At 45.0% G+C, this 57671-nt stretch carries 55 protein-coding genes, 2 tRNA genes and 3 rRNA genes (2 of these 60 cut by a window edge); 26 read left to right on the top strand and 34 right to left on the bottom strand.

Translation table 11 applies throughout. From position 1 onward, the window contains the following. Window positions 1-887 carry the 3' portion of a tRNA uridine-5-carboxymethylaminomethyl(34) synthesis GTPase MnmE gene (gene mnmE / locus PYW33_RS15185; protein WP_004647130.1) on the top strand. The gene continues 472 nt to the left of window position 1, outside the view, so 887 of the gene's 1359 nt are visible here — the last part of the coding sequence; its start codon lies off the left edge, out of view; it ends in the stop codon at window positions 885-887. A gap of 43 nt (window positions 888-930) precedes the next feature. On the opposite strand, the gene PYW33_RS15180 is transcribed toward mnmE, so the two are convergent. Next, entirely contained in the window at window positions 931-2109 is a 1179-nt protein-coding gene (locus tag PYW33_RS15180) for an MFS transporter (protein WP_439709100.1), read from the bottom strand. A 346-nt stretch (window positions 2110-2455) separates the two neighbouring features. On the opposite strand from PYW33_RS15180, the gene PYW33_RS15175 reads away from it, so the two are divergent. Continuing rightward, entirely contained in the window at window positions 2456-3157 is a 702-nt protein-coding gene (locus PYW33_RS15175; RefSeq protein ID WP_004647132.1) for a DsbC family protein, read from the top strand. 100 nt (window positions 3158-3257) lie between these two features. Here PYW33_RS15175 and PYW33_RS15170 read toward each other — a convergent pair whose 3' ends face one another. The 4 genes from PYW33_RS15170 to guaD form a co-directional block, all read right to left on the bottom strand. After that, window positions 3258-3515: a GlsB/YeaQ/YmgE family stress response membrane protein gene (locus PYW33_RS15170; protein ID WP_004281926.1), complete on the bottom strand. Its 258-nt coding sequence runs from the start codon at window positions 3513-3515 to the stop codon at window positions 3258-3260. 172 nt (window positions 3516-3687) lie between these two features. Beyond that, window positions 3688-4215 carry a hypoxanthine phosphoribosyltransferase gene (gene hpt, locus PYW33_RS15165; protein ID WP_004647133.1) on the bottom strand — a complete coding sequence of 176 codons (528 nt, stop codon included), beginning with the start codon at window positions 4213-4215 and terminating at the stop codon, window positions 3688-3690. A gap of 124 nt (window positions 4216-4339) precedes the next feature. Next, complete coding sequence (locus tag PYW33_RS15160) at window positions 4340-4465, bottom strand: hypothetical protein (protein WP_004647134.1); 126 nt, start codon at window positions 4463-4465, stop codon at window positions 4340-4342. Continuing rightward, on the bottom strand, window positions 4440-5768 hold the full coding sequence (gene guaD / locus PYW33_RS15155) for a guanine deaminase (protein ID WP_004647136.1): 1329 nt from the start codon (window positions 5766-5768) through the stop codon (window positions 4440-4442). Before guaD ends, PYW33_RS15160 begins: the two co-directional genes overlap by 26 nt. 98 nt (window positions 5769-5866) lie before the next feature. Here guaD and PYW33_RS15150 point away from each other — a divergent pair, with 98 nt between their 5' ends. Further along, complete coding sequence (locus tag PYW33_RS15150; RefSeq protein WP_004647137.1) at window positions 5867-6439, top strand: nucleotidyltransferase family protein; 573 nt, start codon at window positions 5867-5869, stop codon at window positions 6437-6439. Window positions 6440-6479: 40 nt separating this feature from the next. Here PYW33_RS15150 and PYW33_RS15145 read toward each other — a convergent pair whose 3' ends face one another. Together PYW33_RS15145 and PYW33_RS15140 are read right to left on the bottom strand one after the other, a co-directional pair. Continuing rightward, a complete protein-coding gene (locus tag PYW33_RS15145; RefSeq protein ID WP_004647138.1) occupies window positions 6480-7445 on the bottom strand; it encodes a TerC family protein in 966 nt (321 codons plus the stop codon). A 331-nt stretch (window positions 7446-7776) separates the two neighbouring features. Next, entirely contained in the window at window positions 7777-8970 is a 1194-nt protein-coding gene (locus PYW33_RS15140; RefSeq protein WP_004647139.1) for a sugar transporter, read from the bottom strand. A gap of 155 nt (window positions 8971-9125) precedes the next feature. Here PYW33_RS15140 and PYW33_RS15135 point away from each other — a divergent pair, with 155 nt between their 5' ends. Both PYW33_RS15135 and PYW33_RS15130 read left to right on the top strand, forming a co-directional pair. Then, on the top strand, window positions 9126-9404 hold the full coding sequence (locus PYW33_RS15135; protein ID WP_004647140.1) for a GNAT family N-acetyltransferase: 279 nt from the start codon (window positions 9126-9128) through the stop codon (window positions 9402-9404). Between the two features lie 31 nt (window positions 9405-9435). After that, window positions 9436-9726, top strand: coding sequence for a GNAT family N-acetyltransferase (locus PYW33_RS15130; RefSeq protein WP_004647141.1), 291 nt, complete (start codon window positions 9436-9438; stop codon window positions 9724-9726). Here PYW33_RS15130 and PYW33_RS15125 read toward each other — a convergent pair. Further along, window positions 9719-10066 carry a hypothetical protein gene (locus PYW33_RS15125; RefSeq protein ID WP_004647142.1) on the bottom strand — a complete coding sequence of 116 codons (348 nt, stop codon included), beginning with the start codon at window positions 10064-10066 and terminating at the stop codon, window positions 9719-9721. The genes PYW33_RS15130 and PYW33_RS15125 overlap by 8 nt on opposite strands. A gap of 196 nt (window positions 10067-10262) precedes the next feature. On the opposite strand from PYW33_RS15125, the gene PYW33_RS15120 reads away from it, so the two are divergent. Further along, complete coding sequence (locus PYW33_RS15120; protein ID WP_004281912.1) at window positions 10263-10736, top strand: BLUF domain-containing protein; 474 nt, start codon at window positions 10263-10265, stop codon at window positions 10734-10736. Between the two features lie 62 nt (window positions 10737-10798). Here PYW33_RS15120 and PYW33_RS15115 read toward each other — a convergent pair whose 3' ends face one another. Then, window positions 10799-11881, bottom strand: a complete 1083-nt coding sequence (locus PYW33_RS15115; protein WP_004647143.1) for a zinc-dependent alcohol dehydrogenase family protein — start codon at window positions 11879-11881, stop codon at window positions 10799-10801. A gap of 358 nt (window positions 11882-12239) precedes the next feature. Further along, window positions 12240-13604: a UDP-N-acetylmuramate:L-alanyl-gamma-D-glutamyl-meso-diaminopimelate ligase gene (gene mpl, locus PYW33_RS15110; protein WP_004647145.1), complete on the bottom strand. Its 1365-nt coding sequence runs from the start codon at window positions 13602-13604 to the stop codon at window positions 12240-12242. A 242-nt stretch (window positions 13605-13846) separates the two neighbouring features. Here mpl and PYW33_RS15105 point away from each other — a divergent pair, with 242 nt between their 5' ends. From PYW33_RS15105 to PYW33_RS15090, 4 genes are all read left to right on the top strand, one after another. Continuing rightward, the gene (locus tag PYW33_RS15105; RefSeq protein ID WP_004647146.1) at window positions 13847-14188 is read left to right on the top strand and encodes a DMT family protein; all 342 of its coding nucleotides are present in this window, start codon (window positions 13847-13849) and stop codon (window positions 14186-14188) included. Window positions 14189-14386: 198 nt separating this feature from the next. Further along, complete coding sequence (gene purE / locus PYW33_RS15100; protein ID WP_004647147.1) at window positions 14387-14899, top strand: 5-(carboxyamino)imidazole ribonucleotide mutase; 513 nt, start codon at window positions 14387-14389, stop codon at window positions 14897-14899. Between the two features lie 15 nt (window positions 14900-14914). Beyond that, window positions 14915-16036, top strand: coding sequence for a 5-(carboxyamino)imidazole ribonucleotide synthase (locus PYW33_RS15095; RefSeq protein WP_004647148.1), 1122 nt, complete (start codon window positions 14915-14917; stop codon window positions 16034-16036). Between the two features lie 714 nt (window positions 16037-16750). Beyond that, a complete protein-coding gene (locus PYW33_RS15090; protein WP_004647149.1) occupies window positions 16751-18043 on the top strand; it encodes a lytic murein transglycosylase in 1293 nt (430 codons plus the stop codon). Between the two features lie 113 nt (window positions 18044-18156). Here the strand turns inward: PYW33_RS15090 and PYW33_RS15085 are convergent, their stop codons facing one another. Beyond that, complete coding sequence (locus PYW33_RS15085) at window positions 18157-19284, bottom strand: anhydro-N-acetylmuramic acid kinase (RefSeq protein ID WP_004647150.1); 1128 nt, start codon at window positions 19282-19284, stop codon at window positions 18157-18159. 80 nt (window positions 19285-19364) lie between these two features. Between PYW33_RS15085 and tyrS the strand changes: the two genes are divergently transcribed. The 9 genes from tyrS (at window position 19365) to PYW33_RS15040 (ending at window position 29724) form a co-directional block, all read left to right on the top strand. Further along, entirely contained in the window at window positions 19365-20579 is a 1215-nt protein-coding gene (tyrS, locus tag PYW33_RS15080; RefSeq protein WP_004647151.1) for a tyrosine--tRNA ligase, read from the top strand. Window positions 20580-21109: 530 nt separating this feature from the next. Next, window positions 21110-21403, top strand: a complete 294-nt coding sequence (locus PYW33_RS15075) for a hypothetical protein (protein WP_004647152.1) — start codon at window positions 21110-21112, stop codon at window positions 21401-21403. A 734-nt stretch (window positions 21404-22137) separates the two neighbouring features. After that, window positions 22138-23675, top strand: a 16S ribosomal RNA gene (locus tag PYW33_RS15070). A gap of 60 nt (window positions 23676-23735) precedes the next feature. Then, window positions 23736-23812 (top strand) — tRNA-Ile (locus tag PYW33_RS15065). Window positions 23813-23883: 71 nt separating this feature from the next. Then, a tRNA-Ala gene (locus PYW33_RS15060) sits at window positions 23884-23959 on the top strand. A gap of 389 nt (window positions 23960-24348) precedes the next feature. Continuing rightward, window positions 24349-27243, top strand: a 23S ribosomal RNA gene (locus PYW33_RS15055). A 204-nt stretch (window positions 27244-27447) separates the two neighbouring features. Beyond that, window positions 27448-27562 (top strand): 5S ribosomal RNA (rrf, locus tag PYW33_RS15050). Together the 16S, 23S and 5S rRNA genes with 2 tRNA genes alongside form the textbook arrangement of a ribosomal RNA operon. Window positions 27563-27753: 191 nt before the next feature. Beyond that, entirely contained in the window at window positions 27754-28926 is a 1173-nt protein-coding gene (locus PYW33_RS15045) for a PQQ-dependent sugar dehydrogenase (protein WP_004647153.1), read from the top strand. Between the two features lie 639 nt (window positions 28927-29565). Further along, the gene (locus tag PYW33_RS15040) at window positions 29566-29724 is read left to right on the top strand and encodes a tautomerase family protein (RefSeq protein WP_016807035.1); all 159 of its coding nucleotides are present in this window, start codon (window positions 29566-29568) and stop codon (window positions 29722-29724) included. Between the two features lie 346 nt (window positions 29725-30070). On the opposite strand, the gene PYW33_RS15035 is transcribed toward PYW33_RS15040, so the two are convergent. The 5 genes from PYW33_RS15035 to ribF all read right to left on the bottom strand — a co-directional run bounded on the left by PYW33_RS15035 (window position 30071) and on the right by ribF (window position 35669). Continuing rightward, window positions 30071-30613, bottom strand: a complete 543-nt coding sequence (locus PYW33_RS15035; protein WP_004281216.1) for an NADPH-dependent FMN reductase — start codon at window positions 30611-30613, stop codon at window positions 30071-30073. 136 nt (window positions 30614-30749) lie between these two features. Further along, complete coding sequence (locus PYW33_RS15030; RefSeq protein ID WP_004281217.1) at window positions 30750-31232, bottom strand: FKBP-type peptidyl-prolyl cis-trans isomerase; 483 nt, start codon at window positions 31230-31232, stop codon at window positions 30750-30752. Then, entirely contained in the window at window positions 31225-31764 is a 540-nt protein-coding gene (gene lspA / locus PYW33_RS15025; protein WP_004281218.1) for a signal peptidase II, read from the bottom strand. The genes PYW33_RS15030 and lspA overlap by 8 nt, the downstream gene beginning before the upstream one ends. Next, window positions 31757-34603 (bottom strand): isoleucine--tRNA ligase, encoded by a 2847-nt coding sequence (gene ileS / locus PYW33_RS15020; RefSeq protein WP_004647154.1) that lies wholly within the window; start codon window positions 34601-34603, stop codon window positions 31757-31759. Before ileS ends, lspA begins: the two co-directional genes overlap by 8 nt. 64 nt (window positions 34604-34667) lie before the next feature. Next, window positions 34668-35669, bottom strand: coding sequence for a bifunctional riboflavin kinase/FAD synthetase (gene ribF, locus PYW33_RS15015; RefSeq protein WP_004647155.1), 1002 nt, complete (start codon window positions 35667-35669; stop codon window positions 34668-34670). Between the two features lie 232 nt (window positions 35670-35901). Between ribF and PYW33_RS15010 the strand changes: the two genes are divergently transcribed. Next, entirely contained in the window at window positions 35902-36465 is a 564-nt protein-coding gene (locus PYW33_RS15010) for a 5'-methylthioadenosine/S-adenosylhomocysteine nucleosidase family protein (protein ID WP_004647157.1), read from the top strand. A 66-nt stretch (window positions 36466-36531) separates the two neighbouring features. Here the strand turns inward: PYW33_RS15010 and PYW33_RS15005 are convergent, their stop codons facing one another. The 14 genes from PYW33_RS15005 to ubiG form a co-directional block, all read right to left on the bottom strand. Next, on the bottom strand, window positions 36532-37152 hold the full coding sequence (locus PYW33_RS15005; RefSeq protein ID WP_004281222.1) for a TetR family transcriptional regulator C-terminal domain-containing protein: 621 nt from the start codon (window positions 37150-37152) through the stop codon (window positions 36532-36534). Between the two features lie 323 nt (window positions 37153-37475). Continuing rightward, window positions 37476-38282 (bottom strand): ABC transporter ATP-binding protein, encoded by an 807-nt coding sequence (locus PYW33_RS15000; RefSeq protein ID WP_004647158.1) that lies wholly within the window; start codon window positions 38280-38282, stop codon window positions 37476-37478. Between the two features lie 21 nt (window positions 38283-38303). Next, window positions 38304-39119, bottom strand: a complete 816-nt coding sequence (gene ssuC, locus PYW33_RS14995) for an aliphatic sulfonate ABC transporter permease SsuC (protein ID WP_004647159.1) — start codon at window positions 39117-39119, stop codon at window positions 38304-38306. After that, window positions 39119-40294: an FMNH2-dependent alkanesulfonate monooxygenase gene (gene ssuD / locus PYW33_RS14990; protein ID WP_004647160.1), complete on the bottom strand. Its 1176-nt coding sequence runs from the start codon at window positions 40292-40294 to the stop codon at window positions 39119-39121. The genes ssuC and ssuD overlap by 1 nt, the downstream gene beginning before the upstream one ends. Window positions 40295-40330: 36 nt before the next feature. Further along, entirely contained in the window at window positions 40331-41326 is a 996-nt protein-coding gene (locus PYW33_RS14985) for an aliphatic sulfonate ABC transporter substrate-binding protein (protein WP_004647162.1), read from the bottom strand. Window positions 41327-41350: 24 nt separating this feature from the next. Beyond that, window positions 41351-42307 carry a sulfonate ABC transporter substrate-binding protein gene (locus tag PYW33_RS14980; protein WP_004647163.1) on the bottom strand — a complete coding sequence of 319 codons (957 nt, stop codon included), beginning with the start codon at window positions 42305-42307 and terminating at the stop codon, window positions 41351-41353. A 333-nt stretch (window positions 42308-42640) separates the two neighbouring features. Further along, window positions 42641-43984: an amino-acid N-acetyltransferase gene (gene argA / locus PYW33_RS14975; RefSeq protein WP_004281228.1), complete on the bottom strand. Its 1344-nt coding sequence runs from the start codon at window positions 43982-43984 to the stop codon at window positions 42641-42643. A gap of 132 nt (window positions 43985-44116) precedes the next feature. Then, a complete protein-coding gene (locus PYW33_RS14970; RefSeq protein WP_004647164.1) occupies window positions 44117-44503 on the bottom strand; it encodes an RcnB family protein in 387 nt (128 codons plus the stop codon). A 242-nt stretch (window positions 44504-44745) separates the two neighbouring features. Further along, the gene (locus tag PYW33_RS14965; protein WP_004281230.1) at window positions 44746-45132 is read right to left on the bottom strand and encodes an RcnB family protein; all 387 of its coding nucleotides are present in this window, start codon (window positions 45130-45132) and stop codon (window positions 44746-44748) included. A 315-nt stretch (window positions 45133-45447) separates the two neighbouring features. After that, window positions 45448-45603: a hypothetical protein gene (locus tag PYW33_RS14960; protein ID WP_004281231.1), complete on the bottom strand. Its 156-nt coding sequence runs from the start codon at window positions 45601-45603 to the stop codon at window positions 45448-45450. A gap of 184 nt (window positions 45604-45787) precedes the next feature. Then, a complete protein-coding gene (locus tag PYW33_RS14955; protein ID WP_004281232.1) occupies window positions 45788-46207 on the bottom strand; it encodes a hypothetical protein in 420 nt (139 codons plus the stop codon). A 156-nt stretch (window positions 46208-46363) separates the two neighbouring features. Beyond that, a complete protein-coding gene (locus PYW33_RS14950) occupies window positions 46364-47110 on the bottom strand; it encodes a YciK family oxidoreductase (RefSeq protein WP_004647165.1) in 747 nt (248 codons plus the stop codon). A gap of 39 nt (window positions 47111-47149) precedes the next feature. Further along, entirely contained in the window at window positions 47150-47839 is a 690-nt protein-coding gene (locus tag PYW33_RS14945) for an HAD family hydrolase (protein ID WP_004647166.1), read from the bottom strand. Next, entirely contained in the window at window positions 47836-48564 is a 729-nt protein-coding gene (gene ubiG / locus PYW33_RS14940; RefSeq protein WP_004647167.1) for a bifunctional 2-polyprenyl-6-hydroxyphenol methylase/3-demethylubiquinol 3-O-methyltransferase UbiG, read from the bottom strand. Before ubiG ends, PYW33_RS14945 begins: the two co-directional genes overlap by 4 nt. A gap of 227 nt (window positions 48565-48791) precedes the next feature. Here ubiG and PYW33_RS14935 point away from each other — a divergent pair, with 227 nt between their 5' ends. Further along, window positions 48792-49406, top strand: a complete 615-nt coding sequence (locus PYW33_RS14935) for a thiol:disulfide interchange protein DsbA/DsbL (protein ID WP_004281236.1) — start codon at window positions 48792-48794, stop codon at window positions 49404-49406. Window positions 49407-49460: 54 nt separating this feature from the next. On the opposite strand, the gene PYW33_RS14930 is transcribed toward PYW33_RS14935, so the two are convergent. Further along, the gene (locus tag PYW33_RS14930) at window positions 49461-50162 is read right to left on the bottom strand and encodes a TetR family transcriptional regulator (RefSeq protein ID WP_004647169.1); all 702 of its coding nucleotides are present in this window, start codon (window positions 50160-50162) and stop codon (window positions 49461-49463) included. Between the two features lie 210 nt (window positions 50163-50372). Between PYW33_RS14930 and rph the strand changes: the two genes are divergently transcribed. Together rph and PYW33_RS14920 are read left to right on the top strand one after the other, a co-directional pair. Beyond that, a complete protein-coding gene (rph, locus tag PYW33_RS14925) occupies window positions 50373-51089 on the top strand; it encodes a ribonuclease PH (protein WP_004281238.1) in 717 nt (238 codons plus the stop codon). Window positions 51090-51271: 182 nt separating this feature from the next. Continuing rightward, window positions 51272-51469, top strand: coding sequence for a hypothetical protein (locus PYW33_RS14920; protein WP_004281239.1), 198 nt, complete (start codon window positions 51272-51274; stop codon window positions 51467-51469). A 100-nt stretch (window positions 51470-51569) separates the two neighbouring features. Here PYW33_RS14920 and nadC read toward each other — a convergent pair whose 3' ends face one another. Then, entirely contained in the window at window positions 51570-52415 is an 846-nt protein-coding gene (nadC, locus tag PYW33_RS14915) for a carboxylating nicotinate-nucleotide diphosphorylase (RefSeq protein ID WP_004647170.1), read from the bottom strand. 182 nt (window positions 52416-52597) lie between these two features. Here nadC and ampD point away from each other — a divergent pair, with 182 nt between their 5' ends. Further along, window positions 52598-53188 (top strand): 1,6-anhydro-N-acetylmuramyl-L-alanine amidase AmpD, encoded by a 591-nt coding sequence (ampD, locus tag PYW33_RS14910; RefSeq protein WP_004647171.1) that lies wholly within the window; start codon window positions 52598-52600, stop codon window positions 53186-53188. Window positions 53189-53248: 60 nt separating this feature from the next. Further along, window positions 53249-54799: a murein biosynthesis integral membrane protein MurJ gene (gene murJ / locus PYW33_RS14905; RefSeq protein ID WP_171057031.1), complete on the top strand. Its 1551-nt coding sequence runs from the start codon at window positions 53249-53251 to the stop codon at window positions 54797-54799. A gap of 123 nt (window positions 54800-54922) precedes the next feature. On the opposite strand, the gene PYW33_RS14900 is transcribed toward murJ, so the two are convergent. Next, on the bottom strand, window positions 54923-55081 hold the full coding sequence (locus PYW33_RS14900) for a DUF1328 domain-containing protein (RefSeq protein WP_004647174.1): 159 nt from the start codon (window positions 55079-55081) through the stop codon (window positions 54923-54925). A 192-nt stretch (window positions 55082-55273) separates the two neighbouring features. On the opposite strand from PYW33_RS14900, the gene PYW33_RS14895 reads away from it, so the two are divergent. After that, window positions 55274-55726 carry a YcgN family cysteine cluster protein gene (locus PYW33_RS14895; protein ID WP_004647175.1) on the top strand — a complete coding sequence of 151 codons (453 nt, stop codon included), beginning with the start codon at window positions 55274-55276 and terminating at the stop codon, window positions 55724-55726. Between the two features lie 19 nt (window positions 55727-55745). Here PYW33_RS14895 and PYW33_RS14890 read toward each other — a convergent pair whose 3' ends face one another. Next, window positions 55746-57671 carry the 3' portion of a putative bifunctional diguanylate cyclase/phosphodiesterase gene (locus PYW33_RS14890; protein WP_004647176.1) on the bottom strand. 213 nt of this gene lie beyond the right edge of the window, so 1926 of the gene's 2139 nt are visible here — the last part of the coding sequence; its start codon lies beyond the right edge, outside the window; it ends in the stop codon at window positions 55746-55748.

Below are 57671 nucleotides of genomic sequence, written 5' to 3'. Positions count from 1 at the left end.
ATGCAGTCCTTGAGCAGCTGATTCACCTGCGTCTGCATGTGGAAGCGGCAATTGATTTTCCGGAAGAAGAAATTGATTTTCTCGCAGATGGCAAGATTTTAAATCTGCTAGATGGCGTATCCAGTGCCGTCACTCAAGTACAGCAATCCGCACGTCAAGGTCAGTTGTTACGTGAAGGTTTACAAGTCGTAATTGCGGGTAAACCGAATGCCGGTAAATCTTCGTTGCTGAATGCATTGGCTGGAATTGAACGCGCAATTGTGACTGATATTGCCGGCACCACCCGTGATGTCTTGCATGAAAAGATTACTTTAAATGGTCTGCCGATTACCCTGACTGATACTGCGGGCCTGCGTGAAACTGGCGATATCGTGGAAAAAGAAGGGATTCGCCGCGCGATTAAAGAAATCGAACAGGCCGATTTATTGCTCTTGGTCTATGACTTAAGTCAGGGCGAAGATCCGCTGCAACTTGCTCAGGAATATTTTGCTGAACATATAGAACCGAAACGTTTAATGCTGATTGGCAATAAATGCGACCTGACCGGTGCTGAAGCCGTGATTGGCGATTTAAATGGTTTCCGGCATATTGCAGTGTCTGCCAAGCAGGAAACTGGCGTACAAGCGCTTATAGAAGCGATTACAGCCCATGCAGGCTTCCAGCCTGAAGAAGATACCTTTATTGCACGTACCCGTCATTTAGACGCAATGAAGCGCACTCAGCTCTATTTGGCTGAAGCGCGTGAACAGCTGGTGGTATATAACGCGGGGGAACTGGTGGCAGAGTCCTTGCGTCTGGCGCAAAATGCTTTGGGCGAAATCACGGGTGATTTCAGTGCAGATGACCTGCTGGGCAAGATATTCGGATCGTTCTGTATTGGTAAATAATTATTTAATAAATATCAAAAAAGCCCTCAATTGAGGGCTTTTTTTAGGCTGGTAGGCGGGATTTTTGATACGCCCACCACAGCGCAAAACACAATAGACTGATCGCGATACAAAAGCTGATCACAGCGAAATCCAGCCCCCAGTGATCGGCCAGGTAACCCACAGCAATGATGGGAACAATAGTGCCCAGATAAGCAATAAACAGATAGGTCGACATCACTGCTGCACGATTGTCTAAGCTGGTCATTTGATGGATCAGTGCAAAAGCACCCATCAGAGTAAAACCATGACCAATTCCAAAGCAAATATCACTGATAAAAAATAGCAGGCTGATTTTTGAATACATGCATAGCGCCAAAACCATCAGGCTCAAGCACATCATCATTAGGCCGATATTCAGACATTTAGACGCTGCGACCGCTTTGGTTATAAACTGCACGATCACTGAAACCACTAAGATACTGGTAATGGCCAGTCCGCTGACCAGAGGGCCATGCCAAGGTAAAATATTTCGGACAAAGGATGGCGACAGGGAAGCAAACAGGCTAAAGGCGGCAAAGGCACTAAAAGCTGTCACTGCAATAATCATAAACACACGATGAAACTGGGCTTCAGGTCGTTGCAGTTTAGGCGCCATGCTAAAGGGCTGCACCTCAAACTTGGGTGCTTTAATCCAGAACAGGCCAATCAGACACAATACGGCACCCAGAATAATCGGCAAATATGGCATCACCAAAGGCGCAGCGGAAAACTGCGCAATCACGCCACCGACCAAAGGTCCCAAACCAAAACCCATTGCAGTAATGATTGAAATCAGTTGCGGTGCAGTGTGCTTATGGCTTTCCGGGATGGTATGCATTAAACCCATCATGGCAGAAGTGGTCATCAGGCCCGAGGCAATCCCAATAATAAAACGGCCAATCGAGAGGATCAGTGCATTCTGGGCAAAAACGGAAATGATCAGACCCAGCGTGATCAGGGCCAGACCAATTTGCAGGGTCCGTAAAAATCCGATGCTGTTACTGGTTCTGCCCAAAAACAACAAGGTCGAGAGACAGCCAAACATATAGGCGACAAAAATGTAGGTGATCTGGCTGGGCAGCAAATGCCAAAGCTGTTGATAAATCGGATAAAGCGGACTGGCCAAAGCAGTACCAATCGTTCCCATCATTAAAGCCAGGCTGACCATCAAGAACGGTCGCCAGCTGGTCGTTATTGTCATGAAAATGCCGTTATAGTGTTGATCCTTGGCCAATCCATGTCAGGGCGTAGCGAGGAAAATAAAAAGTGTCTGCAGTTTAGAATGGATGCAGAAAATCGGTCAAGGTTGAATGAGTAAGATATTTATCATTTAAAATATTTTAATTATATAAAATAGTTATTTATTATGAATATTGATGTTATTTCTAGATATGTTGGAGTTAAATATAACGCTATACATGGTGTTCCACGTGAAACATGATGAGCTTATTTAACTGAGTGTAAACAGTAACATAAATGTTTGAGAAATTTAAAAGCAGAGCGATTAGAATCAAAGCATATTCTTATCCAATTCATGTAGAACATTCATGTTAAAAAAAACACTGATCATTAGTTTAAGTACATTCGTTTCAAGCTTTGCATTTGCCAATATTGATACGGTACAAGCTAACTTGGCAAAAAACAGTCCCAATTTAAAAATTGAAAATATTCAGACCACCGAGATGAAAGGTATCTATAGCGGTTCCATGCAGGGCCAAGTGGTTTATCTGAATGAAGATGCCAAGCATCTGATTGCCGGCCCGATGCTGCGGATTCAGGATCAATATAATCTGACCCGTGATTTAATGCTGAAACAAAATAGTATCGACTGGAAAAAATTACCGCTTCAGGATGCTGTGAAAAGTGTAAGAGGTACGGGTAAACGTCAGATTGCGATCTTTTCTGACCCAAATTGCCCGTATTGTAAAAAGCTTGAGCTAGAGCTGAAAAAACTGAATGACTTGACCATTTATACCTTTATTCTTCCTTTAAAACCCCAGTCGGTGGCTCCTTCAAAACAGGTGTATTGCGCGTCTAATCCAGCTCAGGCATGGGAAGATCTGATTGCTCAAGGGATTCAACCTAAATCGAAAAAAAGTTGTGCTAATCCGATTGAGCGGAATAAAAAACTGGCTCAGTCTATGGGGGTAAATGGTACACCTGCGATTATTTTTTCCAATGGTTTTAAAGTGATGGGTGCCTATCCGGCAGAGCAGATTGAGCAGATCTTTAAAGAATTCAATTTATAAAAAAATTAAATAAAGCTATCAGTCGCTCAATATAAAAAAGCACCTTTCCGGTGCTTTTTTATTCAGGTCGTCAAATCAACCTCAAAAACATCTGAATGGTTTAGACTGTACGGCGTTTGGTGACCATATTATAAATAAACAGAATAATCACAGCACCAATCACGGAAGCAATCAGACCTGCTGCGGAATCTGCCGAATACAGACCGAGCATACGGCCACCAAAAGTCGCCAATAAGGAGCCGGCAATACCCAGCAAGGTGGTCATGATAAAGCCTGCCTTGTCATTACCCGGGTGAATGGCACGTGCAATCAGACCTGCTACAAAACCAATGACGATCGCCACAATAATTGTCCACATATGCATACTCCTTCTTATCATGTCTTTGTTTTCACATCTGTTTAATCATCTTGAAACAAAGTCAGGATCATAAAAAGTTGAATCCTGAAACGAGATGTTATTTTTTGTTCCCGGTTTTCTCTCTATTTGAAGTATAAAAAAAGTGGCTTATGCCACTTTTTTTAACCTGATTTTAAAGACCGATTTCACCAATAAATGGCAGGTGACGGTACTTCTGGTCATAGTCTAAGCCATAACCCACGATAAATTTATCTTCAACCTCAAAGCCCATAAATTCGACCTTCAAATCGATTTCACGACGCGATGGTTTACTTACCAAAGTACACAGTTGAATCGAATTGGGTTCACGGGTTTGCAGGATTTCAAGTACCTTGCTTAAAGTGTTGCCTGAATCAATAATATCTTCAACGACTAACACATCTTTACCACGGATTTCACCGTCTAAATCTTTCAGGATTTTTACATCACGTGACGATACCGTGCCACCGCCATAACTGGACACAGTCATGAAATCCAATTCATGCGGTTTTGAAATCACACGACATAAATCAGCCATAAAAATCACTGAACCACGTAATAAACCGATGAGCACAAGTTCTTTGTCACTATTGGCATAGTGTGCATTGATTTGAGCACCAAGCTCTTTGACTTTAGCTTGAATTTCTTCAGCGGAAATCATTACGCTCATTTGGACGGTCATGGGTAGATACCTAAAAAGTAAAAATAGCAAAATAAAAAAGGTGTTGACCTGCAACACCTGAATACGTCGCAATTTTAATACATCCCTAGCAGAGATGCACCTGTTTTGCTGGCGGTAAATGTAATCATTTTTTAGCCGCTGTTGAATCGCGTTTCAATAAAAAAACACAGCCCAGTGCCATTGCAGACAGGATCAAGTATTGGCGACGGCGGGATTTTTTCGGTTTATTCACTGGCTGCTGCTTTGACATAAACGGCTGCTCCATAGACATAGGTGGCTGCAATATTACGGTCATCGCCAAGCATGGTCAGTGCAAAAAATGCATCTTCAATATTTTTAGCTCTGCTCTGGCGTAACTGCTGTAAGGCAGTTGCATTGAGATTCAGCACCACAAAGTCGGCTTCTTTGCCAATATTAAAGTTCCCCAGGCGATCATCCAGACTCAAGGCTTTGGCACCGCCTAAAGTGGCATGATATAAGGCTTCAAAGGCAGAAAGTTTTTCACCCTGCAACTGTTGCACCTTATAGGCTTCATTCAGGGTTTGCAGCTGATTAAATGATGTTCCTGCTCCAATGTCTGTGCCTAAGCCGACTTTGACCCCTTTGTCCCAGGTCTTTTTCAGGGGAAATAAGCCACTACCCAGGAATAGATTTGAGGTCGGACAGAAAGCAATGGCTGAGTCGGTCTGATGCATACAATCCCACTCTTCATCTTCCAGATGCACGCAATGCGCGAAAACGGATTTGCTGCCGGTTAAACCATAATGATGATACACATCCAGATAACCTTCACGTTCAGGAAAAAGTTCTTTTACCCAAGCAATTTCATTTTTATTTTCACTTAAATGGGTATGTACATACACGTCCGGATATTCGGCTTTGAGCTGCCCGGCTTTTTGTAATTGTTCAGGTGTTGAAGTTGGTGCAAAGCGTGGGGTAATCGCATACAGGTTCCGCCCCTGTCCATGCCACTTTTCAATCAGCGCTTTAGAGTCAATATAAGCCGTTTCTGCTGTATCCGTCAGCGCTTCCGGTGCATGACGATCCATCAGGACTTTACCTGCGATCAAACGCATATTGCGTGTGGTTGCGGCATTAAATAAAGCATCTACGGATTCAGGATGAACGGTACAAAAGACCAGGGCAGTGGTGGTGCCGTTTTTAAGCAATTCCTGCACAAAAAATTCGGCAATTTTTTCGCTATAGGATGCATCTTGAAACTGGATTTCAGTGGGGAATGTATAGGTATTTAACCATTCCAGCAGTTGTTCACCATAAGCCCCGACCATTTCCGTTTGCGGGAAATGAATATGGGTGTCGATAAATCCGGGAACAATCAGTTGATCTGGATAGTGTTGTAATTCAAGGTCGGTAGGAAGTCGTGAGTGCCCTTCTCGCCAAGGACCAAACCACTGGATTTTACCTTCGTGAATGATGACTAAACCATCTTCTACATATCGCACTTGGTCGTGTATATCACGTGCTTGGGCAACTGTATTCTGAATATCGAGGAAGCGACCACGGATCGCTGTCGTTGCAATTACAGAAGACATTTTAAACCTACGCTTTTAATTTTTTCGATTGATTGTAGCTGAAAAAATTGCCATGTTTGTATGAACATTCATATTTAAATAGCGATCCAGATTCTTCTATGACCCCATCCAATTATTATGATCAATTTCAACAGATCGTACGTGCGCAGCCGACATTAATGCGCATCTTGCATCAGTTAGCACAATTACACTCTGACGCTTATGTCGCAGCGGGTGTGTTACGTCATGTGATCTGGGCGCATTTACATGGATGGGAATATGAAATAAATCATACTGAGGTCGATGTGATTTTCTATGATGAAAATGAGCAGGCTCGCGTTATAGAACAGCAACTTGCAGATCGGTTAAAAGAGTATTTTCCAGATATCCGTTGGGATGTGACTAATCAAGCCTTTGTACATGAGTGGTATCGTACCGATCAAAATGAAAATATTGAGCCTTTAACTTCAATTAGTCATGCGCTGTCATTATGGCCAGAAACTGTCACGGCCTTGGCACTGCGCCTGAAAGATGATGAATTGGAGTTGATTGCTCCTTTCGGTTTAGCAGATTTATTTGAGTTAAAGCTGCGTTGGAATCCGAATTTAGTCAGTTATGCCGTGTTTGAACAACGCATGCTGAGCAAACAGTTTTTGCAAAAATGGCCCAAATTATCCCTGATAGAACAATAAAAAAAAGCCTGCTGATGCAGGCTTTTTTGATGATTACTTTTTACAGGGTGGTTTCGTTATATTTCTTGCTATGACGAATCGACAAGATCGCGGTCACAGTCAGGACAATCACAATAAAGCTCAAAGAAATCCAGATCGGCATATGGAACACATCCAGCATCAGCATTTTAAAGCCGATAAAGACCAGAATGATCCCGAGACCATAAGGCAGATAATGCATTTTTGAGGCTGCGCCCGAGAGCAGGAAGAACATCGCGCGTAGGCCTAAAATCGCCATCAGGTTTGCGGTAAGGACAATAAAGGGATCGGTGGTGACGGCAAAAATAGCTGGAATAGAATCGACGGCAAAGATCACATCAGAGGCTTCAACCAGGATCAGGACCAAGAACAACGGCGTTGCCCAGAGCAAACCATTCTGACGGACAAAGAATTTGTCGCCCTGAAGTTGCGGGGTAATACGCATATGTTTACGTAGCCATTTCAGAATCGCCATATCTTCAATATTGCTGTCTTCTTCATGCTGACCACGCAGGAATTTGAAGCCGGTATACACCAGGAACGCACCGAAGATATACAGAATCCAAGAGAATTCCTGTACAAACCAGGCGCCAATAAAAATAAAGATGGTTCTGAGTACAATCGCACCCAGTACGCCATATAACAGCAGTTTACGTTGCAGTGCGGGTGGAATGGCAAAGGCCGCGAAGATCATCAGCCAAACAAAGACGTTATCAATCGCCAGGGATTTTTCCAGCAGATAACCGGCAAAGTATTCCATGACCTTGGCATTGGCAATTGCCGTGCCTGCGGTCTGTTCCAGATACAGCCATAAGCCGCCACCAAATAAAGTCGCGACACTGACCCAGGCAATACTCCAGTATGCAGCGGTACGGACTTTAACTTCCTGACCATGCTGATGCTTAAAGCCGACAAAATCGATTACCAGCATGACTGCGACAATCGCGAAAAAGACAAGATACAGCCAGAGCGTACCAATGGTTTCCATGTGAATTCTCCACATCGGGCGACTGGCCATAAAAAAACCTTGACCAGTTGCCAGATGAAAAACATCTATAACAACATGATCAAGGTCTTGCCTACATCTTACTGTTCCACTTTTTTATATAAAGTGTGACTTCAAGATGCTCAGATACCGACTTTTTGCAAAGTGTAATGACGATATTCTGACACGCCTAAAAATTGAAATTTCATTCTTAAACGCTTGGAGGAGGCTACTCCCCTTGTTCAAACTAAATTTTGTTTGAGCGATGGCTCAATGTGTAGCAAGCATGACAGATTTTTGCTAAGACTACAATTTCATTTACAAAAATCATGCTTCAAGGCGCTTTCTTACCTAAGAAATCCGGACGCTGAATTAGATATAAGCTGATCAGAAAACCCAGACTCGCCAGAATGGCTCCCACCCAGCCAATACTATGCAATCCGATATGTGCCGTTACCAGACCGCCGAGTAAGGCACCGCCGCCAATCCCGACATTGTACAGACCTGAAAAAATTGCCATGGCGACATCGGTTGCATCAGAAGCCAGATTTAAGGTCTTGGCTTGTAGAGCCAGACTAAACCCAATAATGCTGATGCCCCAGATTAACGCCAAGCTATTAAGCTGAAATACACCCTGAGACAGTGGCAGCAATAACAGTAGCGAGATCCCTAGCCCGAGTGTAAATAGCGGAATGGTGAGTCGGGGGAAATGCGGTGCAAAACGGCCAAATACATAAGAGCCGATCAGGCCCGCACCACCATAAATCAGCAATAAGCTGGTGGTCTGCGCAGAGCTGAATTGCGCAATATTCAGCGTAAAGGGTTCAATATAACTATAGGCGGTAAATTGCGCACTAATCACAAGCACGGTAAGCGCAAAGACCAGCATCAGGCTGGGACGTTTCAGCAAGCTCTTTAAACTGCTGAGTGAACCTGAATTGACACTTGGTAATAAAGGTAAGGTTTTGGCCAGCAGTACGCAGACTACGCTCGCCACAACTGCGATCAAGGCAAAACTATTGCGCCAGCCATAGGCCTCCCCGACCATCCGGCCAAAGGGAATTCCCAGAACCATCGCCATGGCGGTACCGGTAGCCAATAAGCCCAGTGCCTGAAACTCTTTGTCCTTTGGCGCAACCCGCACGGCAAGCGACGCCGTAATTGACCAGAACAGCGCATGCGCCACGGCAATACCAATTCGGCTCAGCACCAGAATGCTAAAGCTCCAGGCAAAATAGGACAGCACATGACTGAAAATAAACACCGCAAATAAAACCATCAGCAGAAAGCGCCGTTCAATATTTTTGGTCAGTAACATCATTGGCAAAGAAAGCAGCGCCACGACCCAGGCATAAATCGTCAGCATCCACCCGACCTGAGTGGGTGACATGGAAAAACTTGCGCCAATATCACTTAATAGCGCCACCGGGATAAATTCGGTGGTATTGAAAATAAAGGCAGCAGAGGCTAAAGCAATCACACAGACCCATTGACGTGTCACCGAGGAGGTGGAAGAAGAGCTGGACATACATATCTGATAAAAAGAACCGGCCGGCAGTTTAAACCTGTTGAGCAAAATGCGGTATTGGTCAGAAGGACAGATTCACAATCCTTTAAAAGAAATCTAACAATAGAGCAGGGAAAAATATGTCAGTCTGGCTTAAAAACAAGGAGAGGATCGGTATGTTGATCGAGCATCAGCAACAGGACACTGGAGGTTTATGGTTCGTAGAGCCAAATGAAAAACGTCTGGCAGAAATGAGTTATTCCAGAGTAAATGAAGATCAATTAGTGATTGAACACACCTGGGTCGATGACAGTCTACGCGGACAGCACGTCGGGTATTATCTGATCGAGGCCGCTGTGAATTTTGCCCGTGAACACGGCATCAGGATTATTCCAAAATGCTCTTTTGCCAAATCTGTGTTCGAGCGAGAGCCTCGCTTTAATGATGTTTTATAATTTAAAAATGACAACAAAGGTTTAGATTCGTATGGAAATCAAATATCAAGATTCAAAACGCGGTGGTGTATTTTTTATGGAAGATCAAGGACGCCGCCTGGCCGAGATCACTTATCAATGGCGGGGCGATGCAGTCATCATTGCCGATCATACCTGGGTCGATGATTCCTTGCGTGGCCAAGGTATTGCCCGAAAAATGCTGGATGTACTGGTCGATTTTGCCCGTGAAAAAAGTTTAACCATCATCCCGCAATGTTCCTATGTGGATGTCATGTTTAAACGTGACCGTAGTCTGGCAGATGTCGCGGCAACGACTATTTAACCATCCAAGGGGATTTCCCGAAAGATAAATGCAATCTTTCTTTCAAGGCAGGAATCAATATAACCTGTAACAGGGTATATAAACCGAAACCTGCCATCACCCCGGTCATCGCCCAGAAAATTTCTTCAAACTGTTGCAGCATCACTAAAATTGCCATAATCAGCAGGTAACTGGCATGAAAATAAATACGATGCCCAACAAATTTCAAGATCGTCCAGCTAATAAAAATTGAACTGATCAGCAGATTGGTTTGAGCGCTGAATTGCCAGTCATTTAAAGTGATGATCAGGATAAAACACACACATAACAAGGCGAGGGTTAAAATCAGATCTTTTAACATCAAGTGATCCTCATGTTCATGGTAGGTGTATGAAAATATTCGTTTAATAATTTAGGCACTATTGTTAAAAGTTTAGTCCAGAAATGCAAACTGAAAACCGTGTAAGCAAAAACGGATATTTGCTTAAAAAATGGTCGACTTAATTTAAAATTATTGATTAAATTGTGGTTTTAATTCTTCCCTCTAGTGAGATGGCATGATGCTACAGCTTTGCTATGCCAGTGAACGCATAGAATCTGAACAAGAGTTGTTACAAGATTTGAGTGATATTTTGGCCACTGCCCGGAAGTTCAATCTTCAGCATCAGATTCATGGGGTGTTGTATTATTCCCATGGCAAATTTTTCCAGTGCCTTGAAGGTCAGGCTGAAGTAGTGGAAAGTTTATTTCAAAGCATTTGTCGGGATCCCCGCCATCACAATATCTTGCGTTTTGCAGATGCGATGGTAGAGCATTCCCATTTCTCGGAATGGTCAATGAAATATGTGCATAAACACAGTGAAATTTCTTCTTTATTTTCACGTTTAGGTTTGAAGCAATTTGATCCGCATGCTTTACAGCAGTCAGGAATTGCCGAATTCCTCAAAGTACTGTATCGCCTGGAAGAAAATCAGGCCAGTCTGGCATCGCCAAAAGGTTATAAGCAGCGTGGTTATGTCCCCTATTTTTGATCTGATGGATCAAAGCTGAAAATAAAAAAGTCCGCATGGCGGACTTTTTTGTCTGATGTGGATTAGGTCATGTCAATCATGACTTTTAAGGCCTTTTCATCAGAGGCATGTTTAAAGACATCATAGGCTTTTTCAAAATCGGAAAATTTAAAATGATGGGTCGCCAGTTTTTCTAGGGGCAATTTGCCGGAACAGCAGGTTTTCAGCAACATCCCTGTGGTATTGGCATTCACCAGGCCGGTGGTGATGGTCAGGTTTTTAATCCAGAGTTTGTTCAGTTCAAAACTCACCGGTTTACCATGTACGCCGACGTTGGCAATATGCCCGCCCTCCTTCACGACATGCTGGCAAATATTCCAGGTAGGCTCCACCCCCACTGCTTCAATGGCACAGTCGACCCCGCGTCCATCGGTAATCTCTAGAATCTTTTGAATGGCATCTTCTTTGGCAGAGTTGATGATATGCGTCGCGCCGACAGTCTTGGCAAATTCCAGCCGATTATCATCCATATCCACCATAATAATATTGGCAGGTGAATAGAACTGTGCGGTGAGCAGACAGCTCATGCCGATTGGCCCTGCTCCGACAATCGCCACGTTGTCGCCTGGTTTGACATCACCATATTGCACCCCAATTTCATGTGAAGTTGGCAGGATATCTGAGAGGAATACGGCCACATCTTGATTCAGACCTTCAGGTAAATGATAGAGTGAGGTATCGGCAAAGGGCGTGCGTACATATTCGGCATGGGTACCGTCAATCATATAACCCATGATCCAGCCGCCTTCATTGCGGCAATGTGCATACAGCTGTTTCTGGCAGTTTTCACAGGTCCCGCAGCGGCTGACACAGGAAATAATGACCCTGTCGCCCTTTTTGAAGTTCTGAACGGCGGAACCGACTTCTTCCACAATGCCAATACCTTCGTGACCTAAAATACGCCCCTTAAAGCTGCCCTCTTTTCGTGTGGCCTCCTGCTCAATTTCCGGGTTTTTACCTTTCCAGATACCCAAGTCGGTACCACAGATGGTGACTTTTTCGAGTTTAATGATGGCATCGCCGGGATGCAAAATGGTGGGAACTGGGCGGTCTTCAAAGCGGATATCATTTGCGCCGTAATAGACCATCGCTTTCATCGTTGTCATGACACATCTCCTAATGGAGTGAGGAATGAGAATGACCTGACTCAGCGAGAATAATGAACGCCTCGATTGCTTTTATACAGTGACAGCGATGGGCTGATTCATGATCTGGCTTTCAGGCCTATAGATACCTGTGTTCTTCTCGATTGTGCCTTGAGTAATATGGCGCTGCAATCAGTCTTGTGTACAGATTGCAACAAAAGATCATCCGAGATAGTTTAGAGATAAATCTGCTCTTTGGGTCAATGTTTAAATCATAGGATTGCAGGATCAGAACAACTGTTCACTTTTGCTGAAGCAAGGTTTTAATATGCTAAAAAAAGCCCGCTAGGCGGGCTTCTTCACTTCACTTAAATCTGTTTTATGCTTGTAAAACAGTGATCAGCTTCTGATGCAAACCACCAAAACCGCCATTCGACATAATTACTACGGCATCGCCCTCACCTGCTTCTGCCACCACGGTCTGAATGATGTCATCCAGTGTGCGTGCAACTTTGGCTTTGTTTGGCGCAGCCTCAATGACCGGTTGCAGATCCCAGTCCAGGCCTTCCGGTTGATACCAGATCACTTCATCGGCCAGACGTGCTGAATGAGCCAAGCCATCTTTATGACTACCCATGCGCATGGTATTGGAGCGCGGTTCAATAATCGCCCAGAGTTTGCGTTCACCCAGGCGTTTGCGCGCGCCTTCTAAGGTCGTATCAATCGCCGTCGGATGATGGGCGAAGTCATCATAAACCTCGATACCACGAACAGTGCCTAACAGTTCCATACGGCGTTTCACCCCACCAAAATTCGACAGCGCTTCACAGGCGGTTTCAATTGATACGCCAACATGTTCAGCAGCGGCAATGGTGGCCAAGGCATTGGCCACCGAATGCTGCCCGGTCATATTCCACTGTACTTCGCCTTTGACAACGCCCTGTTGCAGGACTTTGAAATGTGAACCATCTGCTGACAATTGTTCTGCATAAAGTTCAGATTTTTCGTTGGCATCCAGACTGGTGCGCACTACAGGCGTCCAGCAGCCCTGCTCCAGCACTTCATCAATATTGCTTTCAGTAATCGGCGCGATAATCCGGCCTTCACTTGGAATAGTACGAACTAAATGATGAAACTGTTTTTGAATTGCGGCCAGATCATCAAAGATATCGGCATGGTCAAATTCCAGGTTATTTAAAATTGCGGTTTTTGGATGGTAATGCACGAACTTGGAACGCTTGTCGAAGAAAGCAGAATCGTATTCATCGGCTTCGACACAGAAATATTTCCCACCACCGAGACGCGCACTTTCCGAAAAGCCCAATGGCACACCGCCAATCAGAAAACCTGGCTCCAGACCGGCTTGATCCAGTACCCAAGCCAGCATCGTGGTGGTCGTGGTTTTACCATGTGTTCCGGCGACACCCAGCACGTGTTTACCTTGCAGAACATGATCAGCCAGGAACTGCGGACCTGAAATATAAGGCAGATCTGCATTCAGCATATATTCGACTGCATCAATACCACGCTTCATGGCATTGCCGACGATTACCAGATCCGGATGAGGCTGTAAATGACTGCGGTCATAACCCTGCATTAAAGTGATGCCCGCATTTTCAAGTTGGGTCGACATGGGTGGATACACATTCAGGTCTGAACCTGTTACCTGGTGGCCCAGATCGCGTGCAAGTAGCGCTAACGAGCCCATAAAGGTGCCACAAATACCCAAAATATGCAGATGCATCTACTTTACTCCGTTCCTGTCTGACCCATCACTTTATATTGGTGCTGTTGTCATGATTTATTCAATTTGCAAGCAACGATAGCAAGGCTTTAGCTGAAAAGATAGTGAAAATTCTGGCCTTGTTGTGGGATTTTTTAAATCCTGTTTCACGGATAAATTCAAAGAAAATTTCAAAGCGATGCAATATCTTTTCGCCAAATAAACCGTAAAATAAGTTCGACTTTTTTGCAGAGTGCATGCAAATGCTGCCGGCTTTATTTCTTCTGGTAATTGCCAACTGTTTTATGACCCTGGCCTGGTATGGGCATTTAAAATTTTTGCCGCATGATGCACCGCTCTGGCAAGCGATTTTGTTCAGCTGGGCCATTGCCCTGTTTGAATATAGTCTGATGATTCCGGCGACCAAATTACTGGCGCAGCAAGGACTCGCAGTCGGTCAAATGAAAATTACCCAGGAAGTCGTGACCTTACTGGTCTTTGTTCCTTTTATGATTTTCATGTTTAAGCAGCCTTTTAAACTGGATTATCTCTGGGCTGCTTTATGTCTGTGTGGATGTGTCTATTTTGTATTCCGCAGTTCCTAAATAGTTGTAACTGCGGCTACTCCCCTATTTTTATTCCAGTTTTTGAAAATTCGATAAAAAAACAAGAAAAATCGAGCCTTGCTTTGACCGTTAAATTTTATGAAGCTGAATTTTCAGTCTATAATACGCACTCCTATTCAAGCTTGGCTCTCTCGTCGAGATTTATCTTTTCTCACTTTAATCTCTGGAAAATTTGCAATGAATGCGGCTGCTGCACAAGATACTCCTCTCGTAGGTATTATCATGGGTTCTCAATCAGATTGGGCAACTCTCGAACACACTGCCAATATGCTCAAGCAGCTTGGTGTCCCATTTGAAGCCGAAGTTGTTTCTGCACACCGTACCCCAGACCGCCTGTTTGAATATGCCGAGCAAGCGCGTGATCGTGGTATTCAGGTAATTATTGCCGGTGCAGGTGGTGCAGCGCATTTACCGGGGATGTGTGCGGCGAAAACTGATCTTCCAGTTTTGGGTGTACCGGTGAAATCTTCGATTTTAAACGGTGTTGATTCATTGCTGTCTATTGTGCAAATGCCAGCAGGTATTGCAGTCGGTACCTTGGCGATTGGTCCTGCCGGTGCCACCAATGCTGCCATTATGGCCGCGCAAATTCTGGGTTTGACCCGTCCAGAAATCGCAAAAAATGTTGCAGATTTCCGTGCAGCGCAAACAGATAAAGTGGCAAGCAACAATATTCCAGGCCAGGCTTAAGTCGAGACACAGATTATGGATAAAACCATCGGTATTTTTGGTGGCGGTCAGCTGGGTCGTATGATGGCGCAAGCGGCACTTCCATTAAATATTCAATGTACATTTTTTGAAGCCAGCACAGACTGCCCTTCTGCTGCTTTGGGTCCGGTGATTTCGAGCCAAGCTGAAAATGGTCTGCAAGACTTTATTAACAGTGCAGATGTATTTAGCCTGGAATTTGAAAACACGCCCCTTGCAGATGTCGATGTACTGACACAAAGCAAGCAATTGCATCCATCACGTCAGGCTTTGGCGATTGCCCAGCATCGTCTGTCTGAAAAAGCCTTGTTTGATGAACTGGCAATTCCGGTTGCACCTTACAAAGCGGTCACTTCACTGGAAAGCTTAGAGGCTGCTGTAGCGGAACTGGGCTTGCCGATCGTACTGAAAACCTCGCGTGGCGGTTATGATGGCAAAGGACAATTCGTTTTACGTTCGGCCGATCAGATTGATCAGGCCTGGGCAGAGTTGGGTCCTGCAGGTGAACTGATTGCTGAAAGTTTTGTGGCTTTCTCGCGTGAAGTATCCATCATTGCGGTACGCGGCCAAGATGGTGATGTTAAAACCTGGCCATTGGCGGAAAATCATCATCATAACGGCATTCTGTCGCACTCGATTGTGCCGGCACCGAACAGTGCAGATTTGCAGCCGGTGGCGCAAGATTACATCACTCGTCTGCTGAATCACTTGAACTATGTCGGTGTGCTGACCCTTGAGCTGTTTGTGACAGACAATGGCCTATATGCCAACGAGATGGCACCACGTGTGCATAACTCGGGTCACTGGTCGATTGAAGGTGCAGTATGTTCGCAGTTTGAAAACCATGTGCGTGCCGTGGCAGGTTTACCTTTAGGTTCAACTGAAGTGATCCGCCCAACTGTCTTGGTGAACATCATTGGTCAGCATCCGAAATCTGCAGATGTACTTGCTCTGGAAGGTGCACATTTGCATCTTTACAACAAGTCAGAGCGCGAAGGCCGCAAGATTGGTCACATTACCCTGATGCCAAATGACAGCGCGCAATTGTCTGTACTTTGCCGCCAACTGGCGAAAATTTTACCGAATCCATTGGCATTGAGCGAAGATATGACCATCTAGGCTTTAACTTGCTGATAAAAAAAGCGATCACTTCGGTGATCGCTTTTTTATTTGTCTGCTTTCAGGCATGATTGCGCCTCTTCAAAAATACCTGCCATTGGTCGGATCAGTTTTTAAATCAATTGCTTATAAACTGATCAATTGAGTATAAATATAACAATCCAATAAAACCTTTTTTACAGCTGAATTTTGCCATATTCACTTGTAGATAAGCTTGAAATCAAAGTTTGAATTTAAAACTGGAAAGCAGTTTTGAATTTAAATTCATAAAAATAAATTCAAATTTAAATCGCACTTTGAATTTAAACTTGCGCTTTTAAATTCAAAAAATATGAATTCAAATTTAAAACTGGATAAATGAATTCAAAGTTTTTGAATTTAAAAATATTAGCCCATTATTCAAATGAATTTAAAACAAAAACGAGTGTAATTAGAGCATGTTGATGATCGTGACTCGCTTTTCCTGAAACAAGTTATCCCCAGTAATTTTTTAAATTCAAAAATAATTCCAAATGTTTTGAATTTAAATTTAAAAATCCTGCTGATTTGAATTTAAAGCAAGCTTGTGGATAACTCGTGTTTAAATTTAAAGATTACAAAATGAATTTAAAAGTGTAGGAATTATGAATTTAAATTTACGCATTGGCGCTTTAATTTTCATCATGAGCTGCTAAGGTAGAAACATAATTCAAAATCTAAATATTCAAGGGTCTTATGCAACGGCTTGCACTTTTTATTGGTTCTGTGGTCTTGGCTGCTTCACAGGCACAGGCTGAACTTATTATTAATGGTCAACGTGTCACGCCGACTGATTTGACCTCTAGTTCAAATATCCCGAATTATGCCTCCCAAAATAATTTTCAAAACTGTCTCGCCAATTTGCGCAGTCAAGCTGTTGCTAGAGGTGTAAGCGGCAGTACCTATGATCGTTATACCCAAAACTTAAGCCCTGATTATTCAGTGATTGAACGCCTGAATTACCAGCCTGAATTTTCTACCCCGATTTGGGATTATCTGTCTGGTTTGGTGGATGAAGAACGGGTTCAGCTCGGCCGGCAAAAATTACAGCAACATCGTGAGGTACTCAATCGTGTTGCTGCCACCTATGGTGTACCTGCAGAAACGGTAGTTGCGGTATGGGGTGTCGAAAGTAATTTTGGTGATATTTCAGGGAAATATCCTTTATTACAGGCTTTAGGAACTTTGAGCTGTGAAGGTCGTCGCCAGAGTTATTTCCGTGGTGAGTTTTTTACTACCATGAAACTGTTACAGCGTGGCGATGTACGTGAAGAACAATTAAAGGGTTCCTGGGCAGGTGCATTTGGTCATACCCAGTTTATGCCATCGACTTATGATGAGCTTGCAGTTGATTTTGATGGTGATGGCCGACGTGATCTGGTATCCAGCATTCCGGATGCACTGGCATCGACCGCCAACTTTTTAAGCAAGCGTGGCTGGCAGAGCGGGCAACCTTGGGGCTTTGAAGTCAAGATTCCGCAAGGCATGTCGGTTTCCGGTGAAGGCCGAAGAAATAAAAAATCCTTGAGTAGCTGGATTAATCAAGGGGTGGTTCGTGCCGATGGTTCGGCATTGGTTCAAGGAAATTTATCGCAATCTTCTCAGGCCGGATTACTTGCGCCTGCGGGGCCGAATGGTCCGGTGTTCTTGGTCTTTAAAAACTTTGATGCTATTTATAGCTATAACGCGGCAGAAAGTTATGCCTTGGCGATTGCGCATTTATCCGATCGCCTGCAAGGTAAAGGTTCATTTATGGCCACATGGCCTACTGATGATCCGGGAACTTCGCGTGCAGAACGTCGTGAGATCCAGCAATTTCTGTTAAACCGTGGCTATGATATTGGTGCGGTGGATGGTCTGATTGGAGATAAAACCCGTCAGGCGATTCGTCAGGAACAGCAGCGTTTGGGCTTGAGTCCAACAGGTCGTGCTGGTCAGCAGATTCTGCGGGCCTTTAGAAATGAAAATGCCAAACGCATGATGCAATAAATTCTTGAGCATAAAATTTAAAATCAAAAAAGGTCTGCATTTATGCAGACCTTTTTTGATGACTGTTTTTGAGTAGCTATATAGTCATGCAAGCTAATAGTAATTAGCTGAATTTAAACAGCAGTAATGGTACCGAGGACGCGATAGCCAGCGGCACCAGTGACTGCTGGCAGGTTACCATTCAGCTGATTCATAAAACGCATGGCCAGCCAGGCAAAGGCCGTGGCTTCAACCCAAGTCGGGCTTAAACCAAGATCGGCCGTAGTTTGTACGCTCCATTCATGTTTGCGCAGGCGCCAGCGCAACTGCTCCAGTAAATGTGAGTTATAGGCACCGCCACCGCAAACAAAAACCTGTCCGGTATCCATGCCAGAGCGGTAAATTGCTTTTTTAATGGCACGGGTAGTGAGCTTTAATAAAGTCGCCTGTACATTTTCTGGAGTATCTTCCAGTTCATCGTATTGCAGGTCATTGCGCCAGTCAGCAATCTGTTCATCCAGCCATTCCAGGTTGAAATCTTCACGACCGGTACTTTTCGGAGGTTCTTTGGAGAAGAATTCGTGTGACTGCAAGCGATCAAGCAAACTGCGAATCGGGGTGCCATAGGCTGCCCAGTTGCCATTTTCATCAAAAGGCTGACCGGTATAACGGGAACACCAAGCATCCATCAAGATATTGGCCGGTCCGGTATCAAAACCATAAACCTCTTCAGGCTTCCCGGCAGGCAGCAGGCTGACATTGGCAATGCCACCCAGATTTAAAATTACCCGGTGAATGCTGTCATGCTGGAAAATATCCTGATGAAATGCTGGAACTAAAGGTGCTCCCTGACCACCTGCCGCCAGATCACGACGACGGAAATCTGAAATCACCGGAATCTGAGTAATTTCAGTAATGATGTTCGGGTCACCAATTTGCAGGGTAAAACCATGTTCAGGACGATGCCGGATAGTCTGGCCATGCGAGCCAATCGCCTTGATTCTGGATTTATCCAGGTTATTTTTTTCAATCAGCGCATTAATACCATGACCAATCATTTGTGCCAGTGCAACATCAGCCTTGCCCATGCGGTCAATTTCATTTTCATCTGGCAAGGTTAGTGCCATCAGCTCGTCCCGAAGGTCTGGATCAAATGCCAAAGTGAGTGTGGCATGAAGCTGGAGTGGATCAAAAGAAGCAGCAACAATATCGACACCATCCATGCTTGTGCCGGTCATTACCCCAATATAGATCGCTGTCATGGTTATTCTTAAGCCTGCAATATGCTGAAAAAGTGTTAGTATATCGCACAAATTGAGTAACTGATGTATTGGATTTTGTGATGTCAAATTTCCTGCCGGCTGAAGAACAACTTGCCCTCATTCAACGAGGCACCCACGAAATTATTTCTGAAGAAGACCTTCTCAAGAAATTAAAATTGAATCGTCCATTAAAAATTAAAGCGGGTTTTGACCCGACTGCACCTGATTTGCACTTGGGCCACACGGTTCTCATTAATAAGTTAAAAGTATTCCAAGACTTGGGTCATGAAGTGTTGTTTCTGATCGGTGATTACACGGCGATGATCGGTGATCCAACTGGTAAGAGCGCAACACGTCCACCATTGTCACGTGAACAGGTTTTAGAGAACGCTAAAACATATCAAGAACAAGTGTTTAAGATTCTTGATCCAAACAAAACCAAAGTAGTGTTCAATTCGGAGTGGTTTGCACAAAAAACTGCGGCTGATCTAATTCAATTGGCATCACAGCAGACGGTTGCGCGTATGCTCGAGCGTGATGACTTCACCAAGCGTTATAACAACCAGCAGCCGATTGCGATTCATGAATTTTTGTACCCATTGGTACAAGGCTATGACTCTGTTGCGCTGGAAGCAGATGTTGAATTGGGTGGTACAGATCAAACCTTTAACTTGTTGATGGGTCGTACCTTACAAGGTCGTTATAACCAAGAAGCACAAGTATGTATCACAGTGCCAATCCTTGAGGGTTTAGATGGCGTCAACAAGATGTCTAAATCTTTAGGTAACTATATTGGTGTATTTGATGCGCCGGGCGCGATGTACCAGAAAGTGCTTTCAATGCCGGATGCATTGATTGAGCGTTATTTTGATCTGCTGAGCTTCAAAACCATTGAAGAAATTCAACAGTTATTAAAAGAAGTGGCAGAAGGCCGTAATCCACAAGAAGTCAAAAAGATTCTTGCGCTGGAGCTGGTTGAGCGTTTCCACGGTGCAGAAGCCGCTGCCAATGCGCATAAAGGCGCGGGCAATATCATTACTGAAGGTGAATTGCCTGAAGGTACGCCAGAAGTGACTATTTCACGTGGCGAGTTTGGTGGTGAAATCTTTATTACCTCGATTTTACGTGAAGCAGGTTTAACCAAAAATGCAGCCCAGGCTAAGGATGCATTAGGCCGTGGTGCAGTGAAAGTGGATTGGCAGACGGTAGATACGACGTATTCTGTGAAAGAGAACGTGACTTTGATTGTTCAGGCCAGCAAAAAAGCAATTGCTAAAGTCACTTTTGTTGACTAAAAAGCGGATAAGTTATTGAAATAAAAGCAGGCTTCGGTCTGCTTTTTTTATTGATGTCCTATATTTAAAAATCAAATAAGTAAAGTCAAAAAAAACCCTATGAAAACAAGAGTTAATTTTTCCCAAATCACTTGCTTTTCATCTTTATTATGTATAGGATTTATTCATCTAGAGAATTCGTTTAGAGCATCTAGAGGGTAGTAAAAATAATAGTACTCCACAACTGAGAAAGTCTCTTTTCCAAGAGGCTCTTTTTAAAAGCTTTAAAGCGAATAACTATAATAATGACATAATGGATCGGGTAAAGATTCAATTGTAAGGAGGAGATTTTGGGAGAGATCTCTTCCTTTTTTATTTATTCTGATTGCGTAATCAAGATATAAATCTGCATGCCTACTCTTCTTGTTGAACAACTAAACTTAAAATTAACTAGCAAATTGGGCTTAGGTGAATGACCTCTAAGAATGAGTTCATTTCAATTGACTGTGAAAAAAGAGCAAAACATAAAAAATTAAAGCAGAGGTGATTGAATGTATCGCTTTCCAACAGAAAATATTTTTGATGAACAAATCGATTGCATATTACGGTTCTTATTTGAATACCAGCCAGTCGAACAAAAACAGCAACTCTATGGATCTGTCTATACTTTATTTATGCAGCTTGATCTGGCCGCGCATTACTTTCTATTTTCCCTGATTGAAGAGCAGTTACCGCGACGCGCGAAATTATTCTTTATTGCCGAGGATTATCAGGGTAAGAAAGACATGATTGTAGAGGTCATGCAACATTGGCGTGGACAGCAACAGCAGGAAAAAGTCGCTTAATGCAAAATAACAGACTTTATCTTCTATATATAAGTGATCTACGCATGGTTTTGGGATTCGAAAACTAAAAATGAATACTTCTTTTATATAGCAGCCCAAGAATAGGCTTTTATAAAAGCTTTTTACGTAAAAAATAACTCACAAATTAAGGAGTCTAAGATTTAGATCGGCTTACTGAGCGAGATAGATTAATTTTGGTTTTCTTTTGACGTGCTAATTTAAATAAAAGACAAGGTTTCAATGTTAAAAGGCTAAAAATACTATTTTAACGATTATTGTGATAGCTTTTAGGTCTAAATGAATTTTCAGTTATAAAAATAAAATGACGTGTTTAGTGCATTTATTAAATAAAAACGCTTAAAAATTAGATAAAAAAGCGATTTTTTAGCAATTTTTGTAGAAAAAAAAGACATACGTGAAAAATATAGTGAATTGGGGGTTGCAATGATTCTGAAATCCTCTAGAATGCACCCATACCGACGAGATAGACGGAAACGAACGAAGCAGAATGGCGGAGTTGTTAAGTTTATCGAAGTCCAGCTTCTAGCACTGACGAGGTGTTAGAAAGATCATTAAGAGATTATGAAGAACAACTTGTGTGGATTTTTACTGGTTGATCGATCGAAATTATTTTCATTGATTGATGGTAGAAATTACTCGAAGTTTATTTGAGAAATATTTGTCAGAAAATTGATGAGCCAAGATTGGCACCCTTTAAGGTGCTACATAGTATTAAACTGAAGAGTTTGATCATGGCTCAGATTGAACGCTGGCGGCAGGCTTAACACATGCAAGTCGAGCGGGGAAAGGTAGCTTGCTACCTAACCTAGCGGCGGACGGGTGAGTAATGCTTAGGAATCTGCCTATTAGTGGGGGACAACATCTCGAAAGGGATGCTAATACCGCATACGTCCTACGGGAGAAAGCAGGGGACCTTCGGGCCTTGCGCTAATAGATGAGCCTAAGTCGGATTAGCTAGTTGGTGGGGTAAAGGCCTACCAAGGCGACGATCTGTAGCGGGTCTGAGAGGATGATCCGCCACACTGGGACTGAGACACGGCCCAGACTCCTACGGGAGGCAGCAGTGGGGAATATTGGACAATGGGGGGAACCCTGATCCAGCCATGCCGCGTGTGTGAAGAAGGCCTTTTGGTTGTAAAGCACTTTAAGCGAGGAGGAGGCTACCGAGATTAATACTCTTGGATAGTGGACGTTACTCGCAGAATAAGCACCGGCTAACTCTGTGCCAGCAGCCGCGGTAATACAGAGGGTGCAAGCGTTAATCGGATTTACTGGGCGTAAAGCGCGCGTAGGTGGCCAATTAAGTCAAATGTGAAATCCCCGAGCTTAACTTGGGAATTGCATTCGATACTGGTTGGCTAGAGTATGGGAGAGGATGGTAGAATTCCAGGTGTAGCGGTGAAATGCGTAGAGATCTGGAGGAATACCGATGGCGAAGGCAGCCATCTGGCCTAATACTGACACTGAGGTGCGAAAGCATGGGGAGCAAACAGGATTAGATACCCTGGTAGTCCATGCCGTAAACGATGTCTACTAGCCGTTGGGGCCTTTGAGGCTTTAGTGGCGCAGCTAACGCGATAAGTAGACCGCCTGGGGAGTACGGTCGCAAGACTAAAACTCAAATGAATTGACGGGGGCCCGCACAAGCGGTGGAGCATGTGGTTTAATTCGATGCAACGCGAAGAACCTTACCTGGTCTTGACATAGTAAGAACTTTCCAGAGATGGATTGGTGCCTTCGGGAACTTACATACAGGTGCTGCATGGCTGTCGTCAGCTCGTGTCGTGAGATGTTGGGTTAAGTCCCGCAACGAGCGCAACCCTTTTCCTTATTTGCCAGCGGGTTAAGCCGGGAACTTTAAGGATACTGCCAGTGACAAACTGGAGGAAGGCGGGGACGACGTCAAGTCATCATGGCCCTTACGACCAGGGCTACACACGTGCTACAATGGTCGGTACAAAGGGTTGCTACCTCGCGAGAGGATGCTAATCTCAAAAAGCCGATCGTAGTCCGGATTGGAGTCTGCAACTCGACTCCATGAAGTCGGAATCGCTAGTAATCGCGGATCAGAATGCCGCGGTGAATACGTTCCCGGGCCTTGTACACACCGCCCGTCACACCATGGGAGTTTGTTGCACCAGAAGTAGGTAGTCTAACCTTAGGGGGGACGCTTACCACGGTGTGGCAGATGACTGGGGTGAAGTCGTAACAAGGTAGCCGTAGGGGAACCTGCGGCTGGATCACCTCCTTAACGAAAGATTGACGATTGGTAAGAATCCACAACAAGTTGTTCTTCATACGATGTATCTGAGGGTCTGTAGCTCAGTTGGTTAGAGCACACGCTTGATAAGCGTGGGGTCACAAGTTCAAGTCTTGTCAGACCCACCAAATCTGACTAACGAAGCATGAAAGTGCTGAAGCAAACAGAACAGAACGATACATTGACTTATTGATAAGCTGGGGACTTAGCTTAGTTGGTAGAGCGCCTGCTTTGCACGCAGGAGGTCAGGAGTTCGACTCTCCTAGTCTCCACCATACATTGCTTCGCAATGTATCAAACATTAAGCAAACAGTTTGATAGCTTATAGAGCTTAGTGATTAAGTTGCGTATACTACGCGGCATTGTTATTAAGCTCTGTGATTTATCACAGCGTCTAGACCTGACGAAGGCTAGATCAATCATTAACAGAATATATTTGAGTTGAAATAAATTGTTTAAGGCTCAGAACTAAATTGACATTGAAATATGACACGCAAGTGACATGTTTGAATGAAGATGCAGAACTGAGAAACTAGCGATTAACTGAATCAAGCGTTTTGGTATATGAATCTAATTGAAGCTGTACAGTGATTAAGTTCACGAGACACTAAACTGTATGTTGGTTGATCTACTTGTAGGATCAAGCGACTGTTTGGGGTTGTATAGTCAAGTAATTAAGTGCATGTGGTGGATGCCTTGGCAGTCAGAGGCGAAGAAAGACGTGATAGCCTGCGAAAAGCTCCGGGGAGGCGGCAAATATCCTGTGATCCGGAGATGTCTGAATGGGGAAACCCACTTACCATAAGGTAGGTATTGCAACATGAATACATAGTGTTGCAAGGCGAACGAGGGGAAGTGAAACATCTCAGTACCCTTAGGAAAAGAAATCAATTGAGATTCCCTCAGTAGCGGCGAGCGAAAGGGGAAGAGCCCATTAAGTCATATAAGTTCTAGTGGAACGCTCTGGGAAGTGCGACCGTAGACGGTGATAGTCCTGTACACGAAAGGGCTTATATGATGATGTCGAGTAGGGCGAGGCACGTGAAACCTTGTCTGAATATGGGGGGACCATCCTCCAAGGCTAAATACTCCTGACTGACCGATAGTGAACCAGTACCGTGAGGGAAAGGCGAAAAGAACCCCTGTGAGGGGAGTGAAATAGATCCTGAAACCGCATGCATACAAGCAGTGGGAGCCGGCTTAGTCCGGTGACTGCGTACCTTTTGTATAATGGGTCAGCGACTTATATTCAGTAGCAAGGTTAACCGCATAGGGGAGCCGTAGGGAAACCGAGTCTTAATAGGGCGTTTAGTTGCTGGGTATAGACCCGAAACCAGGTGATCTATCCATGAGCAGGTTGAAGGTTGGGTAACACTAACTGGAGGACCGAACCCACTGTCGTTGAAAAGCCAGGGGATGACTTGTGGATAGGGGTGAAAGGCTAATCAAACTTGGTGATAGCTGGTTCTCCCCGAAAGCTATTTAGGTAGCGCCTCGGACGAATACCATTGGGGGTAGAGCACTGTTTCGGCTAGGGGGTCATCCCGACTTACCAAACCGATGCAAACTCCGAATACCAATGAGTACTATCCGGGAGACAGACTGCGGGTGCTAACGTCCGTAGTCAAGAGGAAAACAATCCAGACCGCCAGCTAAGGCCCCAAAATTATAGTTAAGTGGGAAACGATGTGGGAAGGCATAGACAGCTAGGAGGTTGGCTTAGAAGCAGCCACCCTTTAAAGAAAGCGTAATAGCTCACTAGTCGAGTCGGCCTGCGCGGAAGATGTAACGGGGCTAAAACTATATGCCGAAGCTGCGGATGCATAATTTATTATGCGTGGTAGGGGAGCGTTCTGTAAGCCGATGAAGGTGGATTGAGAAGTCTGCTGGAGGTATCAGAAGTGCGAATGCTGACGTGAGTAACGACAATGCGAGTGAAAAACTCGCACGCTGAAAGACCAAGGGTTCCAGTCCAACGTTAATCGGGGCTGGGTGAGTCGACCCCTAAGGCGAGGCCGAGAGGCGTAGTCGATGGGAAATTGGTTAATATTCCAATACTTCTGTGTAATGCGATGAGAGGACGGAGAAGGTTAAGTCAGCCTGGCGTTGGTTGTCCAGGTGGAAGGTTGTAGGCATGTATCTTAGGCAAATCCGGGGTACTCTATGCTGAGAACTGATAGCAAGCTGTACTTGTACAGTGAAGTGGCTGATACCATGCTTCCAGGAAAAGTCTCTAAGCTTCAGTTACACAGGAATCGTACCCGAAACCGACACAGGTGGTCAGGTCGAGTAGACCAAAGCGCTTGAGAGAACTCTGCTGAAGGAACTAGGCAAAATGGTACCGTAACTTCGGGAGAAGGTACGCTGTTGTCTGTGATAGGACTTGCTCCTTGAGCGGCCGACAGCCTCAGAAACCAGGCCCCTGCAACTGTTTATTAAAAACATAGCACTCTGCAAACACGAAAGTGGACGTATAGGGTGTGATGCCTGCCCGGTGCTGGAAGGTTAATTGATGGGGTTAGCGTAAGCGAAGCTCTTGATCGAAGCCCCAGTAAACGGCGGCCGTAACTATAACGGTCCTAAGGTAGCGAAATTCCTTGTCGGGTAAGTTCCGACCTGCACGAATGGCATAATGATGGGGGCGCTGTCTCCAGCAGAGACTCAGTGAAATCGAATTCGCCGTGAAGATGCGGTGTACCCGCGGCTAGACGGAAAGACCCCGTGAACCTTTACTGCAGCTTGACATTGAACTTTGATCTTACTTGTGTAGGATAGGTGGGAGGCTTTGAAGTCGCGACGCTAGTTGCGATGGAGCCGTCCTTGAAATACCACCCTGGTAATATTGAGGTTCTAACTCTGTCCCGTTATCCGGGACGAGGACCATGTCTGGTGGGTAGTTTGACTGGGGCGGTCTCCTCCTAAAGAGTAACGGAGGAGTACGAAGGTGCGCTCAGCGTGGTCGGAAATCACGCGTAGAGTATAAAGGCAAAAGCGCGCTTAACTGCGAGACCCACAAGTCGAGCAGGTACGAAAGTAGGTCTTAGTGATCCGGTGGTTCTGTATGGAAGGGCCATCGCTCAACGGATAAAAGGTACTCTGGGGATAACAGGCTGATACCGCCCAAGAGTTCATATCGACGGCGGTGTTTGGCACCTCGATGTCGGCTCATCTCATCCTGGGGCTGAAGCAGGTCCCAAGGGTATGGCTGTTCGCCATTTAAAGAGGTACGCGAGCTGGGTTTAGAACGTCGTGAGACAGTTCGGTCCCTATCTACCGTGGGCGTTGGAAATTTGAGAGGATCTGCTCCTAGTACGAGAGGACCAGAGTGGACGAACCTCTGGTGTACCGGTTGTCACGCCAGTGGCATCGCCGGGTAGCTATGTTCGGAAGGGATAACCGCTGAAAGCATCTAAGCGGGAAGCCTACCTCAAGATAAGATTTCCCCGAGACTTTATGTCTCCTAAAGAGCCGTTGAAGACTACGACGTTGATAGGTTGGATGTGGAAGCATAGTGATATGTGAAGCTGACCAATACTAATTGCTCGTGAGGCTTGACTATACAACACCCAAACAGTTGTTGTACGAACTTCGAAAGAAGTGAGGATCAATTGATTCGATATTAAGCAAAACAGCTTGATTTAGTGAACGCTAAAGAACAAACTATCCAACTCAGATATATCTGTTAATAACTCATTTGATGAAAGCTAGGCACGAAGAGCACTGCTCTGAGGTTAGACCCAAGCAAATAGTCATAAACAGTTGTGCTGGCGACCATAGCAAGAGTGAACCACCTGATCCCTTCCCGAACTCAGAAGTGAAACCTCTTAGCGCTGATGGTAGTGTGGGGTTACCCATGTGAGAGTAAGTCATCGCCAGCTCATTATTCGAAATCCCCCTCCGCTAAGGCAGAGGGGGATTTTTTTTATGCGCAAAAATTACAAATACAACTTCAACATTAACTCGTTTTATAGCTTTTAAAATGTATCTATTTACCTTTCTCTGCTGAATTTACATTAGAAATTCGGTATCTTGATGTTAATTTGAACAATAAATCAGTATGGAGAAGATAATGTTGTCGCAATTTAAAATAAAAATTCTACTCAGTTGTTGTGCTTTAGCATTTACTGCCTGTCATGCAGAGAATTCATCTTCTAGAAGTACTCAAGAGACCTCTACATCAGCTGCCAAATCGGATGCAGTCTCTTCAAGCATGCAAAAATATAAAGCTGAACAGGTTGCTCAATTTAATGAGCCGTGGGCGATTACTACTTTAAATGATGGCCGGCTATTGATTACTGAGCGTAAAGGAAAATTGCAGTTCTTTGATCCAAAAACCAAGAAAAAAATTGAAGTTAAAGGCATCCCTCAAGTCGCATATGGAGGCCAGGGTGGTTTAGGTGAAGTGGCCTTACATCCAGATTTTGCAAAGAATCGGTGGGTATATCTGAGTTATGCCGAACAAGGCCAAGGCGGATATGGTGCAGTGGTAATCCGTGGCAAATTGGACTTAAATCAAGCCACCCCTCAACTGACACAAATTGAACGGATCTGGACGCAAGTGCCGAAATTTTCAGGCCAGGGACATTATGCCCATCGGATTGTATTCGGGTCGGATGGTAAGTTATGGATCAGTTCGGGAGAACGTCAGCAATTCAACCCTGCACAGGACATGCAATCTAATGCCGGTAAAATTATTCGCCTGAATGATGATGGCTCAATCCCTGCCGATAATCCGTTTATGACTCAGGGTAAAATTGCCCAGCAGGTCTGGAGTCTTGGACACCGTAATCCTCTAGGCATGGCTTTTGATCCGAAAGGGCAGCTTTGGGTGATCGAAATGGGACCGAAAGGCGGCGATGAACTGAACAAGATTATCAAAGCTAAAAATTATGGTTATCCACTGGTATCCAATGGCGATCATTATGACGGCAAGCCGATTCCTGACCACAGTACCCGCCCTGAATTTGAAGCCCCGGCACTGGATTGGACTCCGGTAATTTCTCCTTCAGATTTAATGTTTTATACTGCTAATGTCTTCCCGAAATGGAAAAATAAAGCGATTGCGACCGGTCTGTCTTCCAAGGCGATTGTGATTGTAGATACCACCCAGACTCCAGTGAAAGAAGTTCAGCGTCTGGATATGAAAGAGCGGATTCGTGGGGTTGCTCAGACACAGGATGGTTCACTGTGGGTGATTCAAGATGGTCCGCAAGCAGGTTTGTTAAAAATGACAGCACCTTGATCTTCTGCTCTGAAGATACTTATCTGAAAATGAATTATTGAAAGGTGGAATAACGGAGCATGAGCTGACCCTCTGAATAAAAGGATTTTTAAGCTGATGCTGACATGAAAGAAAAAGGCCTCTACATCCTGTGAAGGCCTTTTCATATTCTGTTAAAGGTATAATATCTGTTATACCGATCAGCATCCTGCTATGTGAATTTTTTTATTTTTCTTACAAGACTTCCTGTCTTGGTATGATTTGAATATAGCCTGAAGCGATACAGCGCAATAGGGCAGTTTGACTGCATGGATTGTAGGTCAAAGCCGACAGTCGAATTTTAAAAAAGATAAATTCAAAAATACTGTTTCAAACTGATCATCCGACCAAATCATAAACTGCGGTGATGATTTTGCTGTATTTTAGCGAGAGAATACTCTTTTAATATGCATCAACTGATATAAATAAAAACGTCGATAAAATAATAAAAAGGAAACTCCTATGCCTACGATTCAAATTGAAGTTCGGCAATAATATCCTCAAGCAGTTGAGGAACAATTGCTCAACAGCGTATTTCATTGTGTGAAAACTGCCTTTCAGCTGCCTGAATATGATCGTAATATTCGTCTGGTCGTGTATGAAGCGCATCGTTTTCAGTAGATGAGTCATTTAGCTCAGCCTGAATATTTTACCTTGATCAGTATTGACTGTTTTGCTGGCCGCAGTCTGGAGACCAAGCGCAATTTGTATCAGCAGATGGTCAAAAGTCTCGTGGAAATCGGTATTCCTGCAGATCATATTCTGATTCATCTGAGATAAAGTGCATTGGAAAATTGGGGGATTCAGGGAGGGCAAGCCGCCTGTGATGTTGATCTCGGGTTTAAGGTGGATGTCTGATGCATCCCGATTAGTATTCAAGTTAAATCTAAAGTTTAAAAACAGAAAAGCCTCAACATCCTGTCGAGGCTTTTCTGGATTTGCTTCTCAGATCTGACTCCTGTCTAATCTGTCAACGTCCTGTTGATTGGCACTTTTTATTGTTGTCGTATCGCTTTGCAGACTTCCTGTCTGTCTATGTACTCACTATAGCCTCGCATAAAACGACCGTATAGCGGCTAAACTCTGCGCTGCATGTAGGCTAAAACGTACAGGGCTGTCGTCCACATTAAGCACTGACATATTGAATCAGTCTATCTACCACAGCTTTTAAGTTTTTATTATCAAATTCATTGCCTTGGAAGGAATAATCTTTGTTGCGCGCAAAGATGTCCCGGATTTCAATCACGGCATTGGTATCCACCAGTCCAAGTTGAGTGCCGACTTGACGAATCTGGTCAATTGAACGTGAGCCGTTGGTCGCACCATAACCAATATAAGCTGCCGGTTTGCCTTGCCATTCCTTGCCGAGATAATCCAGGGCATTTTTCAGGGCAGGGCTATAGCCATGATTGTATTCAGGCGTGACAAAAATAAAGGCATCGCCAAGCGCAATCTTGTCGGCCCAGTCTTGCTGTTTGGGTTGATCATAAATTCCGGTCAATGGCGGATGAGCACCGGAAAATAGCGGAAGATCCCATTCTTTTAGATCGACAATTTCAGTTTCTAAAGTGCTAAAGGCATAACTTTTAATTTCCTGCAGTACCCAGTGTGCCACTTTAATCGCGGTACGTCCCTCACGCACACTCCCAACCACAATATAAATTTTCATATTTCATCCTTTCTTCGGGTCTGATCATCAAATTAAATTAATCAGATTTCAGGAAGGTGACTAGAGATGATTTGTATCCGGAAAATAAAAAAGCTCCCGAAGGAGCTTTTTTAAAATCAGTTAATTAGCTGATGTCTTACATCAGTTTAATGCCTTGCTGACCCGCAGGTGTCACTTTAAAGATTTCCACTTCAAAGGTGATGTTTTTGCCTGCCAATGGATGGTTAAAGTCCACTTCAGTGATGTCATCATTCACCGATCTCACCACGCCATACAGGGTGGCTTTGGCTTTGTCTTCAAACTCGATCATGTGACCTTCGATCGGACGTTCTCCGAACTTCACCGTATCAAATTTCTGGATGTTTTCTGGATTCCATGGACCAAAAGCATCTTCTGGCGGCAGGCTCACCGTACGACGGTCACCGGCACGTAAACCAAACAATGCTTTTTCAAAACCAGGCAGTAAATTGCCATCACCAATCACCAGGCTGACCGGTTCTTCACGGCTACGGGTATTGTCAATTTCCACGCCATTTTCGATTGCGACAGAAAAGTGCAGCTCGACTTTAGAACCGTCTGCAACCCGGGTTTCTTCGTTAGGATGAATAAAATCAGTCATGTTGTGCTTGCGCCCGTTGAATTCGATGTTTTTCTAAGAAAAAGGTATCAATCAGCATCAGAATAGTGCCTACAGTAATAGCACTATCTGCGATATTGAACGCAGGGAAGTGGCTGTTCTGGTAATACACATGAATAAAATCGACTACATAGCCGAGGCTGACCCGGTCGATTAAATTACCGATGGCACCACCCAGAATCAGGGCAATCGCCAATGGTAAAATTTTCATGTCTTTTGGCATGCGCATCAGCCAAAACACAAAGATTACAGACACTAAACCTGCCAGTGAAGTAAAGAAATAGCGTTGCCAACCACCGGCATCGGACAGGAAACTAAAGGCAGCGCCATAGTTATGTAGCAGTGTCCAATTTAAAAAGGGCAGCACAGGAACAGGATCTGCATAGTTCAGATTTGTCACTGCAATCCATTTGGTCCATTGATCCAGAATGATCGCCAGAATGGCCAGTCCAACCCACCATAAATTATGTGGATAGAACTGGAATAAGCCCTTTTTGGTGTGGGTATTAGGCATATTTTCTCTCTTCGCCTTGGCCTGTAGGAAGGTTGATGATACAACGACCGCATAGACCAGGATGTGCAGAATGTGTATTTACATCTGGTAATACATGCCAGCAACGTACGCATTTTTCGCCATCAGCTGCTGAAACTTTCACATTCAAGCCTTCAAGATCAGACGCTTCACCTTGTGCTGCATCAAACTCATTGACGATCACTTGTGATGTGATCAGTACGAAACGAAGCTCATCACTTAACTTATCTAGCACTGCTTTTAATTCGGCATTTGCCCAAAGTTCAACTTTGGCAGACAAGTTAGAACCGACAGTTTTCGCGGTACGTGCAGTTTCAATGAATTTGTTTACTGCAGATTTCACGGCAATGAGCGTTTGCCATTCAGCTTCAGATACTACATTTGCAGTTGAAGCCACAGGAATATCATACCATTCAGCCGTGAACACGTATTTCTCTGATTGCTCAGGAATTAACGGCCAAGCTTCTTGTGCAGTGAAGCTCAGGATTGGTGACATCCAACGCACGAATGCTTGTACCAAGTGATACAACGCAGTTTGTGCAGAATGACGTGCTTGCGAATCCGCTTTCGTGGTGTATTGACGGTCTTTGATGATGTCTAAGTAGAAACCACCCAAGTCATTGATACAGAAATTAGTCAGAGCAGTCGTTACGATATGGAAGTTCATATCTTCGTATGCTTTCTTAATGGTTTCTTGCACTTCAGATGCACGTTGCAGAATGTATTGATCCAGCGCGATCAATTGATCTACAGGAAGCGCATCTGTTGATGGTTTGAAGCCATTCAGGTTAGCAAGCAAGAAACGAAGCGTGTTACGGATACGACGATAACCGTCAGAGGCACGGCTAAAGATTTCTTTACCAGCGGTCATTTCATAACGGTAATCCGCAGAGGCGATCCAGAAACGTAGACCATCCGCACCCATATCTTTAATGATGTCTTGCGGCGTGATCACGTTACCGATCGACTTGGACATCTTGCGGCCTTTTTCATCGACCACGAAACCGTGGGTCAACAAGCCTTTATACGGTGCGCGTTCGTTAATCGCAATCGAAGTCAATAACGACGACTGGAACCAGCCACGGTGTTGGTCTGAACCTTCTAGATATAAATCGGCAGGATCAGTCAGTTCTTCACGTTCACGCAGTACGGCATAGTGCGTTGTACCTGAATCGAACCAAACGTCTAGCGTGTCGCGTACTGCATTATATTGTTCAGCGTCCGCACCGATAAACTCAGATGCATCACGGTTGTACCAACCATCAATGCCTTCCTGCTCGATTAGTTTCGCGACTTCTTCGATCAGTTCAGGCGTACGCGGGTGCAATTCATTGGTATCTTTATGCACGAAGAATGGAATTGGCACGCCCCAAGTACGTTGACGTGAGATACACCAGTCTGGACGGCCTTCAATCATCGCCTGGATACGGTTTTTACCCCAGTCCGGTACGAAGCTGATCTCGTTTTCAATCGCATTCAGTGCATTCTGACGCAGACCTTTGGCATCCATGCTGATGAACCATTGTGGGGTCGCACGGAAGATAATCGGGGTTTTATGGCGCCAGCAATGCGGGTAGCTATGCTTGATCACTACATGTGCCCAAAGCTTGGTCGCTTCAGTTAATGCTGCAATAATTTTTGGATTGGCTTTGTAGATGTGCTCGCCTGGGAAGATTGGCGACGTTGGTAAATACACACCATTACCACCGACTGGGTTTTCAACTTTCAAGTTGTACTGTAAGCCAACTTTATAGTCGTCCACACCGTGACCCGGTGCAGTATGTACAGCACCTGTACCGCTAGCATCGGTGACGTGTTCACCCAAAATCACAGGCACTTGGCGTTCAGCAATGAGCGGATGTTGGAGAACTAAATTCTCAAGTTTTGCACCTGTGAATTCAGCAAGTACTTCAAATGCAGTAAAGCCATAACGCTGAGTCGCAGACTCAACCAATGATTTCGCCAAGATAAAGTTTTGTGCAGCTTTATCTTCCGCTGTTGCTTTAACCAATTGGTATTCAAGCTCAGCATGCAGTGCAACCGCCTGGTTAGCAGGCATGGTCCAAGGTGTGGTGGTCCAGATCACGATGTCAGTACGATCAGCAACCTCTACGCCTAAACGAGCAGATAAATCAGCTAAATCAACAACGGTAAAACCAACATCAATCGCGTCGGATTTTTTATCTTCATATTCAACTTCAGCTTCAGCCAATGATGAACCACAGTCCAGACACCAGTTGACTGGTTTAAGACCTGGCTCGATATGACCTGCTTTTGCGATTGCACCCAGTGAACGTACGATGTCGGCTTCTTGTTTGAAGTTCATCGTGAGGTAAGGATTGTCCCAATCCCCGAATACGCCCATACGTACGAAGTCTTTCTTTTGAAGTTCAACTTGGGTGTAGGCATATTCACGGCAGGCTTTACGGAAGGTAGACGCATCTACCTTCACGCCGACTTTGCCGACTTTTTCTTCGACTTTGAGTTCGATTGGCAAACCGTGACAGTCCCAGCCCGGTACATACGGTGCATCAAAGCCATCCATGACACGGCTTTTGATAATGATGTCTTTGAGTACTTTGTTGACCGCATGGCCCAAATGGATTTGACCATTGGCATAAGGAGGGCCGTCATGAAGCACGTATTTTTTCTTGCCAATACGCGATTCACGAATCTGCTGATAAATGTTGTCGGCATACCACTCTTCTAACCATTTCGCTTCACGTACTGCCAAATTTGCTTTCATTGCAAAGTCAGTACCTGGGAGGTTTAGCGTGGCTTTATAGTCCACTGCATTTTCAGGAGTTTGCTTATCGCTCATGCAAGTCGTCTTCCAATCTAATCAGTTATGTTACTGACACGTTTTACAATAAAAATATGGGATATTAAAAGGGAAATGTGGAGTGATTTCGACGAAACTCAAGCAGTTTCTCGACATCATCATCAATTCCGGCTTTTAGCGCTTCAAGCGAAGGATAGTCCTTTTCGCCATGTAAATAGTTTAAGAACGTCACCCGCATCAACAGGCCATACAGATTAGCAGAAACATCTGGAAAATGTACTTCTAATCGCCACTCTGGATGTGCTTGTTTGATGGCTGGACGTGTGCCGACATGACCGGCCCCAAACAGGGCAGTGGGGTCATAACCTGCAATGCCTGTTTGCGCTGGAGAATCGGCTTTTGCCTTGTCTTTTAAGGATAGGGTTTCGCAAATGACTTCAACCCCATAAATTCCCTTGAGGCACGGCTTATGACGGTTGAGCCGTACATTAATGGTGGGGAAATCAATAGTTCGACCAATCTGATCACCATATTGCACCCGCCCGGTAATGCTATAGGGACGACCCAGCAATTGTGCGGCCAAGGCTAAATCACCAGCTTGCAAGGTCTGGCGAATCCGGGTGGAACTGACCCGTTCACCATCTAGAGCAATGGTATTTAAATTGGTCACTTCAAAGCCGTAATTGCGCAGGAATTCGCTGTTGCCTTGGCGGTTTTTACCAAAGTGAAAATCATCGCCTAAGACCAGATGCCGGGCATTGAGTTTTTCTTTTAAAATGTCGGCAAAAGCTTCTGCAGTCAGGCTGCGAAAAGTATGGTCAAATTTCGCCACTGCGATATAGTCCACACCCAGCTCAGTCAGATATTCAACTTTTTCACGCAACGATGAAATACGCGGTGGAGCATCATAACCCTGAAAGTATTCAAGTGGTTGCGGCTCGAAAATCATCACCACAGATTTTAAACCCTGTGCTTTGGCCACCTGTTGCAGCTGACGGATCATCGCCTGATGGCCTAAATGCACGCCGTCAAAATTACCGATGGTCACGGCAGTTTTGGGTAATTCAGAATGAGAGGCTAAAGCATTTAGACGGAGCAGCTGCATGGGCAAATCAAGTGCTTAGAAATATCGAGAGGCTATATATTGCCATAATCTCGCGCTTTCGTCTTGCTGTTGTGTTTTTATGCAATATTTTTCTTGAAAATTCATCTTCCTTGGAATTGAGTCGGCTGGTTTTTCTACGCACTAAGTATGTTTGATCAGAGCACTGGTGCTTTTCATTCAGCCGGTTTTGTTTTCTAATGTCAGGGTTTTTTTTTGATATCAGGTGTTTCGAATGTCCGATCTGGCGCTCATCATGGCTCTACCCAATGAATCCAAAGGCTTGTTTGAAGCAGAAGGCATTCAGGTAAATTACAGCGGGATTGGTAAAGTCAACGCGGCCTTTAAAGCTTTTGAGGTGATTCAGAACACCGGTTGCAGTACCTTGCTAAATTTGGGCAGCGCGGGGAGTTCGCATTTCAATGCGCATGAACTGGTCGAAGTCACGCAATTTGTACAGCGTGATATGGATGTTTCACCCCTCGGCTTTGAGATCGGCATGACCCCGATGGATCAGCATTTCCCGGGTGCGATTGAGCTGGAGTCTTTCTTTGACCATTTGCCGAAAGGGATTTGTGGCACAGGCGACAGTTTTGAAACCGGTATTTCAAAAGTGGCGTGTAATCTGGTCGATATGGAAGGCTATGCCTTGGCCAAAGTCTGTAAAAAGCTGGGCGTTCGGCTGATTTCAGTGAAATACATTACTGATGGAGCCAATGAGACTGCGCATCTGGATTGGGAAGAAAATCTGTTATTGGGTGCGAAAAAATTATTAGATTTATATCAAATGGTAAAATAAACAGGAAGGTCAAGTTTGCTCGGCGACCATAGCAGCTATGGTCGTGTGCCAATCAGAAGCGCTTGCTTATTTATCCGTGCGTGGAATTACGCCGTATAACATCATGTGTACCGTATGCTGGATAATGCGTTGCTGCATGCTGCGGTTACGCAAGGTTTTACCCGTGACCATTTCCATTTGGGTCGCAAAGTCTGCATAGTTCTGGGTAATCGCCCAAATATTCAGAATCAGTAACTCAGGATCAATATCTGCAGAAATCTTGCCTTGCTCCTGCCAGTTGGAAATCACTTTGGCTTTACGCTTGACCAGTTTTTTCAGCGGACCTTTTAAAATTTCCAGAATATGCGGTGCACCTTGAATGACCTCTAAAGCAAATAAACGGGATGCTTTAGGCTGGGTACGCGACACTTCAATTTTTTGCATCAAATAATTGGTGATCGCTTCTTCAGGCTCAAGTTCAGCTTCAAGGGTTTGTAAAGGCGCCAGCCATTTTTGTAGAACGGTGGTTAATACCTCGACATACAGGGCTTCTTTATTTTCATAATAATAGAAAATATTCGACTTATGCATTTCTGCAATTTGTGCGATTTCATCCAGACTTGCCCCATTAAAACCATATAGGGAAAATACGTCTAGTGCAGCATTTAGCAGCTGATTGCGTTTTTGAGTACTCTTTTTTTGTTCCATTAGCAAATATAAAAAACAATGAAAAAGGGAATCCTCAATTGTACGGCAAATCATCAGATTTGTGCACACAGTCACAGGCTAATTTTTTGAATAATGATGATTTATTCTCTAGATCAATATTTAAAACAGGCTAAATGCATCTACACCGGGAGAAAAATTCAAGTTTCTGAAAATACTTCATTTATTCATCTTTTTTCTTCATTAATGCAAGAGAGGAATAATGCTGAAATGAATCTGATAAAAATGTCCTCTTATGGAGATAAAAGTATTTTTTATAAGAATAAGACCCAAAAACATGCTTGATTTTGGGTTTGATTGAGTGTTCAGGTCGCTAAAACTGCCTGCAAGACCTGCTGTTCCAGTTCTGCAAATGTCAGACTTTTTTGCCGGGGACGAGGTAAGTCGACCCGAAATTCTTTGGCAATATGGCCTTTGTCCAGCAAGATAATCCGGTCTGCCAGTTGCACGGCTTCACTGACATCGTGGGTCACCAGAATGGCGGTAAAGCCTTGCTCGGTCCAGAGACGTTCAATCAGGTTCTGCATTTCCAGACGTGTCAGAGCATCCAGAGCGCCGAGCGGTTCATCAAGCAGCAGAATACGAGGTTGATGCGACAACGCTCGCGCCAAGGCTGTACGTTGCCGCTGTCCTCCGGAAAGTTGTGAAGGCCACAGTCCGGCTTTTTCTTTGAGGCCGACCTTTTCCAGCATTTGAGAGGCTTTGGCATGCTGCTCTTTACCCAGGCCTAACTGCACATTCTGTTCGATGCTACGCCAAGGCAGCAGGCGTGGGTCCTGAAACATCACTCGGATATCATCGGCAGTAATGCCTTCACGGATATGCCGGGCTGACTTGAACTTGATTTCGCCGTAGCTTTGCTGTTCCAGATCGGCAATCAGGCGCAATAAGGTACTTTTACCACAACCGCTGCGACCGACAATTGCCAGAAATTCACCCGGCTGGATATGCAGGTCCAGATCTTCCAAAACCTTGACCGAACCGTAAAACTTGTGCAGCTGTTCAATGATAATTTCGGCACCGATCACTGCAGCAGGATTGATCTCTGCTGTAGGTGGTTCGAGTGGTGCAATCGGGTCATTGGCATGACGCCCTAAACTAAGATCAGTCATCACATGCTCCTCATTTATTCTTTATTTTTGATAGCCGGCATGCCAGCGCAGCAGGAATCGTTCTAAAGCCACGGCCAGAACATCGGCCAGTTTGCCGAGCAGGGCATACAGTAAAATACCCACCAAGACCACATCAGTTTGCAAAAATTCACGTGCATTCATAGTCATATAACCAATACCAGACTGAGCAGAAATAGTTTCGGCAACGATTAACAGTACCCAGACCAGACCCAGAGAAAAACGTAGGCCGACCAGAATTGATGGCATCGCACCCGGTAGAATAATTTCTTTATACAGTTGCCAGCGAGTTAAGCCATAGCTTTTTCCCATCTCGATGAGTTGTGGATCGACCGAGCGGATGCCATGATAGGTATTGATATAAATTGGGAAAAATACCCCAATCGCCACCAGAAACAATTTGGCAGATTCATCAATCCCGAACCATAAGATGACGAGGGGGATCAGTGCCAGTGCAGGAATATTGCGGATCATCTGCAAGGTGGTGTCGAGCAGGGTAGAGGCAGTTTTGGATGAACCATTTAACAGACCCAGCAATAGGCCCAAACCACCACCTACCAATAATCCGCTGATGGCACGTCCTGCACTGACTTGCACATGCGTCCACAGTTCACCGCTGAGCAATAAATTCCAGAAGGCTAAAACCACGGCACTCGGTGCAGGCAGAATCCGGCTTTCCAGCAGGCCTGTGCTAGAGGCAATTTGCCAAACTGCAATCAAGAAAATTGGAACCAGCCAGGGCAGCAGATGCTGCCCCAGAATTGTTCCACGTGAAACCTGCTTTGGGGTCAGGGTTTCAACGGAAACGACTTTTGACATTAAGCAGACTCCTTAATTTTCTCAGCCTGCTTGTTCTCGTCCGGTGTGTAGTTGTTCGCCACGATTTCACCAAATGGACCGGTCAAGTTTGGTTGAGTGAGTTTTTGCTGGGTTTCCAGTGGAAGTAAAGGGAATACCAGTTCTGCAAAACGGATGGATTCTTCCAGATGTGGATAGCCTGAGAAAATAAAGGTGCTGATCCCCAGATCGGCATATTCCTGGATACGTGCAGCGACAGTTTCCGGATCGCCGACCAGTGCCGTACCTGCACCACCACGAACCAGACCCACACCTGCCCAGAGGTTTGGAGAAACTTCGAGTTTGCTGCGATCGCCATTGTGCAGTTCTGCCATACGGCGCTGACCGACCGAGTCCATGGATTTGAACTTGGCTTGGGCTGCAGCGATAGTGGCATCATCCACATATTGAATCAGTTCTTCAGCCGCCGCCCAGGCCTGCTCATTGGTTTCGCGTACGATCACGTGTAAACGGATCCCGTAATTCAGTTCACGACCTTTAGCTGCAGCCTTGGCTTTTACCACTGCAATTTTTTCTTTGACTGCTGCCGGTGGCTCGCCCCAGGTCAAGTAAGTATCGACCTGATCCGTGGCCAGCTCAATGGCATCATCCGATGAGCCGCCAAACCATAAAGGCGGATGCGGCTGCTGAATGGGTGGATACAGCAATTTTGCATCATCGACACTTAAGCGTTCGCCATGGAAACTAAAGCTTTCACCGGTATGTGAGCGTTTTAAAATTTCACGCCAGATGGTGGTGTATTCGGTCGCCGTTTTATAACGGGTTGTGTGATCTTCATAGACGCCATCACCTTTTAGCTCCTGCTCGTCACCGCCAGTCACCAGATTCAGCAGTACTCGGCCATTAGACAAGCGGTCAAAGGTCGCGGCCATACGTGCAGCCAGTGCCGGCGTGGTCACGCCTGGACGCAATGCCACCAGGAATTTTAATTTTTTGGTCGCATCAATCAGGCTGGCTGCAGTTAACCATGGATCTTCACAAGAACGGCCAGTCGGAATCAGGACACCTTCATAACCAAGATTATCCACGGCAACGGCAATCTGCTTCATGTAGGCATGATCTACAACACGTGCGCCCTTGCTGGTGCCTAAGTAACGACTGTCGCCATGAGTGGGGATAAACCAGAAAATTTTCATGTAATATTCCTTAAATTAAATGATCTTGTTTGCTCATCAATGTGTGGCCGCTGGCGACCAGATCTGTTGCTGGACGCTGATGGTTTTGGGAATCAGTTGAACCTGCTGGAAGAGATCGGCAATATTCTGTTGAGCTTTGATCACTTCCGTCGTTAATGGTTGTACCGGCGAAGGTTTAAGACGACGCTCAAATGCAATCTTCGCTACATCCGGTTTCAGACCGGTACTTTTCTGATAAATATCTAGAGCTACAGCCTGGTTTTTAAGAATCCACTGGTCAGATGCATTTAAAGCCTGGATAAACTTCCCGGGGCTATCCGGATGCTTCTGAATAAATTCGGGATTGCCGATATAAAAGGAGTAGGTTTGTGGAAAGTCACTAGATTCAATCAGCACCTTAACCTTGCTGTCGAACTCGGCTGCACCTAGGAAGGGATCCCAGATTGCCCAGGCATCAATGGCTTTTTTGTCAAAAGCAGCACGTGCATCCGCAGGGGGAAGCCAGACGGCTTGAATCTCTGACCAGCTTAATCCGGCTTTTTCCAGGGTTTTGGCCAGAAGTTCATGGGCACTTGAACCTTTCTGCACCGCGATCCGTTTTCCTTTCAATTGTTGAATATTTTGAATGGCACTGTCTTTCGGCACGACCACGGCCAAAGAATTTCCCGCCACTTTTTCAAAGGCCACGTAGCTCAGGGCTTTGTCTGCCGCCTGTGCAAAAATAGGCGGAGTATTTCCCACATAGCCATAATCCACTGCACCGACTGCTAAGGCTTCCAGCATTTGTGGGCCTGCCGGAAACTCTTTCCATTCAATTTTGGCATTGGGAAATTGTTGTTCTAACAGCTTTTCATCACGTGCCACCAGCAGATTTAAGGCTGATTTCTGAAAGCCAATCGCAATGGTTTTAACTTGTTGCGCTGACGTGGTTTCTGCGGCAGCCGTTTGCTGTGGTTCCTGTTTCTGGCAGCCAGTCAGACTAAAGCTCAATAGCGCTAAGCTGATATAAGAAACTGTTTTTATATGACTCATCTTTATTCTCGAATTATTCTGCTGTTATTTAATAATTGCTGCATCAATATTCAGCTTTTGTGGAATCAGCTGCTGCGCATAAAATGCATCGGCGACTTGTTGCTGTTTTTGAATCACGTCAGTGCTGAGAGGTTTAACACCGAAGCCCATGCGTGAAATAGAGGTTTTTAAGACATCGACGGCTAGACCTGTCGGTTTTTGCAGGAGCTGAGCGGCAGCGTCCTGATTTTTTGCGACCCAGTCCGTGGTCAGGTTTAGTTCATTGACAACCGCCTGTACCACCTGAGGATGGCTTTCTGCGAACTTGCGATCTGCCAGATAGAATTGGTGGTTGCTCACCACATTTTCACCGCTGGCAATGACACGCGCACCAATCTGATGTTCAGCAGCTGCAAAGAACGGATCCCAGATGACCCAGGCATCAACTGCACCACGTTCAAATGCAGCACGTGCATCGGAAGGTGGTAGATAAATCACTTCAATATCACCGAGTGTCAGCTTGTTGGCTTCCAGAACTTTTAACAGCAGGTAATGCACATTTGAACCTTTGTTCAGGGCTACCCGTTTGCCTTTCAGATCCTGAATAGACTGGATTGGTGAATCTTTCGGTACAATCAAGGCTTCGGCCTTAGGTGCTTGCGGCTGATTGGCCACATAGACCAGATTTGAGTTGGCCGCCTGGGCAAAAATCGGCGGTGCTTCACCGGCTTCACCAAAAGAGATGCTGCCGACATTCAGGCCTTCAAGCAATTGCGGGCCAGCCGGAAATTCTACCCATTTCACATTGACCCCTTGCTGTTTTAAGCTGGTTTCCAGCGTACCGCGTTCTTTTAAAATAGGTAATACGCCGTATTTTTGGAAACCGATATTCAGGGTAATGGTCTCTTCTTTTTTCGAGCAGCCTGAAAGCATCATGACACCCACCATCGCAGTACCAAGTACTGCAGTCTTTGCTAAAAACTGAACATGAGATTGGCGCATGAATCAAAACTCCCGAAAGTGAAAAACTAGTGAATGAAAACTTAGACACACGCTAATCGTTTTTGTTTTTCTAAAAAAATAACTATTCAGGAATTTCTAATGAAGAAAAAAGATAAATAAAAAAGCGCAAAACTTATGCGAAAAAGTGATTTATATAAAAATGAAGATTTAATATTTAAATTAATCAAACTTATGAAATTTATAGTTATTTTTTTAAATCTGATCTGTTGATATGTTTAGCTAAAAACCAGTAATAGAATTTGAAAATTTAAATCGAGATTGTCAGATATCTTTATCTGAAATTAAGCTAAAGCACTGAAAGAAAAAGCCACTTTAAAGTGACTTTTTGCAAACAATTGAATTACGTTGATAATTATAAAAAGCCTGACGGGCATCTGGCAAATCATCGACTGAAGCCGGTTCAAAGCCCTGTTCCAGAAACCAGTGCGCGGTGCGGGTGGTTAGAATAAACAGCTGCTGAATCTGCATGCTTTTGGCTTTTTCTTCAAGATAATGCAGAATCTGGCTGCCCCGATTAGACTTGCGATAACTTGGATGTACCGCAACACAGGCAATTTCTGCAGAACGCAATTCATCACCCGTCGTCGGAATCGGATAAAGGGCGGCACAGGCCAGAATCATGCCGTCCCGTTCGATTACGGCAAACTGGTTGATTTCATTTTCCAGACGTTCACGCGAACGATAGACCAGAATGCCTTCTTCTTCCAGTGGACGCAGCAAACCGATCAGACCCCCTACATCCTGAATATCGGCCATCCGCACTTCTTCATAATGTGCATCGGTGACCAAAGTTCCGGAACCATCCCGGGTGAACAGCTCTTCCAGCAGGGCACCATCATAGGCATAAGAAATCAGATGCACCCGATGTACGCCGTTCATTGAGGCTTCCTGTGCGGCTTTCAATTGTAGTCCTCTTTCAAGCGCATCTTGTTCGACCGGAATAAAATCATCCAGCTGTTGCGGTGTCACTTCGCGTTTGAGCTGGCCGTTACTGTCCATCAGACCATGCTGCTTACCGAGAAAAATCAGTTTATCTGCCTTGAGGCGAATCGCCGTTTTGGTAGCAACTTCTTCAGCCAGCAGATTAAAGACTTCTCCGGTAGTGGAATAACCGGTCGGGCCAAGCATCACAATATTATGACTATCCAGATGACGCTGAATCGCGTCAGTATCGACCGCGCGCACTTCACCGGTCAACTGAAAATCGATACCATCGCGGATGCCATACGGCTTGGCGGTGACAAAATTCCCTGAAACGGTATCAATCCGGGCGCCATACATCGGCGAATTGGCCAGTCCCATAGACAGCAGTGCTTCAATTTGTAGGCGGATCGAACCGACGGCATTCATCACGCAGCTTAAAGATTCACGTGTGGTGACCCGACGCTGCTGGTAAAAAGGCGTCGTAATCTGGCTTTGAGCCAGATTCTGGTTAATTTGCGGACGTGCACCATGTACCAGAATCAGCCGAATGCCCAAAGAATGTAATAAAGCAATATCGTGAATAATATGCTGAAAGTTATCATTTAAGACGGCTTCGCCATCAAACATGATTACAAAGGTTTTATTGCGGTGCGCATTGATATAAGGCGCAGAATGGCGAAACCAGTGCACATATTGCAAAGTTGTGCTTTGTGACGTTTCTGCTGAAGTCATGCTGTGCCCATTTCAATGATTGAAGATCCAGCTTTGATTCTAATGAAAAAAAATGCAAGTGGAAGTGCAGATATAAAAAAACACCTGAAGGGGACTTCAGGTGTCTGCAAGACGAGCAGTAATGGAGAAAGCTTAGTTAATGATGCGTACAATTTTGTTGGTACGCTCATTGACCAGAACGTAGTCATTGTTGACCTTGTACCATTGCTGGAAACGACCGGTATTTGGCAAACGGCGTGCTTCGCGATCACTTACTTCAAAACGGTTGTTGTCATATTGGCGAGGTAAAGTTTGTCCTACGCGCCAGTCACGGCTTGGATTGATCATACGGTTGTTATGACGGCGGTCATCATTCCAGCGACGGTCGTCATTCCATTTCTTGCTGTCTTTGGCATTCCAGTGTGGCGCCGGTTTATGCGGATTATGGTCATAACGCGAGTCATGCTGTGGTGCTGCCATTGCAGAAGTAGCTAACAAAGCACTTAGAGATAACGCGATTGTAGTTAAGACTTTTTTCATGGCTCTCACCTTAAGATGTATATCTAATTTCGATGAGACTAAATTAGCGAACAAGTACATAGAAAGCGTGAGGGCTATTTAGTTAAATTGTTAAATTCATGAAGAAATTTAGTAGATGAATCACGCAGTTTGAAAACTGGAAAAGCCGCGAGATTTTGGGTTAAAAATTTTCAGCCAGTGAAATAAAAAAGCCCAAACATCGTTGGGCCTTAAAGAAGATTAAATTTGAATGCACTTATGAACTAGTCACCCACAATCCGGATAATGCTGTTGTTTTCAGAATCCACCAGAATATAGTCATTATTGACTTTGTACCATTGCTGCTTGCGGTCAGGTCGAGGCAGGCGATGGTCTTTATATTCAACTTTATAGCCATTGCCACGATAATGCTGCGGCATCACATAACCCGGCTGCCAGCGTAACTGTTGCAGGCGTTTCACCCCGCGTTCTTCACGCATACGGCGGTTATCCTGCTGATCTTCCTCTCGGAACTCACGGGCTTTCTTCTTGTCATGACCATGACGTGAATCCATACGGGATTCATCATTGAAATGAGGGGCAGCGATGACGACATTGCTCAGCATGAATGTACTGCAAGAAATTGCCAGTGCCACCAAAACCTTTTTCATGTTGAACCCTCATTAAATTGTTCATCTTCTACAGTGCCTAATGTACGGAAAAATTGCAGAGAAACTGTGAAGAACAGGCACAATTTTTATAACAAATGCAGAGATATTATGATGATGTCATGTTTTTATATGACTATATGCGACGGCATCACTTCTATAAAGTAGCCTACCGAGCCATGTCCTTATCTCATCAAAGCAAGGGCCAACATGCAAGCGAAAATCGATGATTTAGCTCAAAAAAACAGCATTGAGTCAGCGAGAAAAAAGTTCATGATTTAATGAAACGACAAAGAATTTTGCCGGTTTAGTTTGAGATTAATTCCATTGCTCTGCCAAACCTTGTAAGGACTGAATCGCGTCAGCCACGGATTCAGCTTGTAGGGCGTCATCGAGTGCCACAATCAATGCTTCAGATAACTGCAACTGTTCAATCCGGTGAATTGTTTCAATTTTACGTTTTTGGTCAGCCATGCTGCGCTCCTGATTTGATCTATCTGTGATTCAAGAAAGCATAGTCCAATCAGTTTAATTTGGAAAACCGTATAATTTTATATATTTAATATGTAAATCCGATTTATTGTTATTTTTTGCAGGATTTTAAGAAAAAAAGGGCACTTTATCGAAAAGTGCCCAAGATTATTCAATGACCCGACTTTTAATAAGCGTAGTTCAGGTCAGTATAATCGTTGAGTGATTTCTGCACATGCGCCTGAATAAAGGCACGTACATCCTCGGCCGTCATGGCTTTGCCCTGATTGCTGATGACATGTTCGATTTCTGGCTGACCTTCAATTTTAATGCGATAAACAAAATGCTTGGCCAGACGATAACTGTCGTCTAATTTTTCAATGCCAGTCACATAATAATAGGCATGTTCAAAATTCAGATCCTGATGTGAAAATACAAATTGCTCGAACAATTTGAGTTTCTGAGCATTTTCGAGTGCTTTGATGTCATCCACGATACTGGCTTCAAACTTGGTGCCGTATTTCTCTGAAATAGGCTGTTGATCAATCAGCAGCGACACCATGCCATCGTCTAAATGGGTCACCGTAATATTGTTTAATTCAGTCATGATGCACTCGAGTGAAATATAGTGGGGCTTAGTATGCTGTTATTTTAGTGAAACTCAATGCGAGCGGGGTGAAGTTAGCCAAGATTTACGCGCTGAATGCGACTAAAACCGAAATAAAAAGGGAGCAATTGCTCCCTGAATGACAGACAGAATAATTTAATCCTGTGCGTCAATACTCTGGCCATTCATATGCAGGCTGTCATCGCCCATCAAATATAGATAAGCCGGCATGATTGAATCGGGGGTAGGTAGGGTTTTCGGATCTTCATTCGGATAGGCCTTGGCGCGCATGGCAGTTCGCGTTGCCCCGGGATTGATGCAGTTATAACGGATATTTGGATGTACCTGCTCTTTGGCAAATAACTGGCTTACCGCTTCAATAGCAATTTTAGAAACCGAATAGGCACCCCAGCGTTCGCGGGCTTCGCGGCCTACACCTGAGCTGGCAAAAACCACAGAAGCATGTTCAGATTTGGATAATAACGGTAACAGCGCTTGGGTCATGACAAAGGGTGCACGCAGATTGACCGCCATCACATCATCCCAGACATTGACTGGATAATCCGCCAAGGGAACCCGTTCGCCTAAAATGCCGGCATTGTGCAGAATGCCGTCCAGACGACCAAACTGACGGTCTAGCGTATCGAGCAAAAGCTCATAATCACGTTCTGACGCACTCGATAGTTGTAGCGGCAAGATGGCAGGTTGCGGCGCACCCAAACTTTCAATTTCATCATAAATGACTTCGAGCTTGTTTAAGGTACGCCCATGCAGCACCACAGTTGCGCCATGCAAGGCATAACTGATTGCTGCTGCACGTCCAATGCCATCGCCCGCACCTGTGATTAGGATGATACGATCCTTGAGCAGATCGGGGCGAGGTTGATATGCTGAATATTTCATTATCTACCTCCTCACTTCTTATTATTTAGTGTTAAGCGTTCAAGATACCGCAGTATGCTGCTTCAGTACCAGTGTCTGAATCAATTGATGTAATTCTGGCACAGTATGCACGATATGGTCGGCCTGCCAGGTGTTTAAATCGTCTTTGTATTGCAACGGCAAATAACCATAAGCAGCCAGAATGGTCAGCATCTGGGCATGACGGCCGGCATCAATATCTCGGGGATGATCTCCGACATAGATACAGTCTTCCGCGGCAAGATTCAGTTGCTTGGCTGCCAGATACATCGGTTCAGGATCAGGTTTGGTGCGGGTGACATCTTCTGGACATACCAACACCGCACAGCGTTCACTCAAGTTCAGTGCTTGCAGTAAAGCCTCACTGAGCCAGCGCGGTTTATTGGTCACGATCCCCCAAGGAATGTCATTTTCCTCTAGCTGTTCCAACAAAGGATACATGCCGTCAAACAGATCGGTATCGACCGCAATATCTGCGCCGTACATGTCCAGAAAGCGCTGACGGTGTTGCAGAAAGACCGGATCTTCTAGTTGCAGTTCCGGATAAACCAGTTTCACCATAGCGCGAGCGCCTTCGGAGACCTGGGTACGAATCAGCTCGGGTGCAACCAGTGGGCGGCCTTCTTCACGGCACATCTGCTGGATAATTCGGATAAAATCGGCAGCGGTATCAATCAGGGTTCCATCTAGGTCAAATAAAACGGCTTTCATGCTGTGGTCTCTGCTGCGCTATCTTTCACGGTATAAACCATGTAGTTCACATCAACATTCGGTGCCAGCCAATAACGCTTGGTCAGCGGATTATAGTGCAGACCGGTCATGTCTTTGAGCTTTAAACCCGCGTTACGAATATCATGTGCCAGTTCAGACGGCTTGATAAATTTGCTGTAATCATGGGTGCCTTTGGCCAGCATGCGCAAGACATATTCTGCCCCGATAATCGCAAATAAATAGGACTTTGGATTACGGTTAATGGTCGAGAAGAATACATGACCACCTGGCTTGACCAGCTTGTGACAGGCCTGAATAATCGATGCCGGATCTGGCACATGCTCTAGCATTTCCATGCAGGTCACGATGTCATATTGGCCAGCCTGTTCGTCTGCCAGTTGCTCAACCGGCACCTGACGATATTCAATATTGTTCACACCTTCCTGTTCGGCATGGATGCGTGCCACATTTAAAGGGGCTGCGCCCATATCAATCCCGAGTACATCGGCACCGCGTCGCGCCATGCTTTCGGCCAGAATACCGCCACCACAGCCGACATCCAGCACTTTTTTGCCGCTCAGGCCTTCGGCATGTTCATCAATCCAGTTTAAACGCAGTGGATTAATCATGTGCAAGGGGCGGAACTCGGAATGCTGATCCCACCATATAGCTGCAAATGCTTCAAACTTGGCAATTTCTTGTGGATCAACATTCAATTGCGACATCGGTGTCACCTCAATCAGTCATGATTAGCTAAAAATATATATGTGCCGAATGGCCAGAGAAACTGATTTAAAACCTTGAAAATCAGTTCGATGGTTTAGTGTAGCGATTCTGGCAGAAAAAGCGATAAAAGCAGCAAAAAAGTTCACAGAATGAAAACGAAACCGGCATAATTGATTTATAGTGAACACATAAACTAAGCATAATGATTTAGAGGACGATAATCCGAATGAAAAAATTCCTTTTAGGCGCTGTTGCCGCATCTGTTTTGGCCTTTTCAGGCAATGCTATGGCCAATTTTGTGGCAGGTCAGGACTATCAGGTGGTTGCAAAACCAGTCAAAGTCGAAAAACCGGGCAGAATTGAGGTACGTGAATTCTTCTGGTACGGCTGTGGTCACTGTTTCGCGCTTGAACCACATATGCAGGGCTGGTTGAAAAAATTACCAAAAGATGTACGTTTTGTACGTACGCCGGCTGCAATGAATCCACTCTGGGAGCAGGCAGCGCGTGCTTATTATGTGTCTGAAGCATTGGGTGTGCGTCAAAAAGCACATTTACAATTATTCCATGATATTCATGATAAGCAACGTCCAATTTTAGAACAGGCGCAATTGGCCAAGTTCTATACCCGCTATGGTATTCCTGAAGCGAAATTTAACAGCACTTATAAATCTTTCCCGATCACTTCGAAAATTGCCCAAGCCAAAAATCTGGCTGCTCAGTATCAGTTAAGTGGTGTTCCGGCAGTGACCGTGAATGGTAAATATATTGTGCAGGGTAATGATGCCAAAGTCATTCAGGTGGTGAATTACCTGATCGAGAAAGAGCGTAAAGCCAAATAAGTCTGAACTGACGATCAGTAAAAAAAACCTGCATCATGATGCAGGTTTTTTTATTTAGGCAGGGGGAATGACCGCTTCATTGAGCACAGGGCTTGCGGTTTCAACTGTTTTGGCAGGTCGCCAGTACCAGTGCAAAATGCCACGTAGCAAGAGCTGCATCTGTAGCACGCTTTGGGTTTTAAAGGCATTGGATTGAGCGCGGCGCAGCTCTGGATCAACCTGATGCTGCAGATGAATCCAGCCCATGGCCCAGTTCAGGGACAGTTCAATCAGCATCTGTGCCAGAGCCTGCAAGTCCTGTGATGCCTGAATATGTCGGGTAGATTGCATCTTGGCCAGTTCATGCATGACATCTTCAGCCAGAAAATGAATTTCCCGTTCAATGCCGACACGTAACACGTCCGAACCGCCCCAACGTTCTGCCACAAAAAAAATCCAGGGTTCAGGATGATATTCGACGGCCTGAAAGAAGAGCTCAAGCCCGGTGTGGGTTCGAGTATTCGGCTGATACAGATAAGCCTGCCCCAGCTGATTGAGTACACCCTTGATATGAATCGCAACCTGATCCAGCAATTCCAGACCCAACTGGTTCATATCCTGAAAGTGCCGATAGAACGCCGTCGGTACTACTCCGACTGCATTCGCGACTTCACGTAGGCTGATCGTGCTGAAAGCGCGGCCCTGACTGCTGAATGCTAGTGTCGCATCGAGTAGTGCCTGATGACTTTGCTGCTTGCGATCTTCACGTAAGGACATAAATGGGTTTCCTGTCACTGGCTTCCCTCATAGGGAGTTTTAGTCTAGCAAAAATTAAATCAAATCGTAGTGCCACAGATCGGCAGAATTTTGACATCTCGTAGCGAGCTGATGCATTGATTTTGTAAATGAATCACCAGGCTGCCTAATCTTGGCAAAGGCTTCTGCTATACTGAGCCGCAATTATTTTGAACCCATACAGGACTTATTATGCGTATCGACCAGCGAGCATTAGATCAATTACGTGAAGTGAAAATTACCCGTAACTATACACGTTATGCGGAAGGCTCTGTATTGGTTGAATTTGGTCATACCAAAGTACTCTGTACTGCCAGTGTGGATAGTTCTGTACCGCGTTTCCTCAAAGGTCAGGGCCAAGGCTGGGTGACTGCTGAATATGGCATGTTGCCACGTTCAACTCATACCCGTAGTGACCGTGAAGCGGCACGTGGCAAACAGAGTGGCCGTACTCAGGAAATTCAGCGTCTGATTGGTCGTAGCTTGCGCTCAATGGTCGATCTGAAAAAGCTGGGTGAAAATACCATTACTATCGACTGTGACGTAATTCAGGCTGATGGCGGCACCCGTACTGCAGCGATTACTGGTGCTGCGGTGGCTTTGGTCGATGCCATGAACGTCTTGCTGGAAAGAAAGAAAATCAAACATGATCCATTAAAAGGTTTGGTGGCTGCGGTTTCTGTGGGTATTTTCAAAGATGAAGTATTACTGGATCTTTGCTATGAAGAAGATTCAAACTGTCAAACCGATTTGAACGTGGTGATGACTCAGGCCGGTGAATTTATTGAAATTCAAGGCACTGCAGAAGATAAGCCATTTACCCGTGCACAATCGAATGCCATGCTGGAAATGGCCGAGAAAGGCATTCAGGAATTGGTGAAAAAACAGCAAGAAGCTTTAGGTTGGTAATCTATTCCATGCTGAAAAACGCATCTCTGGATGCGTTTTTTTATGCCTGAAATTTCACTCTGCACCTGTATTCAAAAACTACATTACAAAACTTCCTGACAAAAAGTCGACATGAATCGGCTATATCTGAACCGGTTTTGCATCGATATTGGATCAGATGAGAACACAATGAGGAATGCGACATGAAACAGTGGCTTTGTGCAATTTCATTGCTGGGCGTGTTTGGATTAACTGCCTGTGACTGGGGCAATAATCGTGAAGATGACGAGCGTTCAGTGTTAAATCAGGATCGTGATGAGGATAACGGAAGATATAACGACCGTGATGGTGACGATGATGACCGCGATCGCCGAGGTAATCGGGATGACGATGATGATTAAGGTCTAAAATAGAAAATTGAGCAAAATATACGCAAAAAAAATTTCTAAAAATAAAAAAAGGGTGCTTCGCACCCTCTACGGTCATCTATCCCATCTAGGCTTAAGCATTGAAACGCATCGACAGATCAATGGCTTTGAGATCTTTGGTCAGCACGCCCATGGAAATATAATCTACTCCGGTACTCGCGACTTCACGTAAATTATCAATGGTGATATTACCTGAGGCTTCCAGTTTGCAGCGACCGGCCACATGTTGCACCGCGTCGATCATCTGCTGCTGACTGAAATTATCCAGCATCACAATATCAGCATGGGCTTCGAGTGCCTGATTCAGCTCATCCCAGGTTTCGACTTCAACTTCGACAGGCTTACCCGGTGCAATTTGATGGGCCTTGGCAATCGCCTGCGCAATGCCACCCGCTGCCATAATATGATTTTCTTTAATCAAGAAGGCATCAAACAGGCCCAAACGGTGATTCTGGCCACCGCCAATGGCCACGGCATATTTTTGTGCGATACGCAGACCCGGAAGCGTTTTACGAGTATCTAATAATTTGGTGTTTAAACCTTGCAGCTCTTTGACATAGTGGGCGGTTTTAGTCGCAACCGCAGACAGCGTCTGGACAAAGTTTAGCGCAGGGCGCTCCACGGTGAGTAAGCTACGTGCAGATCCGGCCAGTTTTAAAAATGCTTGATTGGCTTGAACATGATCGCCATCATTTTTCAGCCAGATCACTTCAATACTTGGATCATAGGCCTGAATCAAGGCATTTACCCAAGGCTGGCCGGCCAAAACCATGTCTTCACGGCTAATGATAGTGGCAGTGGCCTGTTCATCTTCAGGAGTCAGCAGGGCGGTAATATCGCCTTCACCGATATCTTCTGAAAGTGCTTGTTGAATATTGATCTGAATGGACTGGTCTAGCAAAGCTTGAGATATGCGCATGAGTATTTCCGTATCTTTTTTAAGCCGTGAAAATTGCGCCTTATCTTAGCACCGTTACATAAAAGATGAGCGATTTTTCATCCAGTTTGCTGGGATGAATTGAGATTTCTCCTTGAAAGTTTTAGCATGAAGCCGGCTGCAATGCTGATCTTGCAGATTTTATTTTTGGGGAGAACGGTTTTATGCAACAGGCAGCTGAGTTTCAGGTCAAGGACGGGCAACTAATCGGTGCACGTCAAATCCCGTCTCCCAATTTTAATCAGCGGCCAGAACAGACCGAGATTCAATTGCTGGTGATTCACAATATCAGCCTGCCACCTTCACAGTTTGGCGGTGGTTATATTGAACAGTTTTTTCAGAATCAGCTGGACTGGTCCGTACATCCTTATTTTCAAACCATTGAAGGGATGCAGGTGTCGACCCATCTGCTAATTTTAAGAACGGGAGAAGTACTGCAATTTGTTAATTTCAATGACCGTGCCTGGCATGCCGGCCGCTCGAGCTATTTGGGCAAAAAAGAATGTAATGATTATTCGATCGGGATCGAACTGGAAGGCAGTGATGACTTGCCTTTTGCAGCTGAACAATATCAGGCCTTGGTAAAAGTCACGGCCTGTCTGCAACAGCATTATTCTAAGATTCAGCAGCATATTGCCGGACATTCGGATATTGCACCGGGTCGCAAGACTGATCCAGGGCCGTATTTTAACTGGGCTGATTTTCGTACACAGTTACAGCATTATAAAAACACCTCAAGCTCGCTTGAGCGATGAAATTAAGCAATGAACTTCTGACAAAAGTTTCATTACAATAGCCACAAATTTATACATTAGGTGAATAGGATGGCGCTTTGGCGTTCGACCGTCATTGTCAGTGCGATGACCATGTTGTCACGCGTACTGGGATTGGTTCGAGATATTGTTTTACTGAATGTCTTTGGTGCTGGTAAAGACTTCGATACCTTCGTAGTCGCATTTCGTATTCCAAACTTTTTCAGGCGTTTATTTGCCGAAGGCGCATTTTCACAGGCGTTTATTCCGGTACTGACCGAATATAAGACCAGTCGCACGCATACTGAAGTCCAGATCCTGATCAGCCGGGTATTTGGCTGTCTGGCCACGGTCATGACCACGTTGACCATGGTCGCGATCATTGCTGCGCCATTGATTATGTATGTCTATGCGCCCGGTTTTCATAGCGATCCTGAAAAATTCGCCCTGGCGACCGACATGTTTCGCCTGACCATTCCTTATTTGCTGTTCATGTCACTGACGGCTTTTGCCAGCAGTATTCTGAACAGTTATGGTTCTTTCAGTACCCCGGCATTTGCACCGGTCTTGCTGAATGTAGCGATGATTGCCGGAGCGCTCTGGCTTACGCCTTATATGGCCGAGCCGATTATGGCACTGGGCTGGGCTGTGATCATTGCCGGTATTTTGCAGCTGGCCATCCAGATTCCTGAATTGTGGCGTAAAAACCTGCTGATTCCACCGAAAATTGACTTCAAGCATGAAGGCGTAGATCGCATCATGAAGTTGATGCTGCCGGCATTATTTGGTGTATCTGTCACGCAAATTAACCTGCTATTAAATACCATCTGGGCCTCATTCATGCAGGATGGTTCGGTGTCCTGGCTGTATAGTGCCGAGCGTATGACCGAATTGCCACTGGGTCTGATCGGTGTTGCAATTGGTACCGTGATTTTGCCGTCGTTATCGGCACGGCATACTGAACAGAACCCAGAAAAATTCCGTGGCATGATGGACTGGGCAGCTAAAGTCATTGTGATGGCAGGCCTACCCGCCAGTATTGCACTGTTTATGCTGTCGACCCCGATTATTCAGGCCCTGTTTGAACGTGGCCAATTCACCTTTGAAGATACCCAGATGACGGCTTTGGCGCTGCAATGTATGAGCGGTGGTGTGATTGCCTTTATGTTGATTAAAGTCTTTGCACCCGGTTTTTATGCAAAGCAGGATACCAGAACCCCGGTGCGGGTCGGTCTGATGGCTGTGGCGGCCAATGCGATTCTGAACGTGATCTTTATCGGTTTCTTCAAGCTGATTGACTGGGAAGCAGAGCATATGGCCCTTGCGTTGGCATCGACGGGTTCAGCCATGGTCAATGCCGGTTTGCTTTATTATTATCTGCATAAGCGTGATATTTTCCGTTTTGGTTCGCACTGGAAAAAAATCTTCCTGCAATTCATGTTTGCCAATGTGGTGATGATTGCGGCTCTGGCCTATGCCCTAAGCTGGTATAACGCAGATGTATCACAATGGATGCGTGTTTTAGAAGTATTGATCTTATGTGTTGTGGGTGTGGTGGCGTACGTTGCAGCCTTGCTGGTAGCGGGTTTTAGACCACGTCATTTAAAACCTTAAGTTCATATTGAAAGAAGTATTTTTGATCAAAATAGATCATTAAAATACCCATAAAAAAACAAGAGCCAGAAGGCTCTTGTTTTTTGAAAGCTAACACTTGCTTTGAACAGGTCTAGCGTAAATCTAGACCTTGCCGCGCGAAAGAAAACCAACGATCGCAAGAATCACCGCAATTACTAACAAGATAATTGCAAAATCCTTAGACAAGCCTGCGACGCCACCGAAACCAAGTAGACTCGCAATTAATGCAATAACAGCAAAAATAATAGCCCAGCGAAACATATATATTCTCCATGTGTTTTTATTTTCAAATTTAGTATAGAAATAAACGATTCCAGCGACTGTTAGTGTTTTGTTGATGAACTGTCTATGATTTAACAATAGTTTACGTGATAGTAATAAGAATTTGAGGCGGTAGGTCTGCAGGGTTCGGGCTGCTATAATAAGCTGATTTTTGAATGTGCCGACCTGATCATGAGCGATACTTTACGTCCCGAATTCTGGAAAAACTATTCACTTGCTGAACTGACACAAGTCGAGTGGGAGGCCTTGTGTGATGGTTGCGGATTATGTTGTCTGATTAAGCTGGAAGATGAAGATACTCAGGAAGTCGCATATACCAAAGTGGCCTGCAAATTACTGGATTGTAGCACTGCGCGTTGTTCCAATTATTCGGATCGTTTGCAATATGTGCCGGACTGTATTCAGCTCACGCCAGAGAAGCTGGAAACGATTCACTGGTTGCCTTCGAGTTGTGCCTATCGCCGGGTAGAGCAGGGCAAAAGCCTGCCATCCTGGCATTATCTGATCAGCGGTTCACGGGAAAGTGTGATTCAGGCACGTAAGTCGGCAGCAGGGCGCTGCCTGAGTGAAAGCGACATTCATGAAGATGACATCGAAGACTATATCGTACGTTGGGTGCGTTAAATCGGCCTGCGTGATGCGTTTATTGATCTGCTGGATGGAGTAGAGCCTGAGCCGAAGCACCGGCCATCGGGCGATAGAAATAGAATCCTTGTCCTATCTGACAGTCACAATGGATCAGGGTATCCAGCTGTTCTGTATTCTCGATTCCTTCCACCAGAACATCCAGTGCAATACTAGAGCCTATCTGAGTAATGGCTTTGACAATAGCCAGGGCAGACGGGTCACTGTTCATGCGTTCTACAAAGTTGCGGTCAATCTTGATGCAATCGACCGGATAGTCCTGCAAGCGAGTCAGCGAAGAATGTCCAGTACCGAAATCATCCAGCGAAATCTGGATTCCAGCCTGTTTCAGCAGGTTGAGGGCGCGAACCACATAATTGGCACCATGCTCGGACAGGCTCTGTTCGGTAATTTCCAGTTCAACTTTGTGGGCCGGAATATCGAAATTGGACAGGCGTGCCAACAGTTTTTCGGCATAGTCATCGCGCAGGAATTCGACCGGTGCAGCATTGATGGAAATCGGTAACAGATCCAGACCTTGTGCCTGCCAGCGACTCATATCTGCAAAGACTTTCAGTTGCATGGTCTCACTGATGCGTGAGGCCAGCTCATAGTCCTGAAAGGCAGCAAAAATTTCGGAAGGTAACTGAATGTTCTGATTCTGATCTTGCCAGCGTAATAGTGCTTCGAAACCAATCACTGCACCATCAGAAAGACGTACTTTAGGTTGGTAATAGGGAATGATCTGATCGGCCAGAATAATCTTGCGAGCCAGAGTCAGCTGCTTGGTTATATTTTCCAGTGACCCACACATTTCCTGATTAAACATGCGGATGCCACCACGACCACTATTTTTCAGGTCATTTAAGGCGATATCAGCACATTTCAGCAGATTAGAGGTATTCAATGCATCACGTGGATAGATGGCACAGCCAATACTCATGGCACTGCTGATGCTATTGCCGACATAATTGATGGGCTGATCCAGCTGGGCATAGGCCATTTGCGCCGTTGCCAGCAGCTGCTCTTCACTTTCCAGATTTTTGACCAGTACGGCAAATTCATCGCCACCCAAACGGGCGATGATGGTATTTGGCCCGAAGCAGGTCTGGAAACGTTTGCCCAAGACATGTAGCAGATGATCGCCGGCAATATGGCCCAAGGTGTCATTAATATGCCGGAAATAGTCCAGATCAATCAGCAGTAAACCCGCCATGGTCTGCTGTTGTTTGGCCTTTAAAAGCACCTGCTTAAAGGTTTTATAGAAGGTACTACGATTATACAGGCCGGTGAGTTCATCCCGTTTAATTACTTCTTTTAAACGCGTTTCTGCAATTTTTTGCTGACTGATATTACGTGATACACAGAGGATATTTTGAGTAATATTCTGCTGATCCAGAATCGGGGTGAGCAGATGATCCCAATATTGGATCGATTGATCTTTGATCTGGATTTTGCTGGAGAAACGGCTGTTTAAGCCTTGGGCTGCCTGTTTCAAAGCACGTTGCCCGGATTTTCGGGCTTCAGGGGTTAAGCGATTTAACCAGCACAATGAACGGTCCTGATCTTGTTCTGCGGTCTCATTTGCTTGTGCGAGACAGCCAGCTTGGTTGCTATGCTGAATCTCGCCTTCAGGACTGATAATGTTGATGCAGTCTGCGCTGGCATCCAACATGTTTTCCTGGGTTGAAACAATCTGAGAAAGTTGCTGTTGGATTTCAAAATAATCATGCACATCAGTCAGGGAAACGGCCCATTGCAGCAAATGTTCAGGTTCATGATGAAATTTTACCGCTAGGGTACACATGCGATAATGGGTATCACTGCGTTTAATCCGGCACTGGGTTTCAAAGTTCTGATGCTGATCCAGCGCAGCATGCCACTGCGCTAAAAACAGCTGCAAGTCTTCTGCATGAATAAAGCTCTGCCATTGCGGATGACCCTG

Source organism: Acinetobacter lwoffii (assembly GCF_029024105.1).
Lineage (GTDB): Bacteria > Pseudomonadota > Gammaproteobacteria > Pseudomonadales > Moraxellaceae > Acinetobacter > Acinetobacter lwoffii.
The sequence above is the reverse complement of the archived record's forward strand: the minus strand, read 5'-3'. Positions and strand labels throughout refer to the sequence as shown.

Excerpts from the sequence above, each read along its gene's own strand:
- PYW33_RS14965 (WP_004281230.1), bottom strand. The coding sequence starts at position 45,132 with ATGAAAAAGGTTTTGGTGGCACTGGCAATTTCTTGCAGTACATTCATG.
- PYW33_RS14920 (WP_004281239.1), top strand. The coding sequence starts at position 51,272 with ATGAAACAGTGGCTTTGTGCAATTTCATTGCTGGGCGTGTTTGGATTA.
- PYW33_RS14950 (WP_004647165.1), bottom strand. The coding sequence starts at position 47,110 with ATGAAATATTCAGCATATCAACCTCGCCCCGATCTGCTCAAGGATCGT.
- PYW33_RS15005 (WP_004281222.1), bottom strand. The coding sequence starts at position 37,152 with ATGGAACAAAAAAAGAGTACTCAAAAACGCAATCAGCTGCTAAATGCT.
- tyrS (WP_004647151.1), top strand. The coding sequence starts at position 19,365 with ATGTCAAATTTCCTGCCGGCTGAAGAACAACTTGCCCTCATTCAACGA.
- PYW33_RS14955 (WP_004281232.1), bottom strand. The coding sequence starts at position 46,207 with ATGACTGAATTAAACAATATTACGGTGACCCATTTAGACGATGGCATG.
- PYW33_RS14895 (WP_004647175.1), top strand. The coding sequence starts at position 55,274 with ATGAGCGATACTTTACGTCCCGAATTCTGGAAAAACTATTCACTTGCT.
- PYW33_RS14970 (WP_004647164.1), bottom strand. The coding sequence starts at position 44,503 with ATGAAAAAAGTCTTAACTACAATCGCGTTATCTCTAAGTGCTTTGTTA.
- ubiG (WP_004647167.1), bottom strand. The coding sequence starts at position 48,564 with ATGTCGCAATTGAATGTTGATCCACAAGAAATTGCCAAGTTTGAAGCA.
- PYW33_RS15095 (WP_004647148.1), top strand. The coding sequence starts at position 14,915 with ATGGATAAAACCATCGGTATTTTTGGTGGCGGTCAGCTGGGTCGTATG.
- purE (WP_004647147.1), top strand. The coding sequence starts at position 14,387 with ATGAATGCGGCTGCTGCACAAGATACTCCTCTCGTAGGTATTATCATG.
- ileS (WP_004647154.1), bottom strand. The coding sequence starts at position 34,603 with ATGAGCGATAAGCAAACTCCTGAAAATGCAGTGGACTATAAAGCCACG.
- PYW33_RS15140 (WP_004647139.1), bottom strand. The coding sequence starts at position 8,970 with ATGTCCAGCTCTTCTTCCACCTCCTCGGTGACACGTCAATGGGTCTGT.
- PYW33_RS14945 (WP_004647166.1), bottom strand. The coding sequence starts at position 47,839 with ATGAAAGCCGTTTTATTTGACCTAGATGGAACCCTGATTGATACCGCT.
- PYW33_RS15010 (WP_004647157.1), top strand. The coding sequence starts at position 35,902 with ATGTCCGATCTGGCGCTCATCATGGCTCTACCCAATGAATCCAAAGGC.
- PYW33_RS15170 (WP_004281926.1), bottom strand. The coding sequence starts at position 3,515 with ATGTGGACAATTATTGTGGCGATCGTCATTGGTTTTGTAGCAGGTCTG.
- PYW33_RS15150 (WP_004647137.1), top strand. The coding sequence starts at position 5,867 with ATGACCCCATCCAATTATTATGATCAATTTCAACAGATCGTACGTGCG.
- ssuC (WP_004647159.1), bottom strand. The coding sequence starts at position 39,119 with ATGTCAAAAGTCGTTTCCGTTGAAACCCTGACCCCAAAGCAGGTTTCA.
- PYW33_RS15090 (WP_004647149.1), top strand. The coding sequence starts at position 16,751 with ATGCAACGGCTTGCACTTTTTATTGGTTCTGTGGTCTTGGCTGCTTCA.
- PYW33_RS15120 (WP_004281912.1), top strand. The coding sequence starts at position 10,263 with ATGATGCTACAGCTTTGCTATGCCAGTGAACGCATAGAATCTGAACAA.
- PYW33_RS14930 (WP_004647169.1), bottom strand. The coding sequence starts at position 50,162 with ATGTCCTTACGTGAAGATCGCAAGCAGCAAAGTCATCAGGCACTACTC.
- PYW33_RS15000 (WP_004647158.1), bottom strand. The coding sequence starts at position 38,282 with ATGACTGATCTTAGTTTAGGGCGTCATGCCAATGACCCGATTGCACCA.
- PYW33_RS14900 (WP_004647174.1), bottom strand. The coding sequence starts at position 55,081 with ATGTTTCGCTGGGCTATTATTTTTGCTGTTATTGCATTAATTGCGAGT.
- ssuD (WP_004647160.1), bottom strand. The coding sequence starts at position 40,294 with ATGAAAATTTTCTGGTTTATCCCCACTCATGGCGACAGTCGTTACTTA.
- PYW33_RS14985 (WP_004647162.1), bottom strand. The coding sequence starts at position 41,326 with ATGAGTCATATAAAAACAGTTTCTTATATCAGCTTAGCGCTATTGAGC.
- rph (WP_004281238.1), top strand. The coding sequence starts at position 50,373 with ATGCGTATCGACCAGCGAGCATTAGATCAATTACGTGAAGTGAAAATT.
- PYW33_RS15135 (WP_004647140.1), top strand. The coding sequence starts at position 9,126 with ATGTTGATCGAGCATCAGCAACAGGACACTGGAGGTTTATGGTTCGTA.
- PYW33_RS15125 (WP_004647142.1), bottom strand. The coding sequence starts at position 10,066 with ATGTTAAAAGATCTGATTTTAACCCTCGCCTTGTTATGTGTGTGTTTT.
- PYW33_RS15130 (WP_004647141.1), top strand. The coding sequence starts at position 9,436 with ATGGAAATCAAATATCAAGATTCAAAACGCGGTGGTGTATTTTTTATG.
- PYW33_RS14980 (WP_004647163.1), bottom strand. The coding sequence starts at position 42,307 with ATGCGCCAATCTCATGTTCAGTTTTTAGCAAAGACTGCAGTACTTGGT.
- PYW33_RS14935 (WP_004281236.1), top strand. The coding sequence starts at position 48,792 with ATGAAAAAATTCCTTTTAGGCGCTGTTGCCGCATCTGTTTTGGCCTTT.
- PYW33_RS15075 (WP_004647152.1), top strand. The coding sequence starts at position 21,110 with ATGTATCGCTTTCCAACAGAAAATATTTTTGATGAACAAATCGATTGC.
- lspA (WP_004281218.1), bottom strand. The coding sequence starts at position 31,764 with ATGCCTAATACCCACACCAAAAAGGGCTTATTCCAGTTCTATCCACAT.
- PYW33_RS15175 (WP_004647132.1), top strand. The coding sequence starts at position 2,456 with ATGTTAAAAAAAACACTGATCATTAGTTTAAGTACATTCGTTTCAAGC.
- hpt (WP_004647133.1), bottom strand. The coding sequence starts at position 4,215 with ATGACCGTCCAAATGAGCGTAATGATTTCCGCTGAAGAAATTCAAGCT.
- PYW33_RS15145 (WP_004647138.1), bottom strand. The coding sequence starts at position 7,445 with ATGGAAACCATTGGTACGCTCTGGCTGTATCTTGTCTTTTTCGCGATT.
- ampD (WP_004647171.1), top strand. The coding sequence starts at position 52,598 with ATGCAACAGGCAGCTGAGTTTCAGGTCAAGGACGGGCAACTAATCGGT.
- ribF (WP_004647155.1), bottom strand. The coding sequence starts at position 35,669 with ATGCAGCTGCTCCGTCTAAATGCTTTAGCCTCTCATTCTGAATTACCC.
- PYW33_RS15180 (WP_439709100.1), bottom strand. The coding sequence starts at position 2,109 with ATGACAATAACGACCAGCTGGCGACCGTTCTTGATGGTCAGCCTGGCT.
- PYW33_RS15035 (WP_004281216.1), bottom strand. The coding sequence starts at position 30,613 with ATGAAAATTTATATTGTGGTTGGGAGTGTGCGTGAGGGACGTACCGCG.
- PYW33_RS15105 (WP_004647146.1), top strand. The coding sequence starts at position 13,847 with ATGCTGCCGGCTTTATTTCTTCTGGTAATTGCCAACTGTTTTATGACC.
- PYW33_RS15115 (WP_004647143.1), bottom strand. The coding sequence starts at position 11,881 with ATGACAACGATGAAAGCGATGGTCTATTACGGCGCAAATGATATCCGC.
- PYW33_RS15030 (WP_004281217.1), bottom strand. The coding sequence starts at position 31,232 with ATGACTGATTTTATTCATCCTAACGAAGAAACCCGGGTTGCAGACGGT.
- PYW33_RS15160 (WP_004647134.1), bottom strand. The coding sequence starts at position 4,465 with ATGTCAAAGCAGCAGCCAGTGAATAAACCGAAAAAATCCCGCCGTCGC.
- mpl (WP_004647145.1), bottom strand. The coding sequence starts at position 13,604 with ATGCATCTGCATATTTTGGGTATTTGTGGCACCTTTATGGGCTCGTTA.
- argA (WP_004281228.1), bottom strand. The coding sequence starts at position 43,984 with ATGACTTCAGCAGAAACGTCACAAAGCACAACTTTGCAATATGTGCAC.
- PYW33_RS15040 (WP_016807035.1), top strand. The coding sequence starts at position 29,566 with ATGAGTCATTTAGCTCAGCCTGAATATTTTACCTTGATCAGTATTGAC.
- PYW33_RS15085 (WP_004647150.1), bottom strand. The coding sequence starts at position 19,284 with ATGACAGCGATCTATATTGGGGTAATGACCGGCACAAGCATGGATGGT.
- nadC (WP_004647170.1), bottom strand. The coding sequence starts at position 52,415 with ATGCGCATATCTCAAGCTTTGCTAGACCAGTCCATTCAGATCAATATT.
- PYW33_RS14960 (WP_004281231.1), bottom strand. The coding sequence starts at position 45,603 with ATGGCTGACCAAAAACGTAAAATTGAAACAATTCACCGGATTGAACAG.
- guaD (WP_004647136.1), bottom strand. The coding sequence starts at position 5,768 with ATGTCTTCTGTAATTGCAACGACAGCGATCCGTGGTCGCTTCCTCGAT.
- PYW33_RS15045 (WP_004647153.1), top strand. The coding sequence starts at position 27,754 with ATGTTGTCGCAATTTAAAATAAAAATTCTACTCAGTTGTTGTGCTTTA.